The 57,671-nt window shown below is 43.2% G+C and carries 46 protein-coding genes and 2 pseudogenes (1 of these 48 running past the window's edge); 32 read left to right on the top strand and 16 right to left on the bottom strand.

Annotated features, from left to right (window positions below):
* Window positions 1-84 carry the start of an MATE family efflux transporter gene (locus DWW81_RS09120; protein WP_117897507.1) on the bottom strand. Its footprint begins 1,260 nt before the window's first position, so 84 of the gene's 1,344 nt are visible here — the first part of the coding sequence; its start codon is at window positions 82-84; the stop codon falls past the left edge of the window.
* Window positions 85-347: 263 nt separating this feature from the next.
* Here DWW81_RS09120 and DWW81_RS09115 point away from each other — a divergent pair, with 263 nt between their 5' ends.
* The 5 genes from DWW81_RS09115 (at window position 348) to DWW81_RS13265 (ending at window position 8,971) form a co-directional block, all read left to right on the top strand.
* A complete protein-coding gene (locus tag DWW81_RS09115; RefSeq protein WP_181982715.1) occupies window positions 348-3,065 on the top strand; it encodes a PD-(D/E)XK nuclease family protein in 2,718 nt (905 codons plus the stop codon).
* Entirely contained in the window at window positions 3,062-6,310 is a 3,249-nt protein-coding gene (locus DWW81_RS09110) for a UvrD-helicase domain-containing protein (protein ID WP_181982714.1), read from the top strand. The genes DWW81_RS09115 and DWW81_RS09110 overlap by 4 nt, the downstream gene beginning before the upstream one ends.
* Window positions 6,311-6,478: 168 nt before the next feature.
* Window positions 6,479-8,419, top strand: coding sequence for a diguanylate cyclase (locus tag DWW81_RS09105; RefSeq protein WP_117897504.1), 1,941 nt, complete (start codon window positions 6,479-6,481; stop codon window positions 8,417-8,419).
* A 30-nt stretch (window positions 8,420-8,449) separates the two neighbouring features.
* A complete protein-coding gene (locus DWW81_RS09100; RefSeq protein WP_117897503.1) occupies window positions 8,450-8,800 on the top strand; it encodes an Hpt domain-containing protein in 351 nt (116 codons plus the stop codon).
* Between the two features lie 3 nt (window positions 8,801-8,803).
* Entirely contained in the window at window positions 8,804-8,971 is a 168-nt protein-coding gene (locus DWW81_RS13265) for a hypothetical protein (protein WP_181982713.1), read from the top strand.
* Between the two features lie 39 nt (window positions 8,972-9,010).
* Here DWW81_RS13265 and DWW81_RS09095 read toward each other — a convergent pair whose 3' ends face one another.
* From DWW81_RS09095 to DWW81_RS09085, 3 genes are read right to left on the bottom strand one after another with little or no spacing between them, the layout of a single operon-like run.
* Window positions 9,011-10,339, bottom strand: coding sequence for a triacylglycerol lipase (locus tag DWW81_RS09095; protein WP_117897502.1), 1,329 nt, complete (start codon window positions 10,337-10,339; stop codon window positions 9,011-9,013).
* Between the two features lie 11 nt (window positions 10,340-10,350).
* Window positions 10,351-11,331 (bottom strand): ATP-binding protein, encoded by a 981-nt coding sequence (locus DWW81_RS09090; protein WP_117897501.1) that lies wholly within the window; start codon window positions 11,329-11,331, stop codon window positions 10,351-10,353.
* A 13-nt stretch (window positions 11,332-11,344) separates the two neighbouring features.
* Window positions 11,345-12,373, bottom strand: a complete 1,029-nt coding sequence (locus DWW81_RS09085; protein WP_117897500.1) for a DnaD domain protein — start codon at window positions 12,371-12,373, stop codon at window positions 11,345-11,347.
* A 142-nt stretch (window positions 12,374-12,515) separates the two neighbouring features.
* Between DWW81_RS09085 and DWW81_RS09080 the strand changes: the two genes are divergently transcribed.
* Window positions 12,516-12,959 (top strand): GNAT family N-acetyltransferase, encoded by a 444-nt coding sequence (locus DWW81_RS09080; protein WP_022287322.1) that lies wholly within the window; start codon window positions 12,516-12,518, stop codon window positions 12,957-12,959.
* Here the strand turns inward: DWW81_RS09080 and DWW81_RS09075 are convergent.
* Window positions 12,949-14,019, bottom strand: a complete 1,071-nt coding sequence (locus tag DWW81_RS09075; RefSeq protein ID WP_046440997.1) for an ATPase — start codon at window positions 14,017-14,019, stop codon at window positions 12,949-12,951. The two genes, DWW81_RS09080 and DWW81_RS09075, sit on opposite strands and share 11 nt — an antisense overlap.
* Window positions 14,020-14,473: 454 nt before the next feature.
* The gene (locus DWW81_RS09070; RefSeq protein WP_117897498.1) at window positions 14,474-15,067 is read right to left on the bottom strand and encodes a DUF3267 domain-containing protein; all 594 of its coding nucleotides are present in this window, start codon (window positions 15,065-15,067) and stop codon (window positions 14,474-14,476) included.
* 229 nt (window positions 15,068-15,296) lie between these two features.
* Here DWW81_RS09070 and DWW81_RS09065 point away from each other — a divergent pair, with 229 nt between their 5' ends.
* From DWW81_RS09065 to DWW81_RS13120, 11 genes and pseudogenes are all read left to right on the top strand, one after another.
* A complete protein-coding gene (locus tag DWW81_RS09065; RefSeq protein WP_117897497.1) occupies window positions 15,297-16,415 on the top strand; it encodes a 5-methyltetrahydropteroyltriglutamate--homocysteine S-methyltransferase in 1,119 nt (372 codons plus the stop codon).
* A 420-nt stretch (window positions 16,416-16,835) separates the two neighbouring features.
* Window positions 16,836-18,434: a response regulator gene (locus tag DWW81_RS09055; RefSeq protein ID WP_181982952.1), complete on the top strand. Its 1,599-nt coding sequence runs from the start codon at window positions 16,836-16,838 to the stop codon at window positions 18,432-18,434.
* Window position 18,435: 1 nt separating this feature from the next.
* Window positions 18,436-20,190: a sensor histidine kinase gene (locus DWW81_RS09050; protein ID WP_181982711.1), complete on the top strand. Its 1,755-nt coding sequence runs from the start codon at window positions 18,436-18,438 to the stop codon at window positions 20,188-20,190.
* Entirely contained in the window at window positions 20,174-21,043 is an 870-nt protein-coding gene (locus DWW81_RS09045) for a hypothetical protein (protein WP_117897493.1), read from the top strand. Before DWW81_RS09050 ends, DWW81_RS09045 begins: the two co-directional genes overlap by 17 nt.
* Before the next feature lie 10 nt (window positions 21,044-21,053).
* Entirely contained in the window at window positions 21,054-22,040 is a 987-nt protein-coding gene (locus DWW81_RS09040) for a substrate-binding domain-containing protein (RefSeq protein ID WP_181982710.1), read from the top strand.
* 145 nt (window positions 22,041-22,185) lie between these two features.
* Window positions 22,186-23,613, top strand: coding sequence for a melibiose:sodium transporter MelB (gene melB, locus DWW81_RS09035; protein WP_242989595.1), 1,428 nt, complete (start codon window positions 22,186-22,188; stop codon window positions 23,611-23,613).
* 2 nt (window positions 23,614-23,615) lie between these two features.
* Entirely contained in the window at window positions 23,616-24,899 is a 1,284-nt protein-coding gene (locus DWW81_RS09030) for a galactokinase family protein (protein WP_117897491.1), read from the top strand.
* Window positions 24,900-24,929: 30 nt separating this feature from the next.
* Entirely contained in the window at window positions 24,930-25,982 is a 1,053-nt protein-coding gene (locus DWW81_RS09025) for an aldose epimerase family protein (protein WP_117897490.1), read from the top strand.
* A 1-nt stretch (window position 25,983) separates the two neighbouring features.
* Window positions 25,984-26,235: pseudogene (locus DWW81_RS09020) on the top strand (NAD-dependent epimerase/dehydratase family protein); the annotation flags it as partial.
* A gap of 110 nt (window positions 26,236-26,345) precedes the next feature.
* Window positions 26,346-27,845 carry a UDP-glucose--hexose-1-phosphate uridylyltransferase gene (locus DWW81_RS09015; protein WP_117897488.1) on the top strand — a complete coding sequence of 500 codons (1,500 nt, stop codon included), beginning with the start codon at window positions 26,346-26,348 and terminating at the stop codon, window positions 27,843-27,845.
* A 16-nt stretch (window positions 27,846-27,861) separates the two neighbouring features.
* Window positions 27,862-28,125, top strand: a complete 264-nt coding sequence (locus tag DWW81_RS13120; RefSeq protein WP_147338976.1) for a hypothetical protein — start codon at window positions 27,862-27,864, stop codon at window positions 28,123-28,125.
* 264 nt (window positions 28,126-28,389) lie between these two features.
* On the opposite strand, the gene DWW81_RS09010 is transcribed toward DWW81_RS13120, so the two are convergent.
* From DWW81_RS09010 to DWW81_RS09000, 3 genes are all read right to left on the bottom strand, one after another.
* Window positions 28,390-29,223, bottom strand: a complete 834-nt coding sequence (locus DWW81_RS09010) for an alpha/beta hydrolase (protein WP_117897487.1) — start codon at window positions 29,221-29,223, stop codon at window positions 28,390-28,392.
* A 20-nt stretch (window positions 29,224-29,243) separates the two neighbouring features.
* Window positions 29,244-30,257 (bottom strand): M15 family metallopeptidase, encoded by a 1,014-nt coding sequence (locus DWW81_RS09005; RefSeq protein ID WP_117897486.1) that lies wholly within the window; start codon window positions 30,255-30,257, stop codon window positions 29,244-29,246.
* Between the two features lie 192 nt (window positions 30,258-30,449).
* Complete coding sequence (locus DWW81_RS09000; RefSeq protein WP_117897485.1) at window positions 30,450-33,167, bottom strand: beta-glucuronidase; 2,718 nt, start codon at window positions 33,165-33,167, stop codon at window positions 30,450-30,452.
* 177 nt (window positions 33,168-33,344) lie between these two features.
* On the opposite strand from DWW81_RS09000, the gene dprA reads away from it, so the two are divergent.
* On the top strand, window positions 33,345-34,232 hold the full coding sequence (dprA, locus tag DWW81_RS08995) for a DNA-processing protein DprA (RefSeq protein WP_117897484.1): 888 nt from the start codon (window positions 33,345-33,347) through the stop codon (window positions 34,230-34,232).
* 179 nt (window positions 34,233-34,411) lie between these two features.
* On the opposite strand, the gene DWW81_RS08990 is transcribed toward dprA, so the two are convergent.
* A complete protein-coding gene (locus tag DWW81_RS08990) occupies window positions 34,412-35,704 on the bottom strand; it encodes an adenylosuccinate synthase (RefSeq protein ID WP_038671558.1) in 1,293 nt (430 codons plus the stop codon).
* Window positions 35,705-35,976: 272 nt separating this feature from the next.
* On the opposite strand from DWW81_RS08990, the gene DWW81_RS08985 reads away from it, so the two are divergent.
* The 14 genes from DWW81_RS08985 (at window position 35,977) to DWW81_RS08925 (ending at window position 52,617) form a co-directional block, all read left to right on the top strand.
* Window positions 35,977-37,095, top strand: a complete 1,119-nt coding sequence (locus tag DWW81_RS08985; protein WP_117897483.1) for a hypothetical protein — start codon at window positions 35,977-35,979, stop codon at window positions 37,093-37,095.
* A 269-nt stretch (window positions 37,096-37,364) separates the two neighbouring features.
* Window positions 37,365-38,033, top strand: coding sequence for an ATP-dependent Clp protease proteolytic subunit (locus DWW81_RS08980; RefSeq protein ID WP_081856029.1), 669 nt, complete (start codon window positions 37,365-37,367; stop codon window positions 38,031-38,033).
* Window positions 38,005-38,139 (top strand): hypothetical protein, encoded by a 135-nt coding sequence (locus tag DWW81_RS13700; RefSeq protein ID WP_256321493.1) that lies wholly within the window; start codon window positions 38,005-38,007, stop codon window positions 38,137-38,139. Before DWW81_RS08980 ends, DWW81_RS13700 begins: the two co-directional genes overlap by 29 nt.
* A 27-nt stretch (window positions 38,140-38,166) precedes the next feature.
* Window positions 38,167-39,033, top strand: a complete 867-nt coding sequence (locus DWW81_RS08975; RefSeq protein WP_117897482.1) for an undecaprenyl-diphosphate phosphatase — start codon at window positions 38,167-38,169, stop codon at window positions 39,031-39,033.
* A 135-nt stretch (window positions 39,034-39,168) separates the two neighbouring features.
* Window positions 39,169-41,760 (top strand): DNA translocase FtsK, encoded by a 2,592-nt coding sequence (locus DWW81_RS08970; protein WP_117897481.1) that lies wholly within the window; start codon window positions 39,169-39,171, stop codon window positions 41,758-41,760.
* A gap of 20 nt (window positions 41,761-41,780) precedes the next feature.
* Window positions 41,781-42,722: a ComEC/Rec2 family competence protein gene (locus tag DWW81_RS08965; RefSeq protein ID WP_117897480.1), complete on the top strand. Its 942-nt coding sequence runs from the start codon at window positions 41,781-41,783 to the stop codon at window positions 42,720-42,722.
* A 1-nt stretch (window position 42,723) separates the two neighbouring features.
* Window positions 42,724-42,939: a DUF3006 domain-containing protein gene (locus DWW81_RS08960; protein ID WP_117897479.1), complete on the top strand. Its 216-nt coding sequence runs from the start codon at window positions 42,724-42,726 to the stop codon at window positions 42,937-42,939.
* A gap of 26 nt (window positions 42,940-42,965) precedes the next feature.
* Window positions 42,966-43,838 (top strand): MurR/RpiR family transcriptional regulator, encoded by an 873-nt coding sequence (locus tag DWW81_RS08955; protein WP_022287306.1) that lies wholly within the window; start codon window positions 42,966-42,968, stop codon window positions 43,836-43,838.
* Window positions 43,835-45,070, top strand: a complete 1,236-nt coding sequence (locus DWW81_RS08950) for an NAD(P)/FAD-dependent oxidoreductase (protein ID WP_117897478.1) — start codon at window positions 43,835-43,837, stop codon at window positions 45,068-45,070. Before DWW81_RS08955 ends, DWW81_RS08950 begins: the two co-directional genes overlap by 4 nt.
* 12 nt (window positions 45,071-45,082) lie before the next feature.
* Window positions 45,083-46,414: a (d)CMP kinase gene (gene cmk, locus DWW81_RS13755; RefSeq protein ID WP_117897477.1), complete on the top strand. Its 1,332-nt coding sequence runs from the start codon at window positions 45,083-45,085 to the stop codon at window positions 46,412-46,414.
* Entirely contained in the window at window positions 46,415-48,373 is a 1,959-nt protein-coding gene (locus DWW81_RS08940) for a bifunctional 4-hydroxy-3-methylbut-2-enyl diphosphate reductase/30S ribosomal protein S1 (protein ID WP_117865706.1), read from the top strand. It begins immediately after the preceding gene.
* 179 nt (window positions 48,374-48,552) lie between these two features.
* A complete protein-coding gene (locus DWW81_RS08935; RefSeq protein ID WP_117897476.1) occupies window positions 48,553-50,775 on the top strand; it encodes a transglycosylase domain-containing protein in 2,223 nt (740 codons plus the stop codon).
* A 49-nt stretch (window positions 50,776-50,824) separates the two neighbouring features.
* Window positions 50,825-51,943: a class I SAM-dependent RNA methyltransferase gene (locus DWW81_RS08930; RefSeq protein WP_117897475.1), complete on the top strand. Its 1,119-nt coding sequence runs from the start codon at window positions 50,825-50,827 to the stop codon at window positions 51,941-51,943.
* An 8-nt stretch (window positions 51,944-51,951) separates the two neighbouring features.
* Window positions 51,952-52,617, top strand: coding sequence for an HAD family phosphatase (locus DWW81_RS08925; protein WP_147339754.1), 666 nt, complete (start codon window positions 51,952-51,954; stop codon window positions 52,615-52,617).
* A 37-nt stretch (window positions 52,618-52,654) separates the two neighbouring features.
* Here the strand turns inward: DWW81_RS08925 and DWW81_RS13750 are convergent.
* The 6 genes and pseudogenes from DWW81_RS13750 to DWW81_RS08895 all read right to left on the bottom strand — a co-directional run.
* A pseudogene (locus tag DWW81_RS13750) lies at window positions 52,655-53,065 on the bottom strand (DUF4368 domain-containing protein); the annotation flags it as partial.
* A gap of 312 nt (window positions 53,066-53,377) precedes the next feature.
* Window positions 53,378-53,566, bottom strand: coding sequence for a hypothetical protein (locus DWW81_RS08915; RefSeq protein WP_117897473.1), 189 nt, complete (start codon window positions 53,564-53,566; stop codon window positions 53,378-53,380).
* Window positions 53,567-53,824: 258 nt separating this feature from the next.
* Entirely contained in the window at window positions 53,825-54,451 is a 627-nt protein-coding gene (locus tag DWW81_RS08910) for a hypothetical protein (RefSeq protein WP_181982951.1), read from the bottom strand.
* Window positions 54,452-54,513: 62 nt separating this feature from the next.
* Window positions 54,514-55,308: a hypothetical protein gene (locus tag DWW81_RS08905; protein WP_117897471.1), complete on the bottom strand. Its 795-nt coding sequence runs from the start codon at window positions 55,306-55,308 to the stop codon at window positions 54,514-54,516.
* A 5-nt stretch (window positions 55,309-55,313) separates the two neighbouring features.
* The gene (locus DWW81_RS08900) at window positions 55,314-56,450 is read right to left on the bottom strand and encodes a hypothetical protein (RefSeq protein ID WP_117897470.1); all 1,137 of its coding nucleotides are present in this window, start codon (window positions 56,448-56,450) and stop codon (window positions 55,314-55,316) included.
* Window positions 56,451-56,465: 15 nt separating this feature from the next.
* Complete coding sequence (locus DWW81_RS08895; RefSeq protein WP_147338975.1) at window positions 56,466-57,566, bottom strand: hypothetical protein; 1,101 nt, start codon at window positions 57,564-57,566, stop codon at window positions 56,466-56,468.
* Between the last annotated feature and the right edge of the window lie 105 nt (window positions 57,567-57,671).

The raw sequence follows: 57,671 nt of genomic DNA, 5'->3' as shown, positions 1-57,671 counted from the left end.
TACAAGCATTGATATCACCATTGGCAGGGACATTGAAAGCAGAAGAGGGAAGATCGGTCTTGTTTTCATGAAATCACTGTTCATTTATTTTTTTACACTCCTTTGTCTGTGGGCAGAAAAAAAGCCGCACAGCCTGTTTGCTGTGTGGCGAAAAGTGACATACTGTCAGGAAAAATCCACGCAAGTTTTACAAAGTATATTTTAACATAGCGGTATGATTTTGTCAATAAATTTTCTTTAATATTGTGTTTCAAAAAAGTATACAAACACGCTAATTGTAGATTGACAAGATTTTTCTGCTATGGTAAAATGTTATTATGATAATTTATGTTAGGGGAGAAAGCGTAATGACTTTTATAGAGTGGCTTAAAGGCTGTAATGAAGAAGACCCTTTGACTAAAAAGGTTTACATATGTAATGATTATCTCAACGCTGAGAGAATGTTGGAGAACGCAAGCGGTGAAAATATTGTTATAAGGCTTGAAAGATACACAGTCGCAGATCATGCAAAGCATATTATCGAAACCAGTGCCGAGTATATGGACAGCAGGATAATAACACTGTCAAATGCTGAGGGCTGTGAGATAGTAAGACGTATTATTGATGAAAGCGGTATAAACTATTTTAAAAGCGATGACCATAATGCCTGCATGGAGATATTCAAGACGATATCAGAGCTTAGAATGAACTGTATACGCCCTGATTCATTGTCCTTGGACAGCAGACGTATCAACACGCTGAGTGCGATCTTTCAAGCGTATGAAAATAAGCTTTCAGACAGCAAACTATATGACAGTGCAAAGCTCATAAGCATTGCCAGCGGTCTTATAAAGGCTGGTAAGGCAGACGTGAACAGCGTTCATTTTGCATATGATAAAGAAATAGAAGCTGACAAGCTGACAGCGGAGTATATAGGGCTTTTGCCTGATCCTGCGGTTATAGATAACATGGTTGATATGAGCGATGAGCAGTATCAGAATGGTCTGAGAGAGTTAGCACAAAAGGGGGAGCTTTGGAGAATTTATGGCGTAACAAACGAGGTGGAGAGAACTGTTCTACATATCGTGAACAGTGGTTACGAGCTTTGCGATACCGCTGTGCTGTGTCCAGATGATGAGTATATGGACTTGCTCATGAATATGTGCGATCAATACAAAGTCCCCGTGGAATTTCCTGAGGGCATTTCATGCAGACACAGTGACGTTGTTGCATTTTTCAGGGCAATGCTCAAATGGTGCAAAAATGACTATAGATTTGACCTTTTCAAAGATGTGATGCTCTCTCCTGTTTTTCGTTATGAGGAGGAAACAGAGGAAGGCAAAACCAAAAGCAAGGGCAGGATATTCCTTGAAGCACAGAACTCAGGAAACGGCTGGGGCATTGAATGGTATAGCACAAGGGATAGTAAGATGTTCAAGGATTTTAATGAGGTCTTTAAAAAAGAGAATGTCAGTGCAAAAGAGTTTTACGGTGGCGTGCTGGGCTTGGTACAAAATTATGTGAAAGGTACAAACGCTGAGCAGAGAAGTTCCATATCAAGCGTAAAGGACGCTTTGATAGGAAGATACAGATTTTATGCAGACTATGACAAGAAACTTAGCTTGAAGGAAGCAATGACTGAGATCACCGACATTGCAGAGAACGCAAGGTATTCTTTGCCTGCATCAAAAGGCGCTGTTACCTGCTGTCTTATGGGGAGATATTCTGCGCTTTTCATGAAAAACATATATGTTCTTGGTCTGACAACAGGAAGATTTCCTGTCATGCAGGACGAGTCGCCTGTTCTGAACGATAAGGAGAGAGAACAGCTTTTCGGCAACCGTGACCATTGTTCTGACGCTATCGAGCGCAGAAAGCTCACTGACCTTGTGAGAACTGTTCTCATGACTGAGAGAGCAAACCTTGTTGTAAGCTGTAGTGTTTATGATACCGTAGAAATAAGAGCGCAAAGCCCGTCGGCAGTGTATACTGTTATTGCGGCTGAAAAGGGCATTGATGTAAACAAAATAGAAGTATATGATTATCTTTCCGACAGACGCAAGGTTAGCGTGCGTTCTGAGATATCATTAAACAGTGCTTTTCTTAACAAGGCAGAAAGAATCGGGCTTCATTATGACGGTGCAAAGCAAAGCGAAAGCCTTACGGAGTATCTTGATAAGCAGAGAAAAAGCCGTATAGATATATTGCGTGAAATGTGCAAAAATGAACATTTTATCATTTCTGCCACAAGCCTTTCGACTATGCTTCAGTGTCCGCTGAGGTTTTTCTATGAGCGTATCGCCCATGTTGAAAAGCCGCAGGAGGTGGATATAGACCGCAGTGCATGGCTCAAAGGCAATGTCAAGGGAATGTATATACATGAGATAATGGAGAATTATGCCAAGACTGTGCTTAAAGGCAAAAGTGCGGCTGAGGTGTCTGAAACTGTTGACAAGGCGATGCTTGATGAGATATTCGATAGCGTTTCTAAAAACTATCTCCGTAACTATCCCCCTGTGGATATGGCTGTGGCACATAGTGAGAGAGAGGAATATTACACCTGTGTCAAGGCTTATCTTGACGAACTGCACGGCGATATACACTCAGGCAAACGTGAGATCGTTGAGGTCGAGTATCCATTTGTCGGCGATGTGAAAATAGGAGAGTATGAAGTCACCATAAGGGGTAGGATAGACCGCCTTGACAAGATAATAGACGGGGCAAAGGTGTCATATCAGATAGTTGATTACAAGACGGAGGATATCAAAAAATTCAGGGAGAAGCTTCCAGAAGATCCGCAGGATCATATTTATGCCATTGCGCTTGAAAAAGGTCTTACGCCTGTGGGAGAAGTGAGCGAAAGTGATATCGTTTCCGCAGATTATGTTTTCATTCTTGAAAAAGAGAATTGTCATGTAGTTAACAATAAGGATAATTCTGGGATCGAAAACATGATAACAATAACATTTAAGAAAATAGTAGAAGAGGGATTTAAAAAGTGTATTGTGAATAAGAATGATAAAATTACTCCATGCACGTTTTGTCCTGCTTATGAAGAAGTTTGTTCATGGGGTGCAACAGAATGAGTGAAGAACAGATAAGAAGCTATATAATAGACAAAGACAGTTATGATAAGAATATCCTTGTTGAAGCAGGCGCAGGTGCAGGTAAGACAAGGCTTATAATACAGCGTGTTATAGGTCAGATAGGCGCAGGTATACCTGTTGAAAAGATAGTGCTTATAACTTTCACCAATGCTGCTGCAAACGAGCTTTATGAGAGGATACAGGCAGGGCTTACGGAGAATATTGCAAAATGCAGCGGTGAGGAAAAGAAGCTGTATGAGAACGCTGTTATGAATTTACAGCGCATGAAGATAAGCACTATACACAGCTTTTGTTTGAGTATGCTGTCAGAACAGCCTTTTGAAGCTGACCTGTATTTGGGATTAAAACTTGCCGAGGACGGTGAAACAAAGCAGGCACAGGCTGACTTTTTCGAGAGATATTACCGTACAAATGGTGCGAACATAGAAGATTTCGGCTTTCTGAACAGCAATCAATATAAGCTCAGAGACAGCCGTGTGAAAAACTTTCTTATGGAAACATTTCTTGAGTGTGCTGAATACAGAGATGTTGAGTTTGTTAGGGATAAAAGCTATGACAGTGTGACATTTGACACCATAAATATGCTTGCCTATAAAGAAATGTGTAACTATAGGGATAGTCTTGTGCGTGCTTTCTATAATGGTGCTTTGGGTGGAAAATACGAAGATATAGCAGGTTTTCTTGTTGGTGATGTGACAAAGTTTTTTCCTGATAATATGAATGTCTATGACTCGGAGTATAATTATGTGAAAGTTTGCGCTAATCTTAAAGCTTGCAAAAAGTTACTTGAGCCTTTTAATAAGACTAAAATTAAGAAAGATCATCCAAAGAGCAATGAGAACATGGCCATTTTCAGCCCAAGTGGGTTTGATAATGTAAAGAAAGAAAATGCACTATATGCCCTCAACAAGACGGCAACGTATATAGAGCAGGCTGTAAAGGCTTATCAGGAGAGTGAAGACGGGGAGAGCGTTTCAAATGACGGGCTTTTGTATCACACTCACGAGCTTCTCAAAAACAGCAGTGAGGCAAGAGCGTTTTTCAAAGACAAGTATTCCTGCATTTATATAGATGAGTTTCAGGACACTGACGTTATGCAGACTGAGCTTCTGCTGTATCTTTGTGCAGACGACAGCAAGCTTATAGCAGGTGGTGATATATGGCAATGCCCACTCCGTGATGGTGCGCTGTTTGCGGTGGGCGACCCTAAACAGTCTATCTACGGCTTCCGTGACGCTGATATCAGGCTTTATAACAAAATGAAAGCCAAATTCCAGAACAATAACGAAAAAAACTGCGAGTTTTTCTCACTTGATTACAACTTCCGCTCTGATGAGCAGCTTATAGCTTGGGTAAATGAAAAGTTCCAGCCTGAAATAAACGGCAAATACGGCATGACATACAGCGATATGATATCAAAGGCTGATAAGCCTGCGGCTGTTTCCGATGATGTTATCAGGGGGGCGTATTTTGTCAAAGATCCGGGTGCTGAAAGCGTGGCTAAGATAATATCAGACCTTGTGAAGGTCGGAAAGATATTCGACAAGGGTGTGGAAAGACCTATAAAATACAGTGATTTTCTTCTGCTTCTTTGGAACACAACTCAAATGGAGTTTTATTCAATGGTCTTGACAGATCGTGGCATACCATACACAATGTGGGGCAAACGTCCTCAGAAAAACAGTCTGGTGCTGAAAAGATTTATTGCTCTTGCAGAGTTCGTTTTTGAAAGCTACAGCCCTACCGCAAAGGAAAAGGCTTATTCTATCCTTTGGAGATGTAGGCCTGACAGCATCGATTTTGAAGACGCTGTAATTGACGTAGACGATTATGAACAAAACTGTGAAAGCAATGACGCCACGCTTGTTGCAGTAAAGGCGTCTGCCGATACTGTTAATGAGCCTATAGCGAAGCTTTATAAGATACTTGATTTTCCTGAGCTTCTTTTTGATAATACCAGCAACAGAGAATATGAGCTTTCAAATCTTATCTATCTTATTGAAAAGTGGGAAAAGCAGGATTTTGCAGGAAGCGATGAGCTTATGGACATGATGAAAAACGAGCTTTCTGTGCTGAAAGAAAAAGAGCTTATCCTTGACAGCAGTGAGCAGAACTGCGTAAGGCTCATGAATCTTCACAAGGCAAAGGGCCTTGAGGGAAATATCGTTATTATGGCGGAGGCTAAAAATCATAAATTCAGCGGAGGAAAGTACACCGACCTTGTGGCTAAAAGACAGGTCTATGTACCTTTGAAAACAAGCGATTATTCATATATGGACTATCTGACATTCTACCCTAATGAGAGGAAGCAGGCAGAGGATAAATATTTTGGCGAACAGCTCAGGCTTGAATATGTTGCGGCCACAAGAGCAAAGCAGGCTTTTATATTTGTGTATACTTTTGAACGGAAAAAACCTGTGATCGACAAACTTATAATGAGCAAAATAGGCAGAGAACTGCCGCAGATAAACAATGCCACAGCGCAAAGTGCTGTGCAGGCGGTGCAGATAAACGTCAAGGATATATTCGACGAGGTGAACAACAGCCGAAATGCCTTTGATGAAAACGTTAAAAAGCTCAGTGAGAAATATGTTAGCAAAATCACTCCTAGCCACCTTGAGGACGGCAAAAAAGTCACTGCACCAAGTGGAGTGGAGAAACTGTCTTACAAACGTCCAAAGGGCATAGATATCGGTCATATGGTACATCGTGCCTTTGAGCTTGCGGTGAATATGCGTGGAAAGCTGTTTCCGTATAACGAAACGCCACAGCAGAATGAGCTTATTCAGAAGATTGTCAGCAGAGCGTATCTCGACTTTGAGGACGAGTGTAGCTCGCAGGCTTCTGAGAGCTTTTATAAGGACTATATCAACTATCAGCTTCACAGCTTTTTGAAAGATAAGGATATCGAAAAATTGCTCAAAACTGCGCAGGCGGTGTATACAGAGCTTCCATTCTACAGTATGGACGGCAATGAATACAGCAACGGAGTTATGGATCTTGTGCTTAAAATGGAAGACAAAAGCTTTATCATAATCGACTATAAGACCAACATACAGGAAGAAGCCGACAGAAAGCTTTTTGAGGAGAGAATTTTAAAGACATATCGTTCACAGCTTGATTTTTATGAAAAGATACTCAGAAAAATGCTTTCGCTCAGTGAGGAAACTAAGGTGGAGTGCCATATTTACTTTATGAATGACGATAAATATATGAACAACTAGAGCAAAGTCGCTTAAAATATGAATGAGTTAATATTGTGAATAATATTGTAATTTGTATCGTTCGGTTGACAATGCGATTGAGGTGTGGTATAATAAATCAGCTAATAATGTCGAAAAAAGTAAAAAAAGCAACAATAAGTCTACACTAAGCGTAAGGAGAACGTGAATATGGACGTGTACAAATTATGGACTTGCGGTGATAACAGCGAAAGCCAACTGAGTTCTACCTCATCGGAAATAGAAAAGGAAATCGACGTTCTCAGGAAAACTTTTGATTTTGTCAGGCTTCTGAAAGCGGACGGTCCTCATGGAGTGAGCGGCTGCGTTGAAAATCCATGTCAGTGTTTTTCTTTTTGGAAAGTGGACGAGCCTTGTGAAAACTGTATATCCTTAAAAACTTTTATTGATAAAAAGCCGAGAACTAAGCTTGAATTTATGGGAACTGACATTTATCAGGTCTTTTCAAAGTATGTTCAGGTTGACGGAGAGCCGTATGTTATGGAGCTTATCAAAAAGCTTGATGAGGACTCTCTGCTGGGTGTTCAGGACAGAGAAAAGATAATGAATAAGCTGTCAAAATATCATAAGGCAATGTATACTGATGCATTGACAGGTGCGAGCAACAGGAGATATTTTGAAGATAAGCTTAAAAAGTCCCATGTGCCTGCGGGCGTTGCGATGATAGATCTTGACGACTTCAAGGTTTATAACGATACATGCGGTCATGACGCAGGAGATATGGTGCTTGTGACAGTGGTTGATGTTATAAGGCGCTGTATTAGAAAATCTGATGTGCTTGTGCGTTATGGTGGCGACGAGTTTTTGCTTGTCATGCCTGATATTCAGGAGGACGATTTTGCCCATAAGCTCAGGAAGATAAAACGAAATATCCATGCGGCAACTGTGCCAGGGTATTCAAATATACGTCTGTCAGCAAGCGTCGGTGGCGTTTTCTCTGATGGCAATAGCCTTGACGAAGCTGTCAGCAAGGCTGATAAGCTTATGTATCAGGCAAAGACAAAGAAAGATACAGTTGTCACAGATGGTCACGAAAGTGTTGCCGGTGAGCCTCAAAAGCAGGAGATACTCATTGTTGACGATTCAAATATAAACAGAGAGATACTCTCTGAAATGCTTGGCAATGAATATATCATACATGAGGCGGCAAGCGGCGAGGAGTGTATTGACCTGCTTAATCAGTATGGCACTGGAATTTCACTTGTGCTTTTAGATATAATCATGCCCGAAATGGACGGATTTGAAGTCCTTGACTATATGGCGGAACATCATTGGATAGATGATATCCCTGTTATAATGATATCAAGCGAGGATTCTGCGTCTTCTATAAGAAAAGCATATGAGTTTGGCGTTTCTGATTATATCAGCAGACCCTTTGATTCACGCGTTGTGTATCAGCGTGTGTTCAATACCATTAAGCTTTATGCAAAACAGCGCAGACTTATTTCCCTTGTAAGTGACCAGATGTACGAAAAAGATAAAAACAACCGTATGATGATAAGCATACTCAGTCAGATAGTAGAGTTCAGAAACGGCGAAAGTGGAAGCCATGTGGTGAACATAAAGCGCATAACGGAGCTGCTTTTAGATAGGCTTCCTATGCGCACAAACAAGTATACTGTCAGCGGCACTGAGCAGCTTCTCATACCAATGGCTGCGGCACTCCATGATATTGGCAAGATAGGCATTGACGATAAGATACTCAATAAGCCCGGCAGGCTAACCAAAGAGGAGTTTGAGATAATGAAAACTCACTCCGCTATCGGAGCGAATATGCTTGAAAGTCTTGAGCAGTTCCGTGACGAGCCACTCTTGAAGATAGCCCATGACATATGCAGGTGGCACCATGAGCGTTATGACGGCAGGGGCTATCCTGACGGACTAAAAGGCGACGAGATACCGATATCGGCTCAGATAGTTTCTGTCGCCGACGTTTATGACGCACTTGTCAGCGAGCGAGTTTACAAAAAGGCGTATTCTCATGAAAAGGCTATGGCATTGATACTTAACGGAGAGTGCGGCACATTCAACCCTGTGCTTGTCGAATGTCTTAAAGATATTCAGAACGAGCTTGCAAAGGGCGTAGAATAAGAGATGATATGATTTGTAAGGAGTGTCCTGATGACTACTAGAGAATTTTATGAAAGCATTGGCGCAAGTTATGACAGCGTTCTGGTACGTTTCGGCAGTGAGAAAATGATAACAAAGTTTGCAAAAAGATTTGCTGATGATACAACTTTTCAGGATATGTGCAGGGCTTTAGCGGAGAAAAACGCCAAGGAAGCTTTCCGTATGGCTCACACCCTCAAAGGCATTTGCAGCAATCTTGGCTTTGACGAGCTTTACAAGGCGAGCTATGACCTTACAGAGGATCTTAGGGACGGTGAGCTGTCAGGCTATGAGCAGGATTATGAAAAGGTCTGCGAAAAATATAAAATAGTTTATGACACTGTGACAAAAATAGATAACTGAGTTTTGACCGATAGTCTGTCAGACTGTCGGTTTTATGGTGAGGAGGGGCTTCCACCACATGAGCTTAGAATGATGTCTGCGTTCAATGCGAAGATAGCAAACTTCAATCGCAAAACTATCAAGGGCAGACAGCGTTTCAGAATGAAATATTTAATTCGCCCCAGAAAATAGCAAAACACCCGTATCATGTGCGATACGGGTGCTTTTTTATCAGAAGCCTTGTTCTTTAAGCTCTTTTACTATATCTACATAAAATTCTCTCACGTCAAAGTCCTTGATGTTCTCCCTGAAAAGGTCGATAACGTCGCCATGAGAAATGCCACGCTTACCCTTGTGTTCTATCATCTTGGCGTTTTCACCATAAAGTCCCGACTCAACTGTTACTAGCCCGTCATTGCCCTTGCCGTATGGCTTGTTGAGCAGATAGCCGATATTTAACGGAAAACCTGCGGAACGTATGCTGTTCATTTTGCTCATCACGGAGCGGTAGGAAACCAACTGGCTGTCAGGGGTGCTTGCGTTAAGTTCAGAGCAGTTTTTGTAAGTCAGGTCATAAACGCCATCTAAAAAGCTTGGGTCTTTGTCACCCAGAGCAGTGAAAAGCTTGTTGTATTTTCTATCAACAAAGCCCTGTATGCTCTCAGGTATCTTCTCAAGAAGCATATCAACGAATTTACAGCCATAGTGTGGCGTGTTTATGGTGGTAAGAGTTGCCACATATTTGTCCATGCCGAGGTGAGAGATAGCGTATCTTGAGTCAAGCCCACCTTTTGAGTGTGCGATTATGTTGACCTTTTCTGCGCCGGTTTCTGCAATGACTTCTTTTATCCTTTCAGCTACCTCAGTGGCACTGACGGATACTTTGTTGGCGGACTGTTGCTTGCCGTAATAGACCTCTGCGCCATTTCTAATAAGTTCATTAGGTACCCTGCCCCAATAGTTTATTACCTGCCAATCACGGAAGAATATGCCATGCACCATAAGTATAGGATACTTTGTCTTGCATATCTCGTTCTCTTTTCGTGCAGTGTCAAGGTCAAGCTTTGCCTGCTCGAAGTAGTATTCACTTCTCGCTGCCTTGTAGAATTTTCTGAACATGATGCAGTTCACAATAGGTATGTACCAGGTGAATAACATAATAACATACCACAGTATTTTCACCTGACGTGCTGAAGCCGCTATCCGCACAATGCCACTCAGACACAAAAGCGTTGTTATAGCATAAGCGCAAAGTGCATTTGCAAGAAGCCGCCAACCGTTCAGCTTTGTAAAGCAAAGCACTATCACTATTATAAGCTGTATAACGCTTTGCAAAACACCGCAGCCAAGTACAAACGCTCCGGAATCAAGCCGTCGGATTTTTCCATGAGAACCCTTGCGTCCATGTGATTTGAACATGAAAACCAAGGTGTATAGTGCCAAAAGTATGATGATAAGCGTTTTGAGCAGAGAATTTATGTCAATAAGTTTCCACAGCGCAGGTGCGTTTGCAAGCAGAAGCACCGGTATAGAAAGAAAAGTTCCCCTTATTTTTTTCATTTTTTTACCCCTTAAAGATTATTTTTCAGTTTTACGTGTCTAATATCGTTTCCCACAAACATAATAGGCATGAAACAGCCTGTGAGCCTCGAAACTATACGCTCATTATATTTTCCATTGTATTCGTCATTGGTGAGATTGGTAGAGATTATCGTTGGCCTGCCAAGGTTGATACGCTCGTTGATTATTTCATAGATCACGGAATCTGTAAAGCTCGTTTGAAATTCTGAGCCGAGGTCGTCAAGGATAACAAGGTCGGCATTCTCTATGATGTCAAGTGTCTGACCTGTGGCTCTGCCGAAATGCTCGTCCTCTATCTGTCTGAGAAGCTTCAGCAGAGAGGCGAAAATGACGCTGTAGCCCTTTTGTATAAGTTCATTTGCAATGCAGGCTGAAAGAAAAGTCTTGCCAAGACCTGTTTTGCCAATGAAAAACAGTGATGGAGAGTTTTCATGAAATTTGTCAGCATATGCACGGCAGTTTGAATACACCGTTCTCATTTTATCTCTCGGTGACATTCCGTTACCGTCGCTTTCAGGATAAAATTCTATTCTGAACTCAGAGAAATCGTGGAGCTGGATACTGCAATTCTCGTTAAGCTCCTCAGTGGTGTATTTTTTCAGCAAGTCGGTGAAGCACTGGCACTTCACTCCGTCACGATAGCCATAATCACAGCATTTAGGACAGTAATAGTGATAATCAAGGTAGTCTTCAGGATAACCTCCCATTTTAAGCAGCCCTTTAATGGCACGTTTAGTATTGGCATTGTTTTGACGCATTTTTTGTATATATTCTCTTCCATGAGCATTTTTGCCTACTATGCCCTTCATGAGTTCACAGTTATTTGCTTTTAGTGATCTTGTAAGAACCTCTATTTCAGGAAGTCGCTGTGCTATCTCCTGAGCGTGGACCTCATGCTCGTTCATGACAGCTTCACGCCGTCTTTTAAGTTCATTTTCAGCCTTGTCATAGGCAGTTATTGAATATTTCATTTTTTACTCCTTATCATAGTTTTCCTGACTTTTCTAGATCAAAATTCATTGCGAATTTTTCAAAATCATCAAGATTATAGGAAGTTTGCTTATTAGTATTCTTATTTTTCTTGGAGGTGTGGTACTTTTCGTCCTCATGTGTGACCTGTTCCGGGGTAGTGATGCTCTTGCCGGCCCAGTTTGATAGTATAGTGTCTATATATTTGTAATTCAGTTTGTTGGTATTGTCAACGCACTTGTTATAGGCTATCTCCAGCATTTCAACAGTGAAGCCCATTGTTCGCCACTTTTCTATAAACTCAAGCTGCTGCTTTGACGGCTTTGCGGTCTGTCCGAAAATTTTCAGTACCTTGAATTCATACTTTTTTATGTTGGAAAGCCTAATTATTTCTTGTTCAATTTGTTGATAAGTACAGATGTCTTGTTCAAACCACCCACGCATTACTGTCACAAGGTAAGACACGTTGTGCTTTTCAAGTGACACACAGTATTCTGCGGCTAAGAGAATAGATGCAGCATCAAATCGGTAATATTCATAAAGAGCAAGAAGTTCCCCTTGCTCGGTTCCATTGATAGTGCGTTGTAAAACGGTTTGTATCTCGTCAAAGAGATGTGCAAGGTTAGGGTCCTTCTGCTGTTTTTCCAATATCTCAGAATTTTTGTATCTTATGCACAGCTTGTTTGAAACGCTCTGACGTTTCGAGGCAACTGCCTCAACTTTTGAAACAGGCTCGGCTTTTGTTTCAGGCTCTGAAACAGGTGTAGAAACGGCTTTGACCTGTGCAGGATTTGTCGTATCTCTGTGTTCTGTGGTGATAACTCCTAGCGATACCCAATGTGTCACAGCGTCAATGACAGTGTTCTCAGGAAGTCCTGACTTTTCCGCAAGCTTTGCACTGTCACATTCACGTTCCGTTGAACAGAGTATGCAGAGAAGTACCTTTACAAAGTCGCCATCACTTAATTTTATGTATTTATCGACCACTTTAGACGGCACTGAAAAACTGCTTCCCCAGCGGTCGCAATCAAAAGTATATTTCATTATGTATCCTCGCAAATATGATTAAAACTATCCAAAATAATTATATCACATAATCTGGACTTTTGCAACAAAATTTGTGAATTTGACTTTTGGTAAATAAAATGCTATAATAGGCTAATACCAAAGAAACGGAGAGATAAAAATGATAAGAAAATTTGTGCCTGAGGACAGGGAAGATTATATCAGATTTTCCACTGAGTTCTATAATTCTTCTGCGGTGGACAAGCCTGTTCCAAGAGAGCATTTTGAGCAGGGCTTCGATGAAATGATGAGGTCTGACGTGTATGTGCAGGGTTATATGCTCGTTTGTGACGGCAATAATGTTGGCTACTGTGTTACAATGAAAACATATTCAGTTGAAGCAGGCGGTATTACTATATGGATAGACGAGCTTTTTGTGCTGGAGGAATACCGCTCAAAAGGTCTAGGCAGGGAGCTTTTTAAGTATATCGAGGAAAATGGCGACAAAAAGCTCCGCCGTATCCGACTTGAAGTCGAGCTTGAAAACGGCAGAGCCATATCGCTTTATAAGAAAATGGGCTTTGAGCCTGCGCCTTACGACGGAATGTGGAAAACTATTTTATAGTCCTTTCGTGAATTTCCCTTGAAATGCTGTCACAAACCTTATTAAGTGCGGCGTGGTCCATTGCGGCTATATAATACTTTTCTATCTCGTCATGGACTTTCTTGGCTTTCTTGATGCCTGAATACACTTCCTCTGCAAGGTCGGAGGCGGTGACTTTATCTAATCTCAGTCTTGTTTTCAGGGCTGAGATCTTTTTCTTGTCATAAAATCTGCCCATGTTGATAGCTTTTTCAAAGTCGTCAAGCTTGCTTATAGGGGAATTTATCACAAATGCGATGCCAGCCTCCGGGATAAGCAAATGCTCGTAAAGGGTGTTTCCAAAGAGAATAGCAGGGCAGAGTATAACATCGTAACCTCGCTTTACAGCCTGCTGTGCCATGAGGGTGACGAACTTGTGGGAAGCGGCATAATAATCATCGTTCATGGCGAAAACGTCAAGGTAGCTGTCAAGAGTGGCAAGCTGCGTCATACAGCCGTATTCCGTCAAAGCGGTCAACTGTCTAAGATCAGTTTTGCCGCTGCCAGAGCCTTTTTTGTTTAGAAGACGTTTTGCTGATCGTTCTGTGAAGCTTTTCAGCTTTTCCTCCAGCAGACAGCCTTCACCGCAATTGTAGGTATCGAAGCAAACGTTAGACAGGGCAGTGGTAAACCTTTTGCTTCTTGCCAAAAGCGACTTGTTTTTGTCTGTGACCTCGATTATTTCAGATTTGAAAGCCTTCAGCTTTTCTTCGTCCCAATACTCTCCTAAGTTGATTATTTTCTGACAAACTCCTGGATATGAACATTCCATAACGTGGGGCGCAGTGCCGTCGCAGATTATGGCCTTTGATGTATGCAGAACGATTGCATCAAGGGAAGCAGGGTCAGAGGAGCAATAAAATCTAGTGACGTCCTCTGTCGGTTCAAACTCAGCGGCTATCTTTTTCATAAGTGAAGATTTTCCCGTGCCTGCACCTCCTTTGAGTATGAATGTGAAATACTCCTTATCAGCCATTATCTTGCCAAATTCCGTGGAAAAACCATTCTGCGTCATTGCACCCAAAAAATACTTTTCTGACATAAATTACCCTCCATATCTCAAACGCATTAGATCTGTGTGACTGCGTTTGCATTTTCATTTTTATAATATGTCAGAAAAAGCATGATTGTTCAAAAAAATTAGGTGGACAAAAAAGCTTGATAAAAGTAAAAAAAATTCATTGCATGACGTTGTAAATTTACATTGTGATAACTACTTTATCTTTCCTGCCTGCAACAGGATACAAAACGCCGTCCGCTTTATGCAGTGCCTTTTTTACTATTGCAGAACTTTTCATTATGTTCCGCCTTTCTTATCTATCTTACTTCTGCGATATCATACAGCTAGTTATGACTAACTCGTAAACTTTTATGATAGCACAACAAGGTGGAAATGTCAATAGAATTGGGGCGATGGAAGGCGGTAAGGACAGAAAAATACCGATACAGAGGGGGCTGTATCGGTGGAATATATGGGTAAAGCTTAGTCTGGAAATTCAAGAGATCTTGTACATATCATTTTTGTAGAACATTATTGAATCGTTTTTTTCAGAGCGCCTTAGAACGGTAAGGACATTATAAACATCTGGAAATGGCGAAACCATACCCATACACGCCATACCAAAATTCAATCCATTAAATACTCTAAATTCGGCAGGACTAATTAAAAATAATATAAAAGGAACCACCCCAAGAACAAAAGGCAGCAGACACATCAATATAAACCTATCTCGTTTTAATGGATATGATGCTAATGCCACAAATGTTGTCTTTCCTTTAATTCTTCCTATTGTTACATCTGCGTCCTTAGGATAAACGATTCCGTGTAACCACTCGTGAATTATCAACAATAAAAAGCCTAAAGCAAATCCCACCAGAATAAATATTGGAGAGATCACGACCACCTTGCACACAATGGTTTTACCAAGCATAGCGGCAAAAAGTAAAACACATAGAATTACAGCTATCGGCAACGCTTTTTTCATCAGTTCATCGACGCTCTTAGGCGTTTCTATCTTTATTGCATTATCGGGTAAGTTTCCTGTTTGATATTTATTTATATCTTTTATTGACCACACAATTTTTATCATATTACATACCTTTGTTTATCTAATCTCGATTTATCGTCTAACTATATCGTATTATTCATTATACCACACCATATGCACCAAAGTCAAGCAAACTATTCGATCCGATATAGTTTGAAACTATATCTATCACACAGAAATAAATATTTTACTATCGCCCTTTTTCGTGCTATACTAAATACCAGCAAACCAATAGGAAATAAACTATAATAAAATGAAAGAGGTAATAAAAATGAGCAATAATATCAAAGTACCATGCCGCTATGATTTTGTGGGCAGCTTTCTCAGACCTGACTATCTGAAAAAGGCAAGAGCAGATTTTGAAAACGGCACTATCACAGCCGAGCAGCTTAAAGAGGTAGAGGATAAGGCTATCCTTGATCTCGTTGCAAAGCAGAAAAAGGCTGGTTATCATATCATCACTGACGGAGAGTTTCGCAGAGCCACATGGCATCTTGACTTTATGTGGGGCTTCAACGGAGTTGGTCACAGCAAGACACAGACAGGTCTGCCATTCCATGGCGAAGCCGCAATGATAGACGATACATATCTCACAGGCAAGGTATCAGTTGGCGACCACCCATTTGTTGAGCATTTTAAATTTGTTAAGGCTCTCGAGGACGAGAACACAGTCGCAAAGCAGACTATCCCTGCACCTGCACAGTTTCTTGAGCAGATGATAATGCCTTTCGCACTGGAGAACACAAAGAAGTATTATAACGATACAGAAGAGCTTGTTCAGGATATCGCAAAGGGCTACAGAAAAGTCATCGCTGACCTTTATGCAGCAGGCTGCCGCAACATTCAGTTCGACGATTGCTCATGGGGCATGATAGTTGACCCTAATGCAAAGGCTATTTTTGGAGTTGACGACGCAGGACTTGAGGATATAAAAAGACTTCTGTTGAGAATAAACAACCTTGCTATCGATGGCAAGCCTGAGGATCTTGTTATCACAACACACGTTTGCCGTGGTAACTTCCACTCAACATATGCAAGCAGCGGTGCTTATGACAGCGTTGCGGAAACACTTTTCGCAGGTGAGAACGTAAGCGCATATTATCTTGAATTTGACGACGAGCGTTCAGGTGGCTTTGAACCTTTGAAAGCAGTAAGCGGTGACAAGAAGGTAGTCCTCGGACTTATCACATCAAAGAAGCCTGAGCTTGAGGACAAGCAGGCTGTTATCGACCGTATCCACGAGGCTGCAAAATACATCTCACTTGACAGACTTTGCCTTAGTCCACAGTGCGGTTTTGCGTCCTGCGAGATAGGCAACAAGCTCACAGAGGAGGAACAGTGGGCAAAGCTTGCTCTTGTTAAGGAGATCGCCGAAGAAGTTTGGGGATAACAAACAGATTTAACATATATCCCGAGGGATACTCAATATTCTTGATAAAAAATGACTCGCGTCAAAACATATACAACTTCTTAACAGATCATACGAGTGCAGAGAAAAGGACAAATAAAAAAGTAGGGAGCGTTGCCAAATCGGTAGCGCTCCCTATAATATTACTTGCGGCTCTTAGGTTTCTGTTTTAAAATCTCTTGGATCTCTGCAAGATGTTTGGCCGTAAAGGTAATTAATTCTGTATAATGAAACTTGACACATACAAATAAAATGTGTCAAGTGATATTGACAAAACCATGGTGAGGGAAGTGATGTGATTTTTTTCAAATATGTTGATCCGATTTTCTTTTTCTATTTTCCATTGTCAATTCTGAAAAAATGTGCTATAATCATACTGATAATCAGCTGCATTGGCGGAGAATGGAGGAAAATATCTTGTGTTTTACAGTAATATTGGCGGATGATGAGCCACAGATTTTAGAAGGAATTCGGGATTCTGTGGAGTGGGAAACACTGGGGTTTCGTGTCATTGCAACAGCACTGAACGGAAATGAGCTTCTGGAACAGACGGAAACGCTTCGTCCTGATTTGGTAATCAGCGACATTAAAATGCCGTTTCTGGACGGATTGGAAGTGGCGAGAATCCTGCATGAGAACATGATGCATATCAAAATTGTCCTTTTTTCCGGCTGGGACGATTTTGAATATGCACAGCTTGCCATTCGGTATGGGGTATCGGAATATGTGCTGAAACCCATCGACTTTCAGGAGATGCAAAACCTGCTGAAAAAAATCCACAGAGAATTAGAAACGGAGTTGGAACAGCGTCAAAATCAGGAGCGTTTTGCGGAAATTTATCAAAAGAGTCTGCCATTGTTGCAGGAGCAGTTTCTAATACAGCTAGTCAGAGGCTCACTTACCCCAGAACAGATGCAGCGGCAGCAAAAAAATCTGTCGGTTTCGCTGGATGCCAATCATTTTTGTGTGGTCATTATGAAGATCACGGAGGAAAGCGATGATTATCTGTCGCAGTTTTCCGTGGCAGAATCCGTCAATGAGATGCTGCAGCAGGTCTGTCCCTTTCGGACATTTCGTTATCTGGACAAGATCATTTATCTGTTGCTGCTCTCTGCACCGTCGGAAATGATACGGATTCAGAAAGCACTGAACGAAGCCTCTCATATTTCCAAGCACTATAACCAAGTGGCATTTTCCTGCGGCATCGGCAGCATCTGTGAAAAGCTGGAAGAGTTGCCAGCTTCGTTTTCACAGGCAATGGAGGCGTTGGAATACAGCGTGGTGTCCGCAGAAGAGTCTGTGACCTCTTATCAGGATGTGGAATTGTACGAAAACCACGTGTACACCTCTATATCCACAGAGGAACTGGAAATGGCGATCAAGCTGGAAGATCAGGAAAAAGTGCAGAAAGAAGTGGAAAAGCTGGTGACACAACTGGAAGAGAGCCACTATAATTTCAATGCTTACCAGTCAGCGATTCTGGAGATCATCTTTTCCATCTCCGGCATTTTTCGCCAGTATCACATGATGGACGACGAAATATTCGCCGATGCCAAGCGTATGACCATGAAGGTCCTGTCCCTGGAAACGGGAGAGCAGCTGAACGCATGGCTGCTGAATTACTGCGACTATATCATTTATGCGATTCACCAGAGGAAGGTGGATCGGAACAGCATCCTTGCACAAAAGGCCATGGAATATGTCCAGCAGCATTACGGCAATGCGGAGTTGTCCGTGGACGAGGTGTGTGCCTATCTGCATGTCAGTACGTCTCACTTTTCCAACATCTTTCGCAAGGAAACTGGCATGAGCTTTCTGGCGTTCCTGACGAAGAAGCGAGTGGACGAGGCAGTTCGCCTGCTGAAGACAACGGACGAAAAAAGCAGAGTGATCGGAGAAATGGTCGGCTATCCGGAACCCAATTATTTCAGCTATGTCTTTAAGAAAAACATGGGCATGTCGCCGGCAAAATTCCGAAAAGAACTGGCAACGGGGAACTAGCATGAAAAAGATATTGCAATGGCTGCACCGGAAGATTGACGGAAAGAGCATTCGTCTGATTTTTACTGCCTTGTTTTTCCTGACCGTCAGTCTGTTCACTGCACTGATCATCTCCCTTTATTCAGAGTATACCAAGGCACAGATCACCGCTTTTTTGCAGGAGAAAAATACCCAGCAGCTGCGGCGTATGAGTTTCAGCATTGAGGAAGATGTGGACGACACCATTGAGCTTGCCAATACTGCCTACTATCAGATCATCAAGAGCGCTGACCTGCAGGCACTTTTGACGGAACAGACTTTGTCGGATTTCTGCCAGCTTCATGAAAACAAGATTTTGTATGCCGCCATTTATGATATTGACGGGGCACTGCTCTGGCAGAATGCAGAGAATTATGATACAGAATCGGTGGACAGTGCTGCATGGTTTCAGGCAGCAGAAACTGAAATTGACACCGTCGCATTTGATGTGCCTCATTATATCCAGACAGCAGCAGGATTTCAAAAAGCCATGACCGTTTCCCGCTATGTGGAGCTTCGGGACGGTGGAAAGAGCCGTTCTGGAATTTTGCGGTTTGATGTCTGCATGGACAACATGGAGGCAGAGCTGAACATCTATCCGGCATCACAGACGGATTATTTTTATCTGATGGACAACGAAGAGCATCTGATCTGCTATCCCTTTGAGAAACGACTGAAGAGCGGTGTGCGAACCGAATGGACGCTGCATGCACAGAAAAATCAGGTGGTTTTGCAGGACAAAAAGGAGTGGCTGCTCCAGCAGCAAACCATAGGATATACCGGCTGGAAACTGATCTCTGCTGCTTCTTTGACGGAAGAACTGCAAAACAACACGCAGCTCAGAACCGGAATCGCAGTCATTGTTCTGCTGATGGCGGTGGTTTCTGTGATATTGGACTTTTTGATTCAGCGTCTGATGATCGCACCGGTTTTGCGGCTCTCCGAAACCATGAAACGGTTTGGACATGGGGAATTGCAGGTTCGTGCAAAAGCAGAAAGCTGCGGAGAAATCAGAGGACTTTCCGACGGCTTTAATGACATGGCGGAAAAGATGAATCAGCTGATGGAACGAGTGCGGAAAGAGGAACGGGAAAAACAGATTACCGAGCGAAAGCTTCTGCAATCTCAGATCAATCCCCACTTTTTGTATAACACGCTGGATTCCATTATCTGGATGATACAGAGCAAAAAGTATGAGGGTGCCGGAAAAATGGTGTCCATGCTGGCAAAGTTTTTCCGCATCTCTTTGAGTCAGGGAAAGGACATTATCACGCTGAAAAAGGAACTGGAACACGCCGTCAGCTATCTTTCCATTCAAAATGTGCGGTTTCAGGATAAGTTTACATTTACGGTGGATTGGGACGAAAAACTGGCGGACTGCCTGTGTCCCAAGCTGGTGATCCAGCCACTGTTGGAAAATGCAGTCTATCACGGCATGGAGGGCATGTATGAAGACGGGGAGATCCAACTGAAGATCTATGCGGTAAACGAACTGGTGCACATCGATGTGATCGACAACGGCGAGGGTATGACCGAAGCACAGGTGCAGAAGATGATACAGGGCGATGTGGTGTCCAGCAAGCGTGGCTCCGGAATTGGTGTGAAAAATGTCAATGACCGAATCAAGCTGTATTTCGGTGAGGCATATGGCGTACAGATAATCAGTGCCCCGGATGAGGGAACTACGGCACGCATCTATTTTCCCATGAGGAGGCAGGAAGATGAAATTGAAAAATAAGGTGCTCTGGGTCTTTGCCGGAGGGATTCTGCTGGTACTGCTGTTGTTTCTTGAACAGCAGTTCTTTCAAACAAGAAAAAAACAGATCGCCGTGATTTTGTCGGAAGATGCAGTGTCCGATTTCTGTGCGTTTCAGGAGGGCATCTATGACGGTGCAGAGGATTGTGCGGTGTCACTTCGTATCATACACACTCCGGAGCTCTCGGAAAACGCATGGGCGGAATTGCTGTCTGCACAAAAAAAGCAGGGCTGTGACGGTGTTCTGCTGTTCTGTCCGGAACAATACTACACCGGAAGCGAAAAGTTCTATGCCGAAACACTGGAGCAATGCAAGCTCCCTGTTTTCTCTGTCACCTATGCACCTGCATTTTTCCACGGTGCTTATAGCGATGGCATGGAACAGATCTCCGAGATCCTATCCCCGCAAATCCAAGAGACAGCACAGGGTGCGTTCGAAATTTCCGCAGATACCACGCAGGCAAAGAGTGTGCGAATTGCGGAGTCTGTGGAGCAGTGTCTGAAACAAAATGATGCGGTATATGATCGGGATACCAGTTTTGAAAACGGCTCTAAAACACTGCTGGTCTGCGGAGAAACAGACGACACCAAAGCTTTTTCCCGTGCGGCGGCAGTCATTCAGATCTGCCCCGAACAGCCGGATTATACATTACTGACAAGCGGTGCGGTGGACATGATCGTGACAGAGAATGATTATGGGTTTGGGTATCAGGCAATCGCCTATCTGACAAAGCGTATGCAGGGGAAAAATGTGCCGTTTTCTCCGCCAGAACTGCGTGAGGTCACAAAGGAAAATCTGTTCGATGCCCAACAGGACGCACTGCTGTTTGAATAGGAGAAGTGCCATGAAAAAGAAGAACCTTATTTTCTCTGCGGTAGGCGTTGGACTTCTGGCTGCTGCTACGGTGGGCGGATTTGTCCATTTTCAAAAGCAGCACACTGACCGTTTTTTGAAAGTGGGAATTGCGGTATATGATCTGGAAGACCCCTATATTCAGACATTGACAGATGCTATTCGCAGTCAGTTGAAAGATAAGACCATCGACGGAAGGGAGATCATCTACGATGTTTTTGATGCCTCCGGCAGTGCGTTAACACAGAACACACAGCTTTACGAAATTTTGCAGCAGGAGTATGATGTGATCCTCTGGAATCCGGTTTCGCCCACTAATGTCGTGGGGATACTGGAGGATGCACAGGAACAGGATGTGCCGGTGATTCTGTTCAACCGTGAACCGGCGAAAGCGGATCTGGAGGAGCAGGACAATGTATGGTACGTCGGCACAGAGGCGAAAGAAGCCGGAAATATGCAGGGAGAAATGCTGATTCAGGCTTGGAATACCTGTGAGATGGACAAGAACCGGAACGGCATGCTGGACTATATTCTGGTAGAGGGAGAACAGGCACATACCGATGTCATCAACCGTACCGATGCGTTTCTGCAAACGGCTTCTGCTGCACTTCCTCTGAATCAGCTCCATGTGATCTCCGCGGACTGGGCGAGAACCTCTGCACTGCGGGAGATGCAGAACCTCTCCGCAGAGGAGACAACTGAAGTCGAGGCGGTGATTTGCAGCAATGACAGCATGGCATTGGGTGTCGCAGATTTTTATGCAAAGCAGAAGCTGCCGCTGCCAGTCATCATTGGCATCAATGGGATTCAGGACATGCAGGATGCCATTGATGCCGGGGTGATTTACGGGACGGTAGATCTGAATGTTCCGGAACAGGCAAAAACTATTTTTGCAATCATTCAGGGATATTTCGATGCCGGAGCAGAAATGCCAAAAGAAAAAGTCTGCTATCTTCCGCAATCCCCTTATACGAAATAAAGCAAACCTTCTTGAATCGTGTTGGAATTTGTATCTTTTGCACAGAATAATGTATTCCTTTTGGAAATGTCCTGTGCTATGATATAGGTGTCAACAAAACAGGGACCCGAACGAAAATAGGTTCCGATTCAAGGAGGTTTTTCTTATGTTAAAAAACAGCACACAACCCGCCGGCGGCGGAAACGTCATGTATCCCGGGAAAGTTCCGGGGAAAGTCAAGTATACATTTGCATTTGGTGCATTGGGCAAGGATATGATCTATGGCATGATCGCAACGTTCTCCATGATCTATTTTACCGACATCATTAAGGTCGCACCGGCATTTATCGGCATAATGTTCTTTTCCGCAAAAATCTGGGACGCCTTCAACGACCTGTTTATGGGAATGCTGGTGGACAACACCAGAAGCCGTTTTGGAAAGTTTATCCCGTGGCTGACGGTCGGAACACTGATCAACGCATTTGTTTTTATCATTTTGTTCACCGACTTCCATCTGAGCGGCATCGGACTTTGCGTATTTGCTGCCGTTGCCTATGTCCTCTGGGGCATGACCTATACTATTATGGATATTCCATATTGGTCTATCGTTCCGAATCTGACTTCAGACCCTCACGAGAGAGAAAAGGTTTCTGTACTGCCCCGTATTTTTGCCAGCATCGGTCAGTCCCTGATCATCGCCGGATTTGGCGTACAGATCATCAAGGGACTGGGAGGCGGTTATACAGGATATCATCGTTTTGCATTGATCATTGCCGCAACCTTTATCTTTACCATTGCAGTTACCGTCATCAATCTGCCGAAAAAGCAGGTGGGCAAAAAGGCAGAAAAGGTTTCTTTCAAGGACATCTTTTCCATCATCAAGAGAAATGACCAGCTTCGCTGGGCAGTGGCTCTGATTCTCCTGTACAACGTGGGAATCCAGCTCATTATGGGTGTTGCAACTTATTATTTTGCTTATGTCTGCAACAACAGCAGCATGCTCTCTGCATTTATGATCAGTGCCTCCATCGCAGAAGTGGTTGGTCTGATTATTTTCCCGAAAGTCACCAAGATGCTCTCCAGAAAGAAAGCATTCCTGATGGCATGTATTCTTCCGGCAATCGGGCTGCTGATCCTGCTGCTCACCGGTATTTTTGCACCGCAGAACATTGTGCTCACTGTCATTGCAGGCGTGATCGTCAAGACTGGTACTGGTCTGGAACTGGGCTGTGCGACAGTCTTTCTGGCAGACGTGGTGGACTACGGCGAATATAAGCTGGGCATAAGGAATGAGGGTGTCGTATTCTCCCTCCAGACACTGATCGTGAAGCTGACCGCTGCATTTACTTCTCTGTCCATTGGCTTTGCACTGGACCTGACTGGATATGTACCGAATCAGATCCAGTCCCTCGCAACTCAGAACTCCATTCGTGTGCTGATGTGTGTCATTCCGGCTGTGGGAATGCTGCTGGCATATGTGGTATACCGCAGGAAGTATAAGCTGAACGATGCATATATGAAAAAGGTGGTTTCCGCCATTTCTAGTCCAAAGACTGAATTGACATCCGAAAAGACGACAGAGGAGGAATCATGACTATGAAACTGAAACAATTTCAGGCAGACCTGACCGCAGGAAAATATGATGAAAAGCTTTGCAAACTCTACGGCAGCTCCGATGCCGTACTTGCTGCACAGCGAGCACGCTATTTGCAGGCGGCAGAGAACTTTTCTTGCTTGTATCCTGAGTGGGAGGAGATCGCCGTATTTTCTGCACCTGGCAGAACCGAGATCGGCGGAAACCATACCGATCACCAGCATGGCTGTGTTCTGGCTGCCTCTGTTGATCTGGACGTCATTGCCATTGTGGCATTTCACGACGAGCATGTGATTCGGCTGCAATCTGCCGGGTATCCGCAGGATTATGTGGATTTGTGTGACCTCACGGTACATCCGGAGGAAAAGGGAAAGTCCGCTGCACTGATTCGCGGTGTGGTTTCCAGATTTCAGGAAATGGGCGTTGCTGTAGGCGGCTTTGATGCTTACACCACTTCCAATGTCCTGAGTGGCAGCGGGCTCTCATCTTCGGCAGCCTTTGAGGTACTCATCGGCACTATCATCGACCAGCACTATCATGCAGGTGCTGCCGGAGCAGTAGAGATTGCCAAAATCGGACAGTATGCGGAAAATCGGTACTTCGGAAAAAAGAGCGGGCTGATGGATCAGATGGTAAGCTCTGTAGGTGGATTTGTGTTCATTGATTTTGAGGACACGGACAACCCGAAAATCGAAAAGCTGTCCTGTCAGTTTGAAGATGCCGGCTATATGCTCTGTATCACAGATACCAAGGGCAGCCATGCAGATTTAACAGATGATTACGTTTCTATTCCGGCGGAGATGAATCTGGTGGCTGCACAATTCGGAAAAAATCATCTGCGGGAAGTGGACGAGAAATCATTCCTGCAGGCACTTCCGAAATTGCGAACTGCTTGTTCCGACCGTGCTATTTTGCGTGCTGCCCATTTCTACGGGGATAACCGGCGTGCAGCCGAGGAAGCAAAGGCACTGTCCAGCAATGATTTTCCACGGTTTCTGAAACTGGTGAAAGAATCCGGAGATTCCTCTGCGAAATGGCTCCAGAATCTCTACTCCTGCAGCAAACCGGCAGAGCAGGGTATTACGCTGGGGCTCTGGGCGAGCAAGCAGATTCTCGGAGATGCAGGCGTTTCCAGAGTGCACGGCGGAGGATTTGCCGGAACTATTCAGGCATTTGTGCCGGTACATATGGCGAAAGATTACTGCAAAAAAATGGATCAATTGTTTGGGGCGGGCAGCTGCCAGATCCTCCAGATCCGGAACATTGGCGGAATGCAGTTTGCCTGAGGATTTGCTGAGAAATGGGGTGTGTATCGCATGAAACAAGTACAGATTTCAGAATTTGAACCAACTTCCAGTGGGCAGATGGCACATTTCTACCGCATTGAGAATGCCTCCGGTGCAAGCGTGACACTTTGTGATTATGGTGCGTCAATCGTTTCTCTGCTGGTGCCGGATCGGCAGAAGCTGCTGCGTGACGTGGTGCTGGGTTATGCCCATGTGAAAGGCTATGAAACCGGCGGAGAATATTTTGGCGAAACTGTTGGAAGGTGCTGCAACCGTATCTGTCACGGACGGTTCGTCCTGAATGGTCAGGAGATACAGCTGAATTGCAACAATGGAAAACACCATTTGCACGGCGGTTACCGCAGCTTAAGCCGGCGTATCTGGCAGGCAGAATGCGGCGGGAATAGCGTTGCTTTCACCACAGAGAGTCCGGACGGTGAGGAACATTATCCGGGAAATTTGCAGGTGACTGTTACCTATACTTTTGACAATACCAATACTCTGACCATTGCTTATGAGGCAGTTTGTGATAAAGATACGATCTGCAACCTGACCAACCACAGCTATTTCAATTTGGACGGACACCAAAGTGGAACACTGGCGCATCATATGCTGAAACTTTTTGCGGATTTCTACATTCCAATTGACCACACTTCTATTCCGTCAGGAGAAATCGCACCGGTTGCAGGAACGCCTTTTGACTTTCGGGCATACAAGCCGATTCCGGCAGCATTTCAGGAGGATTGTGTGCAGATTCAGAACGCTGCCGGATTAGATCATAGTTTTGCCGTTCGTTCCGATTCACCGATTCAGGCGGAGGCATACAGCACAGAGAGCGGAATCCGGCTTACCTGCAAAACAACGCAGCCCGCCATTCATGTGTATACTGCCAATTTCGTAGAAACTCCGGCGGATTTGGGAAAAGACGGTTGTGCTTACGGAAAACGAGGTGCCTTTTGCCTGGAAACGCAGAATTTTCCGGACGCCATCAATCATCCTAATTTTCCCTCGCCAATTTTGCGTGCAAATACCCCGTACCGGCAGGAAACACAGTTCCATTTTTCACTGAAAGGAGAAGCATAATATGCGTATTTTAGTCTTGGGAGGAGCCGGATACATCGGTTCGCATACCGCACTGGAGTTGGTAAGAGCCGGTCATGAGGTCATTGTCGCAGACAATCTGTTGACAGGGCACCGCAGCGCTGTTCCAAAGCAGGCGAAATTTTATGAGGGCGACATCCGGGATGCTGCCTTTTTGGATAAGCTGTTCGATGCGGAAAAAATCGATGCTGTGATTCACTTTGCAGCATTTTCGATGGTGGCATCCATTGAAAATTCAAAGCGTGTGCTGGGCTGGAAACCGGAGCACGATAGTCTGGAGGAGATCATTGCCAGTGCGTGGAATTGGCATACGCACCACCCAAATGGATACGAGGAGTGAGACAGATGATTTGCGATGAAATTCAAAAGCTGATGGATTACGGATTAAAAAACGATTTGATCCAACCGGAAGATCGTTATGTGGTACAGAATCAGTACATGGAGATTTTTCAACTGAACGATTGGCAGACCAGCGGAGATGCATCTTCGAAAACAGAGATTGATGCGATTTTGCAGCCACTGATCGACTATGCCTGTGCACAGCATCTCATTCCGGATACCAGTGCCTCACGGGATTTGTTCGATACCAGGCTTATGGGCGTGTTGACACCTATGCCCAGAGAGGTGATGGCATCTTTTCGGAAGCACTACGCTGTATCGCCGGAAGCAGCAACGAGCTGGTACTATGCGTTAAGCCAGAACCTGAATTATGTGCGTCGGGGCAGAATTGCAAAGGATTTGAAGTGGACATATGCTTCCGAATACGGCACGCTGGACATTACGATCAACCGTTCCAAGCCGGAGAAAGATCCCAGGGACATTGCCGCAGCAAAATCTGCCAAGACATCTGCGTATCCCAAGTGCCAGCTGTGTCCGGAAAATGCAGGGTTTGCCGGCAACTTGAAACAACCGGCAAGGCAGAATCTGCGTCCGGTTTCGCTGCAAATTCAGGGAGAACCGTGGCAGCTGCAATACTCACCCTATGGGTATTACCACGAACACTGCATTGTGTTCAACGAAAAGCATACAGCAATGAAGATCGATGCGGCAGTGTTTGAGAAACTGTTTGATGTGCTGGATATTTTGCCCCACTATTTCATTGGCTCGAATGCAGATCTGCCCATTGTGGGCGGTTCGATTCTCAGTCATGAGCATTTTCAGGGCGGCAACTATTCCTTTGCCATGGCAAAAGCACCGATTGAAAAATACTATGTGCTTCCTCAGTTTCCGGATGTGCAGGTGGGCATTGTAAAATGGCCCATGTCTGTGATACGGCTGCAGGCATCAAACCGGAGCATGCTCGCTGCGGCTTGCAGCAAGATTCTGGAAAAGTGGCGTACCTACAGCGATGCAAGTGTGCAGATATTGGCATCCACTGATGGTGTGCCGCACAATACCATTACACCGATCGCCAGAATGCATGGCAGTACCTATGAGTGTGATCTGGTTCTGCGAAACAATCGCACTACGGAAGAACGTCCGCTGGGACTATTTCACCCCAATCCGTCATTGTACCACATCAAAAAGGAAAACATCGGCCTGATCGAGGTCATGGGGCTTGCAGTGCTGCCATCACGTCTTGCAGTGGAACTGGATGCTGTGAGAACGGCAATGCTTTCTGGTGCAGATTTGACGGCGAATCCGCTGACCGCATCACATGCTGACTGGGCTGTTTCCATTTTGAAACAGCATCCAGAATTTTCAGTGGAAAATGCATGGTATATCTTACACGCAGAAGTGGGGAAGGTGTTCGAGCAGGTTTTGTTAGATGCTGGTGTATTCCGTAGAAATGAGACAGGCAAAGCAGCCTTCGTGCGATTTATGGAATCGTTGTTGGAAGAATAATCGAAAACGTATCAAAATGGAAGATGGTTGTGAAAACTACATCACTTTCCTCACCACCCCACCAAGTGAAAAAGTGATACCCTTCTTCAAAACCTCTATAAAATCTTCTTCCATTTCCGAAAAAAACACCTGGAATCCCGTTGTTGGGATTCCAGGTATTTTTTTATGCCGGGTTCTGCTCAAACAGAGCAGTATCCAGTTTGTCGGCGGCTTCCTGTTCGACTTTTTTCAGCACCTTCTTTCCACAATTTCCTATGTTTCTGTGAAAAATGGGATGTAGATATCCTCGCTGTATCCGTCCGAAGATGCCCAGACAGTGTGGATCCAGTCAGCATGGGAATAGGATTTATATAAATTTATCTTATTATCCAAAATTATGATAAATAACAGGTAGATACCTCAATTGAGTTATCTACCTGTCCTGTTCATAGTTCACTATATAGGTCATTCATATTAGTTCTTTGAAAATGTCTATATAAGTATCTATCAAATTGATGTGAGTCATTTTTTAGCTTAAATATGTTGCCACACGCAACATATTTTTTTATAGCCTATGTACCCAATCAATAGCCGCCTCTGCCCAATGAGCTGCCACCGGCTGATAGTGACCTTCCCATGTGGCAGTGGTTTCGTCGCACAATGCAAGTCCATGTCCACCGTATTCATAAATGTGGCTCTCAAATGGAATGTGATACTTTGAAAGACTGCACATATACCAAAGTGTGTTCTCAACCCTTACACAGCCATCATCAGCACAGTGCCAGATAAATGTAGGAGGAGTGTTCTCCGATACTCTCTTCTCCATTGAAACAAGCTCTCTGAGCTCCGATGATTTTTCCTCGCCAATAATATTGAGTATTGAGCCTTCATGAGTGTATTCGGGGTCGGATGTGATAACAGGATAGCCCAAGATAGAGCCGTTTACCTTGATGTCCTCGGGATTGCAGCCAAGAGGCTTTGTGAGCAGCTCGCTGTTCCAGAAGTTTGCCATTGTTGCCGCAAGGTGTCCGCCTGCTGAAAAACCGCATACTATTATCTTGTCAGGGTCAATGTCAAATTTCTCCGCATTATCTCTAACATACTTGATAGCCGCTGCACATTCCAAAGCGTCAGTGGGAAATTTTTTCTTGACGCATGAGTATCTTAGCACAAATGCGCATATGCCTGCACCCAAAAATCTGAATGCAACAGGTTCAGCTTCACGCTCAGAACACCAATCATATCCTCCGCCCGGGCAGATTATAATTGCCTTGTGTTTCTTTCTGCCTATTTCCTCAGTGAGTGTGTTGTAATAGCAATCAAGCACAGGTGCGCAGCCCTCGCTTGAAACGCCAGCCTTTTCATAATCCACTTTTATTTCTACTGTTTCTTTAAGCATTTTATTTCCTCCGAAAAAATTTATTCTGTAGCCGCCTGCTGGTCTGTCTGAGAGGACGAGTCAGCAGGTGCTGCATTTTCTGTCATATTCACGCAGACGATATAGCCGTCAACGTTGTTGCCTGAGATAGTGTTAGGACGCTCATTGTTGCTGTCGTCAAGGGGAACAGGCACGTTCGTGGTGCTGCCCTTGTCTGCGGCAACATAGTAAACCGAATACTCAGTGTCATCAAAAGCCGTGAATGTAAGCGGCTTTTCAAATGTATAGTCCTTGACAAAATCTATGTATTCTTCAAGGCAAAGCTTGTTTGCTGTCATTATCTCAGCGTGTGGTATACCTACATATCTGAAATGATAAGCCATAGGGCTTACACCTGTGATGTCAGCTTTGTCCTCTGGGTATCTGAGGATAAGTCCGTATTTCCAGCAGTTTTCAGATATCCAACTATAATCTCCCTCGCCTGTGAACTCAGGATATGCGCCTGTGCTTGCGTCATAAAGATGCAGGTCAAAGGCAAGTCCAGTGTTATGCTCGTAGCAGGCAGAACTGCTGTCTTCATCATCTTCCGCAGGCATAGCTGTGTTTATCATAAGTGTTGATATCTTCTTGTCAGCATAAAAATCATTGCCCATTTTGCTAAAGGCTTCAAAGGTTTCTTTTTTAGCCGTCAGTTGAGTGCTGCTGGTGGACATTATTTGACTTCCGTTCTTGTCAAACAAATAGGAATAAACTGTGTCTGTGTTATTCACTGTACCGGTGAAGGAGTGGTCGCCATTAACGAGAATAAGATCTCCATTTACCATATCAGTTTTGTTTTTTGCTGTAACATACATATAATTGCCCGTAAGCTTTTTTACAGCTTTTTTGCTGCTGCTGTCAGCCTTGACCGCAGAGGAGTTTGACGAGCTGTCGGAAATTTTCTTAGGGCTGTCAGCCTTTGAACTGCACGATGTAGATATTCCCAGAATGATCAAAAGCAGTATGGCAAGAACCGCTGCAATATTCTTGTATTTATAACGTTTTACTTTTGGCACTTAACATCACCTTCCTGTATAACATACACCTAAATTATAACACATTTTTCGTAATAAGTGAACCATATGCCACTGTAGTGTCGGCACTTTTGTTATATCAGACAAATGTTTTGCGGGCGTTTTATGCAACAAGCACAAACAAAATAAGGGCTGTACTGTTTTGCGGTACAGCCCTTAGCAATAAATATTCTGTTAGTTTCTTACATAGTCAACAACAGACTTTATGAACGCACGTCCCTCAGGGGAGTGGGAAAGCTTATCAAAATCGCATGAGCAAACTACCACCTTGCCGCCGTCCTTTTCATACTCGTAGAGGAGTGAAAGATCGTGGTTGCGGTCAAAGTTGTCGATAGTTCTCACGATAACATTTTTCTCGCCCTTAAAGTCGTCAAGAATAACCGAGCGTGAGTTCTCAACTATCTCCCACCACTGTGGCGTTGAGTATTTTTCCCCTGCAAAGCCTGCAAGAGCAGGGTGTTCGGTGTCGATAAGAAGTCCCATTGTGCCAACAGGGTCAGGCTTTTTCATCATCTGTGAGATGATACAGAACATATGATAGCACCAGAAGTCCTGACAGTAGAAGCCCTCGATAGAGTTTTCAAGCTTTGAGAGGTCAGGGACGATAAGCACTGTCTTGCCCTGTTTCAGCAGACTTTCAGCTTCGTCATTTACCTCGTTAAAAATGTATGCGCCGCTTATATCTGTCTTTTCAACTGTCGGTATCACCCAAAGGTCATAGTGATTGTGTATGTCAGTACCCTCTATTTCAAGTGAAAGCACAGTCTTTGTGTTCTTTGTTACCTGTGGGAGAGTAAATTCTACATCGCAAATGTCAGTGTAGTTGCCTTCTGCAATAAAATTCTTTTCGACCTTGCCGATGACATCACCGTTTTCAAGAGTGAGAGTGCAAATAAGCTTGCCGTCTTTAAGGTCAGGTCTGTAATTGCAAAGCTCTGTGTGCGCCTTGAAACTGCTGCCAGCTTCAAGAACATAGCTGTCAAAACGCGCCATTACAACAGCATCATTGCAGAACTCTCTCCACTCGCTGTCTGTGATAAGTCCCTTGCTGTCCATGAATGCGTCAAGTACACCCACAAGGGCAGTACCCTGACCGCTGAAATCCTGAATATCGAGTATCTGGAAACCGCCAAGAAGTCTTGAACGGAAAACAGCCTCCATTTCTTCCTTATAACACTGCACAGCAAGCTTGCCTGAGCATTTAAAATAATCCTCAGCCAGCGGAAGCAGACCCTTTTCTTCAAGTCTTTCTCTGAATACCTCAAAGTTTCTTGCTTTAAGCGAACCTGTGTATTTTTCTATCTCCTTGAAGTTGGGATAAGTTTCATACTGACCTATTTCGTGAGTAACGATAGGCACTTCAGGGATAAAATCTGCGTCAGCTTCGCTTGCCTTGACAGTTTTCATAGTCGTGCCGTACTGTATCTGAACAGTGCCGTCCTCTGAAATTTCCGTGGAGCTTGCCTGCTTCTTAGGTCTTATAATGCTGTCATAATCGTGATTTGCCGCAGGCTTGTCAGTCTGAATATGACCAAGTGGAGCGTCACACATAGCGTATGAGCCTCTTATAAGCCTGTCGTTTGCAAGTCTTACGCCAACAAAGAAATCGTCGTTCTCAATAACGTTAGGAAACCACTGGAAATTGTTTGAACCTTGTGTGTAAAGGTGTCTGTTGTCAAATTTCTTATAGCCGCCTACGATATCGTTGAGTATCTTCTTTGAGCCCCAAAGCTCGTTGCCCATTGACATCATGCAGTAGGAAGGGTGATTGCCGAAGAATTTCAGCATATTGAAGCCCTCTTCAACGAGGAAATCCTGCTCCTCCTGATTGTGGTTTTCCTCTCCCTCTTCTGTGATAGTTCCCCAGAAAGGAAGCTGTGGCTCCATATAGATTCCAAGCATATCCGCGGCGATAAAAGCAGCCTCAGGGGGACAGCAGGTGTGATAACGATAGTGGTTCATGCCGTATGACTTTGATATTTTCATCACTCTCAGCCATTCCTCAAGGTCGGTAGGGGCAAAGGCTGTCTTAGGGAATATCATGCCGTCATGTTTTCCTCTGAGAAAGGTTTTTTCGCCGTTTATGGTGAACTTTCCGCTCTCTGTCTTGAATTCACGCATACCGATGATATGCTCGCTCACGTCGCCGTCAATATCTATTCTTAGCTTGTAGAGATTTGGCTCATGTTCACTCCAAAGCAGGCAATCGTCTCCCATTTTGTATAAAGCGTCAAGTCTGCCGTCTTTGTATTCAAAGCTCTGCACAGCAGGTGTATGGTTCTTTTCGCTGTTGAAGCTCTCAGCGCTTATGACAGCTTTTACGCTTTTTCCGTCTGTTATGTCAGCCGTGACCCTGACGGTCTTGCTGTGGATATCGCACCAAAGCATAACATTTTCAGCGTGGGCGTTTTTGTAGCCTATAAGCTCGATGCGTCCTGTGATACCATTCCAGTTGGTTTGAGTGTCAGGTGAAGTAAGGTGTCCGCCCTTGGTCTTGTAGCCAACATTTGAAACGCAGATAGTCATTTCATGTACGCCGGTGCCGATATACTCGTTCAGGTCATAGATGTGCGGAGTGCAAAGGCTCTCCTGCCTGCCTATCTTTTTGCCGTCTATATAAAGTTCAGTTATTCTTGTTCTTTCAAGATAAAGTTTAAGATTTTCACATTGCAGAGCAGAGAAGTCAACGTTTTTTCTGAACCATGCAAAGCCCTCAAATTTATATGTGTCTGTAAGAAAGCCTGTTTCTCTCTTAGTATTGTATTCGCCTTTTTTAGCGTTGGAAGTAGTGTTCGGAAGGTTTATTGTATCATCAAAAACAAGGTCAGTACCCTTACATTCCTTGTCAAGACACAGCAGCCACTTGCCGCTGAGGTCAAGCTTGTTTATCATTAAGCAACGATCCTTTCAAGTTCAAATTTTCAATATTATCATTATAGCATATGCCCTTACCCTTTTCAACAGTAATCCTTTGATTTAACCAAAATGCTATAAAATTTTGTTGTTTTTAACAATAAAATATGATACAATAAGATTAAAAGAAATCTGCCAACTGGAGGTGCAGGAAAAATGCTTGAAAATACAGACAGAAAGCTGTTGTGGCTGTGGCTCGATGTTGCGTTCGGACCTGCGGACAAGCGTTTGTGGGACGTTATGTCATATTATGACAGCGTTGAAGAAATGTGCGATGATCTATTGTCACTGCGCTGTGGATATGTTACTCAGCAGGAGGCTGAAAAGATAGCCTGCTGTACGTTCTTTCAGGCGAAACAGGTGGCTGAATACTGCGAGAAAAAGGGTATATATATCCTAACCCCTGACGATCCTCTTTATCCTGAACGGTTGAAACAGATAGAATGTCCACCTGCTGTGCTTTTCTGCCGTGGCGATGTAAGCTGTCTGTCTATTGAAAAGAGCGTTGCCATTATCGGCACTAGAGAACCAAGCGATTATTCTGTAGCCGTGGCGGAGGAGTTTTCAAGCTTTCTTGCAGAGCGAGGAGTAAATATCATAAGCGGATTTGCTATGGGTATCGACACTGCCGCACACCGCAGTGCGATGCATGCTGGTGGAAGCACGGTGGCTGTTATGGGCTGTGGGCTAGAATATGATTATCCTCGTGGCAGAACGGGCTTCAAGCGTGAGATAGCAACACATGGGGTAGCTATATCGGAATTTTTCCCGCAGGCAAGACCTGTTCCTGAGAATTTTCGTATAAGAAACCGCATTGTTTCGGCACTTTCACATTGCGTTCTTGTGGTTGAAGCAGGAATACGCAGCGGCACGCTGAATACTGTAAATCATGCTTTATCCCAGAATAAAGACGTTTTTGTTATACCGCCTCATGACATTTTCAGCGAGAAATACGCAGGACAGTGTGCGCTTCTCCGTGACGGAGCGGTAGAAGCTTATTCTCCAAAAGATATCCTCTATTTTCTCAATAAAGCCAAAATGTAGAACTACACTTAGTTAGTGTTTAATATCATACCTGTACCAAATCAACGATATCTACGTTATTTGTAGGGGGGCTGCTCAATTTCTGTTTCGTAGAAATGCGGCGTTCCGATCATTCGTTTTTTACACTCTAAATGAAAAAGGCTGCGACTTTTTGCCGCAGCCTTTTGTGATATTTGAAATTACTTTGAAAGTGGGCTTTCTCTGTAGATGATGTCCTCTCTCTTTGGTCCGTTTGAAACCATTGTGATAGGGAAGCCGATATGCTTTTCAACGAAGTCGATATACTTCTTGCAGTTCTCAGGGAGATCTTCATACTTCTTGATGCCCCTGATGTCTGACTTCCAGCCGTCGAGAACTTCGATAACAGGCTTTGCCTTTTCAAGCTTTCTTGTTGTAGGGAAGTCTGTTGTAACTTCGCCGTCTATCTCATAGCCTACGCATACAGGTATCTTGTCAAGATAGCCAAGAACGTCAACCACCGTGAAAGCAACGTCTGTTGTGCCTTGGATACGGCAGCCGTACTTAGTTGCAACGCAGTCGAACCAACCCATTCTCCTAGGTCTGCCTGTTGTTGCACCGAACTCTCCGCCGTCGCCGCCTCTCCTTCTCAGCTCGTCAGCCTCGTCGCCGAATATCTCAGAAACGAATGCGCCTGCGCCTACTGCGGAAGAATAAGCCTTAACAACAGTTACGATAGTCTTTATCTCATAAGGAGGTATACCTGCACCGATAGCACCGTATGCTGCCAGTGTAGATGAAGATGTTACCATTGGGTAGATACCGTGGTCAGGATCCTTCAGTGAGCCAAGCTGACCCTCAAGAAGAACGTTCTTGCCCTCTTTGATGGCGTTCCAAAGGAATGCAGATACGTCGCAAACGTATGGTGCTACCATTTCTTTGTACTCCATAAGAGTATTGAAAAGCTCATCAGCGTCGATAGGAGGCTTATGATAAAGGTGTTCAAGAAGAATGTTCTTCGTTTCAAGAACTCTCTTGATCTTTGTCTTGAGAGCTTCCTCATCAAACAGCTCCTGTACCTGGAAACCTATCTTTGCATATTTATCAGAATAGAAAGGTGCGATACCTGATTTTGTTGAGCCAAAGCTTGCCTTTCCGAGTCTTTCTTCTTCGTACTGATCGAACAAAACGTGATATGGCATTACCATCTGCGCTCTGTCGGAAATAAGTATCTTAGGCATTGGAACGCCTTCGGAAGTTACCTTTTTAAGCTCATTGAAAAATACAGGGATATTAAGTGCAACACCGTTGCCGATAATATTTGTTGTGTGATCATAGAATACGCCGGAAGGCAAAGTGTGCAAAGCGAACTTTCCGTAGTGATTTACAATAGTATGTCCTGCGTTAGCACCGCCCTGAAATCTTACTACTATATCAGATTTTTCAGCAAGCATATCGGTAAGCTTGCCCTTACCCTCGTCGCCCCAGTTTGCGCCGACAATCGCTCTAACCATTTAATTTTATCCTCCTTGCCATAAAACAGCAAAATTAGTAGCAGATATTTATCAAAATCAACACTGCCACCAGAATATTATAGCACAAAACATTCTATATGTAAAGGCACTTATAAACATTTAACATTTTTATAACATTTAGCGTATTACCATACTGCTATGATAAAGAATAAAAAGTTTTAATATATCTTGCAAAAATCAGATTTGTGTATTATAATATAGTGTAACGGCTCGTGCTGTGAGATAACAAAATAAAATACGAGGGGATAACGATGACAAAAAGAAAACAATGTGCGGCTCTTGCGCTTGCATTGACGCTGACAATTTCTATGTTCGGCTGTGAAAAAGACAAAGAAACAACACAGTCGTCTGCGGTGTCGCAGATAAAGACAAGCGACTCAGCTCAACCAAGCAATGTGAAGGTCAAGGAATACAAATTTCCGGAGTTTCTGAATAAAATAAAAAGCCTTGACGAGCTTTCACGAAAGCTTTATACAAGCTTTGACAGCACTCAGTATGTTGCCGAGGTTGATGAGCAGCCTTTTGAGGAATATAAATGTGAAAAGCTTCTTGCAGATCTTTTCTTCACTTATCGTGACGGCAGAGCAGTGGGACTTCTTGACAAGTCGGGAAACGTTGTGCTTGAAGCTGATGAGTACACTGAAATAACTGTGGTTAGCAATGGTATTCTACAGCTTTCCTATGATAAAGAGCGCAACGCTCCTATGCAGTATATGAAATATGACAGCGACGGAAATTTAAGTGACCATAAGCATAAGAAATTCTCCGCTGACAGCCTTTATACATATGAGTCGCAGGCTGATGACAGCGGCACGGACGCTGTTTATTCACTTATGATTCCTGACGGTAAAAATGTTGTGTCATCAGACGGCTCGGATAAGTGGGATTCTGTTGAGGAGATATCAGCCGACAGCATAGATACAAATAAGGCGTACAAAGGCTTTTATAAGCTCACAAAGAATGGCGGCATATACTATGCTTGCTTTGACGACTTTTATAATTATGATATCTACGAGGGCGCATATGCAAAGGTTTGTGTGAAAGTAGGCGGAGAATACGGAGAATGCTATCTTGCCGATCATGATGATTACACCGAGCTTGTGAAAATGATAGACAGCTTCGGCAACGCTTCATACAGGACGGCTCCGTCTAAAGATCCGGGACTTGATTTTATACAGATAACTCTGGGACTTAAAGAGAACACCAAAACAGAGATAACTATTTCTTCTGACGGCTATTGCCTGACTGACACCATAGAAGCTGCTGAGGGTGAGGCTGTGAACAAGTATTTCTCCTATCTTGACAAGGAAGATTTCGCAGATCTTATACTTTGGTGTGAACAGGTGCTTGCTGAGGAGTATCAAAAATAGATTTAAACTTTTTATAAATAATTTGCAGGATAGCGTAAAATTCCTGCAAAAATTGTTTTTTTTAGCCCTTGCAAGTTGTTGACATTAGGTAGAACTTGTGCTATTATATTAAAGGTGTGGCGGTTTTCCTGCATATTTTTAATGAACACTGCAAATACTTCTCTTGTGACGAAAGTTACTAATGAAGAACGGGAGGTATCTGAGTGTCTGAACAAGAAGAAAATGTAGAGAGCGAAAAGCTTGCTGAGGATATAAGGCAGATAAAGGAAATGGGTTCTGTCACATTGCCGGACGCAAAGCACGTTATACACTGCCTGAACATTATCGGTCAGGTGGAGGGGCATTATATTTTGCCTGCACAAAACAAGACCACCAAGTATGAACATATTATACCTGCCCTTGTTGCTATCGAGCAGGATAGGAGCATAGAGGGGCTTGTGATAATCCTCAACACTGTGGGCGGAGATGTGGAAGCAGGACTTGCCATTGCAGAGCTTATTGCTAGTATGAAAACGCCTACTGTGTCAATGGTTGTGGGCGGTGGTCACTCCATAGGCGTGCCGTTGGCGGTGTGTGCGAAAAAGTCATTTATAGTGCCAAGCGCCACAATGACCATACACCCTGTCAGAATGAACGGACTTGTGCTGGGAGTACCCCAGACGCTTTCTTATTTTGATAAAATGCAGGAAAGGATAGTTCGCTTTGTGTGCGATAATTCAGCCATAAAGCCTGAGCGTTTCCGTGAACTTATGATGTCAACGGGCGAGCTTGTAATGGACGTTGGCTCTGTTATCGACGGTGAGCAGGCTGTAAAAGAGGGACTTATAGACAGGCTCGGAGGGCTTTCCGAGGCGATAGACTGCCTTTATGATATGATAGAAAACAGTTCTGAAAAGGAGAAAGCTGAAAATGTTTCAGACAATAATCGACCTTTATGACGTATTCAGGACTGACGTAGATATCGGAGAAGAGTTTGAGGGTGATGATACTGCTGTGGACACAGACCCGGCACATTATCTCAGCCGTGACGGCTTTTATCTCTGACAAATAACAAAATTTCGGAGGACAGCAATGGGTATCATCAATGCGATTTTTCAGGCTATAATTCAGGGCTTGACGGAGTTTCTTCCAGTTTCAAGTTCTGGACATCTTTCACTGTATCAGCATTTTACAGGAAACAGCGGTGAGGGAGCTTTGTTTTTCTCGGCGATACTTCACCTTGGCACGCTGGTAGCAGTATTTGTGGCTTTCAGGAAGACCATATGGGATATGATAAAAGAGCTTGGCGTTATGATAAAGGATATTTTTACAGGCAAGTTCACTCTTAAAAATATGAATCCTCCAAGGCGTATGATAGTTATGATAATAGTTTCCTGCTTCTGCCTTGTGCCGTTCCTGCCATTTAAGGGTTGGTTTGAGGGCATTGCAGAGGATTCAAGCATTTTCGCAGAGGGTCTTTGTTTCCTTTATACATCGGCAATACTTTTTATGTCAGACCGCTGTGTAAAGGGTAAAAAGACTCAGGGCAATATAGCTTATAAGGACGCAATAACGGTCGGACTTTTTCAGGGAGTTGCACTGTTGCCCGGCGTTTCAAGATCAGGCTCGACTATCTCAGCAGGACTTTTCTCAGGCATGACCAGAGAAACATCGGTAAAGTATTCTTTCATTCTGGGCATACCTGTTATACTTATGAGCTGTCTGCTTGAAGTCAAGGACGCAGTTTCAACACATACTGATATAGATTGGGTTAGCTGTGCAGTTGGATTTGTAGTTGCCGCATTTGTGGGACTTTGTGCTATCAAGCTTGTAAACTGGCTCGTTAAAACGGATAAATTCAAGGTGTTTGCTTATTATACCCTTGTGCTTGGCGTCATAGTCCTTGTTATCTCATTTATCGAGATGTGCATGGGTCACCCTATATCCTTTGCAAAGTAATGACATAAGATAATACAGTTTCTGTGAAAAAGCTTGAAATTCTGTTTTCAGGCTTTTTTGTGGGTTATAAAGGCAAATAACATTTTGCCTTTATGTGCTTAAATAAGACAAATACCGAAAGGAATGGTAAAATAAATGGCAGCTCAAAAGAAAGGCTCAAAGCCTGCGCCTAAGCAGACAGCGGCAAAGAAAAAGCCCGCACAAAAGCCTGCGCAAGCTGCAAAAAAGAATACAAAACAGCAAAAGCCTCAGAGCAAGCCGCCACAGTCAAATTCCATGACAGCAGTGAGAGAAAGAGAGAACAGACGCTTCTGGTCTTACATACTTTTCTTTTTCGGCATACTTGAACTGCTTATCACGTTCGTGGAGGGGGACGGCTTGTGGAAATGGCTCCATGAGCTGAACCGAGGACTTTTCGGCGTGACGGTCTTTCTCTTTGCGCCTATGATCATCTATGTTGCCCTTATGATAGCTTCAGATGTGACACACAACAAGGTCATAGCGAAGGTGGTGGAGGGAAGCGTTCTTATGCTTCTTATAAGCGGCATGGCTCAGATAATCCAAGTGGGCTCTGTGGACGGAAGTTCGTTCTGGCTCAAACTTGTGGGGCTTTTCAATGATGGAAAACAGCTCCGTGGCGGCGGACTTGCAAGCGCATTGCTTGGCTGGCCTTTGCTTTCGCTTTTCAAGAGAGTTGGCGCAGGTATCGTTATCGTGCTTGTGGCGTTCACTTTTATAATGCTGCTTACAAATGTTACGCTTCCACAGCTTCTCAAAGCGATTTCAAAGCCTTTTGTAAAGAGCTATGAAGCGGTGAACGAGGAGCGTATCGAGCGTGCGGCTCAGCCTCCGAAGCCTCCAAGAGAGAAGAAGGAGCCAAGGCGTAATGGTAGGGTTGATATTGCAAAGTTTTATCCTGATGATGGCCCTGACACTGCGGCGGAAGCCTTTGTGCCTGTTGCAGAGGCGGAAGAAGCTACAGACAAGGTAGACGCTTCAAAGATAGATATGCCGGTCCACCCTGTGAAAGCCCCTGTGATAACACATGAAAAGCTTGAAGAAACGGCTAAGACTACCGATAATGAGGAGCTTAAAAAGATAATAGAAAACGCCATAGGCGACAGCAGAGAAGAAAAGAAGTCCAAGGACGAGCCTGTTAAGCCACCGGTAGTGAATGTTGATAAGAACGGTCAGACAACGTTCTTTGAGAAAGATAATAAAATATCTGCTTACGTTTATCCGCCTGTGGATATACTCAAATATGCTAAAAATCCTGTTGCTTCCGAGATAGTCCAGCAGGAGATACAAGAGAAATCTGCTAAGCTTGTGGAAACGCTTGAAACATATGGCGCTAAAACAAGGATCGTGGGCATACACAGAGGTCCGTCCGTTACAAGATATGAGCTTCAGCCTGCAGCAGGCGTAAGAGTGTCGAAGATAACGGGTCTTGCAGACGATATCGCACTTAACCTCGCGGCAATGAGCGTTCGTATCGAAGCTCCTGTGCCGGGCAAGGCGTGCATAGGCATAGAAGTGCCGAACGATCATAGAGATACGGTTTCCCTCCGTGAGCTTATCGACAGTGAGGAATACAGAAAGGCAAAGGGCAAGCTTACCTTTGCAGTGGGCAAGGATATCGAGGGTAATATCATTATCGGCGATATCGCAAAAATGCCGCATATGCTCGTTGCAGGTACAACAGGTTCAGGTAAGTCTGTTTTTACAAACTCTATCATACTTTCTATACTTTACCATGCGTCCCCTGACGAAGTAAAGCTTATTCTTATCGACCCTAAGAAAGTCGAGTTTCCTATTTATAATAAGATACCGCATTTGCTTATCCCTGTTGTTACCGAGCCTTTAAAGGCGGCTGGTGCGCTTGGCTGGGCAGTAAATGAAATGAACAAGCGTTATCTTATGTTCGAGGCGAACAATGTAAAGAACTTGCAGGAGTTTAACGACATGGTTCTTGAAGAACGCAATAAGCCTGCCGAGGAGCAGGACGAAGTCCGTGCAAAGATCGACCTGCTGCCGCAGATAGTTATTGTGGTCGACGAGTTCGCCGACCTTATGATGGCTGCGAGAAGCGAGGTAGAGGACTCGGTTTTAAGACTTGCACAGCTCGCTCGTGCGGCAGGAATACATATGATAATCGCAACACAGTCCCCTAGGGCGGACGTGTTGACAGGACTTATCAAGTCAAATATCCCATCGAGAGTTTCTCTTAGTGTATCCAGCAACGTTGACTCACGAGTTATACTTGATGAAAGCGGTGCAGAGAAGCTTCTTGGAAACGGTGACCTGCTTTATAAGCCTGTTGGCGTCAAAAAGCCTATAAGAATGCAGAGCGGTTATGCAGCGACTTCTGAGATAAGAGAGGTTGTAAACTTCCTCAAGAACGAGCATACCGCAGAATACAGCGACGAAGTTATCGCAGAGGTGGAGGAGAATACTCCACAGCCAAAGGACAGCGGTTCGGCAGGCAGCGATAATGTTTCCGTAAATCCTGATGATGACCTTGTAAATCAGGCAATATCTATAATCGTGCAGACAAATAACGCTTCCACTGCGTTCTTGCAAAGAAAGCTAAAGCTCGGTTTCCCTAGAGCCGCCCGTATCATGGACGAGATAGAGGAAATGGGCATAATAGGACCACAGGAAGGCTCTAAGGCACGAAAGATAAACATAACAAAAGAAGAATGGGCTGAAATGCAGGCAAGAAGATAGCTCAGGCGGAAAGGGATAACATGGCAGGCAGATCTGCAAAAAAGAAAAATTCGACAGCACCGCTTAAAAAGGCGGTAACGCTCATAGCGGTTTTTGTGGTGCTGCTTTTTACAGTACTTGACCTGACAGGGTTAGTTTCTTTCGACAGCTTGCTTATCAAGGCAGGCGTTGAGGACAAGCCGGCGGAACACGCTCAGACAGAGGTGCATTTTATCGACGTTGGTCAGGGCGACAGCACCCTTGTGATATCACAAGGGGAGGCTATGCTCATTGACAGCGGCGATAAAGATGACAGCAATAAAATAGAAAAATATCTTGAAAAGCAGGGAGTGACAGAGTTAAAATATCTAATTGCCACCCACCCTCACGCTGACCATATTGGTGAAATGAGCGAGATAATAGATCAGTTTCAGGTGGATAAATTCATTATGCCGAAAGTCAAGGCTGATATGACGCCCACCACAACGATATATGAGAAAATGCTCAAAAGCATAAAGGCAAAGGGATTGAAGATAACACAGGCAAAGCCTATGGAATTTGAGCTTGGAAGCTGTAAGGTGGAGCTTTTCACACCAAAAAAGGATTATGATGATCTTAATAACTATTCCACCCTTGTGAAGATAACAGACGGTGAGAACAGCTTTCTTATCACGGGGGATTGCGAGACCACTGAGGAGAAAGATATACTTTCTCAGGGTTATGATGTTTCCGCAAAGGTGCTTAAAGCAGGTCATCACGGCAGTTCCACTTCTTCGGGGGTCGATTTTCTTAACAAGGTCATGCCGAGATATGCTGTTATATCCTGCGGCAAGGGCAACAAGTATGGTCACCCACACGAGGAAACTGTCACAAGGCTGAAAAAATATGCTTCCCATTTGTATGTCACTGCAGATGTGGGAACGATAGTTTTCAGCTCAGATGGCGAGGGGCTGAGCGTTTCTGCTGAAAAGGGAGAAAAGTGATATGGAAGAGATTCTTATAGTTGACAGGATAGAAAACGGCTATGCCGTGTGCGAAACTGAGCAGGGAGAAAAAAAGGATATACTGCTTTCTGAAACAAAAGACGTTCACGAGGGTGATGTGCTTATCTTAAAGGACGGCGTTTATATCCCAGATAAAGGCAAAACGGAAGCAAGAAGAAAAAGGATACTCGCCCTACAGGAAGACCTGTGGGCTTGATTATATGCTGAGAGGTATAGATAGAAATGGAAAAAGATTTATTTACGCTTATCAATGAAAAGCTGTCAGGCTTGTCAAAGGGACACAAGCTTATTGCGAACTACATTCTCTCCCACTATGACAAAGCGGCTTTTATGACGGCTCAGAAGCTTGGAAAAACTGTGGGCGTCAGCGAATCAACGGTGGTAAGATTTGCCTCAGAGCTTGGCTATGACGGTTATCCTGCCCTTCAAAAAGGCTTGCAGGAGCTTATGAGAAACAAGCTTACAACTGTTCAGAGAATAGAGGTCACTTCCGACCTTATGAGCAGTGACAACGTGCTTGAAAGGGTGCTGAATCTTGATATCGACAAGATAAGGCGTACTTTGGAGGAAACCTCAAAGGAGGACTTCAACAATGCCGTTGATACTATCGTGTCCTGCAATACTCTTTACATAATGGGTACGAGAAGTGCAGCTTCTATCGCTTCGTTCCTTGCTTATTATCTTGGACTTATTTTCCCCCATGTAAAGCTCGTTCAGAGTACGACTACTTCCGAGCTTTTTGAAAAGATAATGAGAATAGACGAAAAGGACGCCATGATAGGCATATCTTTCCCGAGATATTCAAAGCAGACCGTCAAGGCTTTGAAGTATGCAAAGAGCAACGGTGCGAACGTTATAGCTATAACAGACTCAAAGGCTTCGCCTATCGCAAAGTATGCAGACAGCCTGCTCCTTGCAAGAAGCGATATGGCTTCATTCGTTGACTCTCTCGTTGCACCGCTGAGCCTTATAAATGCACTTATCGTTGCGGTATCAATAAGAAATATCGACAGAGTGTCCCAGACCTTTGAACGTCTTGAAAAGGTTTGGGCTGAGTATGACGTTTACGCAAAAAGCGAGGAAGATACACAGTGAGAAGATTTGACGCAGTTATAGCAGGCGCAGGTGCGGCAGGAATGTTCTGCGCAGTTCAGCTTGGCTGGCGTGGAAAGAGCGTTGCCGTTATCGAGCATAGCGGCTGTCAGGGCAGAAAACTCATGATAACAGGCAAGGGCAGATGCAACGTCACAAACAACTGTACCGCTGACACTGTTATGAAAAATATCCCACGCAACAGCAAGTTCATGTATTCAGCACTGAGCAGATTTGCTCCAGAGGACGTTATGAGCTTCTTTGAGTGCCTTGGTGTGGAGCTTAAAACAGAGCGTGGCAACAGGGTTTTCCCTGTGAGCGACAACGCAAAGGATATCGTAAAAGCACTTGTAAAAACCTGTGAGGACAGTGGTGTGCAGTTTATCGACGATGAGGTAAAAGAGCTTATCATAAAGGACGGCAGAGCAGAGGGCTTTAAATGCGAGCATGGGGATTATTACGCAGACAGTGTTATCGTTGCAACTGGCGGAAAGTCCTATCCACGGACAGGCTCAACAGGCGACGGCTATAGGCTTGCTAAATCTGTGGGGCATAAGGTCACGGCAATAACTCCGTCACTTTGCCCTGTAGTCACTTATGAGCGTGAGGAATGTGCTTCTGCAATGGGGCTTTCCCTTAGAAACTGCACCTTGACGCTTCGTGAAGAGGACAGAGATAAATCGCTTTTCCACGAGCTTGGAGAAATGCTTTTCACACACTTTGGTCTGAGCGGACCGCTTGTACTTTCGGCTTCGGCTCACCTTGGTGATATGAACAAGTCAAGGTATTATATGGATATCGACCTTAAACCTGCACTGAGCCATGAACAGCTTGACAGCAGGATACTTCGTGATTTCGGAGATTTTCCAAACAGAGATTTTCAGAATTCACTGGGCAAGCTGCTGCCTTCAAAGATAATACCCCTTATAATAAAAAGGTGCGGCATCGATCCTGAAAAAAAGGTCAATCAGATAACCCGTGAGGAGCGTGAAAGGCTTGTTTCCACAGTGAAAAAGCTAACGTTCACAGTGAAGTGTATGCGCCCTGTAGAGGAAGCTATCATAACCCGCGGCGGAGTTGATGTTTCGCAGATAGACCCACGGTCAATGGAGTCAAAGCTGTGTAAAGGACTTTACTTTATCGGTGAGGTGCTTGACGTTGACGCTTATACAGGGGGCTTTAATTTGCAGATAGCGTTTTCCACGGCGTATAGCTGTGCGGATAAAATAGGATAAGGAGATTTTGATATGGGAATAAACGTGGCTCTCGACGGACCTTCCGGAGCAGGAAAGTCCACTATCGCAAAGGCGGTAGCGAAAAAGCTTGAATATGTATATGTAGACACAGGTGCTATGTACCGCTCTATAGCTTATTATGTTATAAGCAAGGGTGCAGACATTTCTGACCCTGAGCAGATAAAACCCCTTCTTGGTGAGATATCCATAAAGCTTTGCTACACAGAAGCAGGGCAGAGAGTAATGCTCAATGACGAGGACGTTTCAGACAAAATAAGAACGCCTGAGATATCCATGGGTGCGTCAAAGGTGTCTGCTATACCTGAGGTAAGAGAATTTCTGCTTGAACTTCAGAAGAATATCGCAAAAGAAAACAACATCATCATGGACGGCAGAGATATCGGCACTGTGGTTTTGCCAAACGCTGACGTGAAGATATTCCTCACAGCCGCTCCAGAGGCAAGAGCAGAAAGACGTTTCAAGGAGCTTCAGGAAAAGGGCGACAAGTCTACATATGACGAGGTATTGCAGGATATAATCCAGCGTGACTATAACGATACACACAGAGAGATAGCACCGCTGAAAAAGGCTGATGACGCTGTTGAGGTGGACTCTACTAAGTTGACTCTTGAAGAGTCTGTTGAGGCTATCTACAAGGTAATAATCGACAAGACTAAAAAAAAAGAGCGTAAGATAAAAGAGATAATGCCTGTCAGACCTGTGAAAAAAGAACACAGGCTTGGTCATTTCCATATGTTCTGGTATACAGTGCTGAGATATATCGTTATCGGACTTTATCATCTGTATTTTAACATCACTTTCGAGGGTACGGAAAATATTCCAAAAGACGGTGGAAACATATTCGCATCAAACCACAGAAGCTATCAGGACCCTGTTTTTATCGCACTACCAACAAGAGTGCCGCTTTCTTATATGGCTAAGGAAGAGCTTTTTCATCAGAATGTGTTCTTCACCCTGCTTATAAAAGCGTTCGGAGCATTCCCTGTCACAAGAGGAAAGGGCGACACTCAGGTCATAGATACATCTATAGAAAAGCTTGAAAAGGGCAGAAACCTTGTCATCTTCCCTGAGGGAACACGTTCAAAGGACGGCAAGGTAGGAAAGGGCAAAACAGGCGTTGCATTGGTGGCGGCTGTGGCTCAGGTGCCTGTGGTCCCTGTTGGTATCAATTTCGAGGGCAAGCTCAAATTCAGAAAGCGTGTAGTTGTAAGATTTGGTAAGCCTATAGTGCCTGGCGAGATAGGCGTTACAGCCACCGACCCTCATTCGCTTAGGACTATCAAGAACGAGATCATGAAAAATATCACGGAGTTGGTACATTAAATGTTAACAAAGTGTAAAATTTGCGTTGCAAAGACCGCAGGTTTCTGTTTTGGTGTAGACAGAGCCGTAAAAATAGTGTATAATGAATTAGATAACCGAAATAATGTTGTAACGTTAGGCCCAATCATTCACAATCCAAACGTAGTTTCTGACCTTGAAGCAAAAGGAGTTTACTCCACCGATGTGGATAAGGTCACGAAAGACCAGACAGTTGTTATCAGATCCCACGGAGTTGGACTGGACGTGTATGAAAAGCTTGCAAAGGTAGGTGCGGAAGTAATTGATGCTACCTGTCCCTTTGTGGCAAGGATACACAAGATAGCAGCCGAAAAATCGGGCGAGGGATACGTTATTCTTATCGCAGGCGATGAGGCTCACCCGGAAATAATGGGTATAAGAGGTCATTGCAGCGGAGAGAGTTATGTGTTCAGTTCATGTGACGATTTTGAAAATTTGGTGAAAGAGAAAGATTTTTCGTCAAAAAAGGTTGCAATTCTGGCTCAGACAACGTATAATAAGAATATGTGGAGAAAGTGCGAAGAGCTTTTTGAGAGGTATCTGCCTGAGGCTGTGGTGTATAACACCATATGCAGTGCCACTTCTGAAAGACAGAAGGAGGCGGCGGAGCTTGCGAAGGCTGCCGACATAATGATAATAGTCGGAGGGCTGCACAGCTCCAATACTCACAAGCTTAAAGCCATATGCGATGAATATTGCAAATGCTGGCTTGTGGAGGACGCCGAAGGACTGAGGGCATGTGATATTGACTTATCAGGTGCAAAATTTATCGGGATTTCTGCTGGTGCATCGACGCCGGCTTATATAATCAAGGAGGTACAACAGACCATGAGTGAAATGTTGAACAATGTTGACGAAGAATTTAATTTTGAGGAGGAACTGGAAAAGACTCTGAAAAAAATACATACGGGAATGAAGGTTGAGGGCATTGTCACCGATATCAATAACGGTGAAGTAGCCGTAGATATCGGAACAAAGCACACAGGCTATATTCCTGCATCTGAGCTTACAGATGATCCTACTAAGAAGCCAGAGGATATCGTAAAGGTAGGCGACAAGATCGATCTTATCGTTCTTAAGACAAATGACCAGGAGGGTATCGTTACACTTTCTAAGAAGAAGGTTGACGCAGTTCTTGGTTTCCAGAAGATAGTTGAGGCTAAGGAGGCTGACGCTACACTTACAGGTACAGTTACAAACGTTGTTAAGGGTGGTGTACTCGTATCAGCTAACGGTGTTAAGGTATTTATCCCTGCTTCACAGGCAGCTCCAAGAAGAGATTTCGATCTTAACGATCTGCTCAAGCAGTCAGTAAGCTTCAAGATCCTTGAGGTAAACGAGGCTAAGCAGAGAGCAGTTGGTTCTATCCGTGCAGTAGCAAGAGAGGAAAGAGCAGCAGCTCAGGCTAAGTTCTTTGAGACAGCTCAGATCGGTTCTGAGGTAGAGGGTACAGTTAAGTCTATCACAGATTACGGCGTATTCGTAGATCTCGGTGGTGTTGACGGCCTTATCAGAAGAATGGATCTTTCTTGGAACAGGATCAAGCACCCTTCAGACGTTGTTTCTGTTGGCGATAAGATCACTGTTACTATCAAGGATATCGACAGCGAAACAAAGAAGGTTTCATTGACATATAAGAAGGCTTCTGAGAATCCATGGGAGATCTTCAAGGCTAACTATGAGGTAGGTCAGGTAGTTAAGGCTACTGTTGTTTCTATCACAAGCTTTGGTGCTTTTGCACAGATCATTGACGGTATCGACGGTCTTATCCATATCTCTCAGATCGCTAACCAGAGAGTAAACAATGTTGCAGATATCCTTTCTGTAGGTCAGGTAGTTGATTGCCAGATCACAGAGATCGATCTCGACAAGAAGAGGATCAGCCTGTCTATGAGAGCTTTGCTTCCTGCTGATGACGAGGCTTCTGAGGACGCTGAATAAGCAATAAAATTCATGGGGGCGAGTGATCGCCCTCGTTTTTTATTTTCAATGAAATAACGGCAGCTTTGTTCTGTCAAAAAATCCTTAGAAAAAACTAAAGATTTACCGAAAAGACTTAACTTTTTGATTCGTATGTGGTATAATAATATCAGATCAAATAAAGACGAAAGGTTAAATTTATGGATGAAATAAAAAACACGGCAGTGAAAAAACGCAAAAAGAAAAGATACACTAATCCTGCTGTCAGAGTTCTCAAAATATTAGGCACAGCTTTGCTGTCGATATTCCTGATACTCATTATCACCTGTTCTATATTTGCAACAGTTCTGACTATTTACGTCCTTAACTTTGCAGATACCACAACAACTATCAGCCTTGACAAGACGGAAACAAGCAATATTTCGAGATTTTTGTCTGTCAACCCTGACTATGATGAAGATGATGAGGATTCACAGGAGTATGACCTTTATTATGCTCTGAAAAACAGCAATAAGCACGTTGTATGGGCTGATCTTGAGGATATCCCTCAGTATGTTCAGGACGCTTTTGTGTACACCGAGGACGAGAGATTTTATTCTCATGACGGCGTTGACTTCAAGAGAACGTTCGCTTCATTTGTCAATGTATTCATTCCGATATACGGCGGCAGACAGATAGGTGGTTCGACTATCACTCAGCAGACTATCAAGAACATCACGGGTGATGACTCCAGAGATTCTATCCATGGTATCGAGCGTAAGATACGAGAGATCTTCCGTTCTATCAACGTGGAAAAGACCTACACAAAGGAAGATATCCTCCAAAGCTATCTTAACATTGTGCCACTGACAACTCAGGAGTATGATATCATCGGAGTTCAGGCTGCTGCAAACTTCTATTTTGGCAAGGACGTAAAGGATCTTAACCTTGCTGAGGCAGCTTCACTTGCGGGTATGACAAGCTGGCCTGCTGCAAATAACCCATATGATAATATGAAAAACAACAAGCTCAGACAGAAGTATACTCTGGATCATATGCTCGATAACGGTGCAATTTCTGAGCAGGAATATAACGAAGCCCTCAACTATGAGCTTAAAATAACAGGCGATATAACCTACACAAGCTCAACTATCTATGAGGACGAAACAAAAGATCAGGGTCCGACATCTTATTTCATGGACGCTGCTATCAATCAGACTATACAGATAATCGCTGACTATTATGGCATTTCATGGGATGACGCTTCCGCAAGACTTTATGACGGCGGATTTACTGCATATACCACTGTTGACAGAAGTATGCAGAAGAAGGTGGAAAAGGAAATGCAGAAGCAAAGCAATTTCACCACCTATGAAATGAACAAAAAGGACGATACTTTGTGGTCAGGCTTTATCGCCATGGACTACCAGGGCAATGTTAAGGCTATCGTTGGCGGACGTGATAAGAAAGAGGAGTCGAGAGTTTATAATATTGCTACTGACGCCACACGTTCACCAGGTTCTTGTATCAAGCCTATAGCTTCATACGCTCCTGCATTGGATCAGGACCTTATGACATGGTCAACCCTGTTCACTGATGAGCCTATCACTATTAAGGTAAAGGGCAAGGACAAAAAGTGGCCTGTAAACTATTCTGAAACAGGCGACAGTGCAAACTGGTCTTATCAGCAGCTTACAACTGTAGAAATGCTCACAAGGTCGCTTAATACGCTTCCTGCACAGTTGATAAAGAAAATGAAGCCTGTTTATTCCTATAACTTCCTCAAGGAAAAGCTTGACATTACTACGCTTGCAGACTCCGACGCTGACTATTCACCAGTAACTGTCGGCGGTCTTACAAATGGTACTAAGCTTGAGGAGCTTGTAGGCGCTTATATGATATTCGGCAATGGCGGTAAGAAGTATGACGTTACCTACGTTTCAAAGGTAGAGGACGCTGACGGAAACGCTATCTATGAAAAGAGCGACGGATACAAGCAGGCTATCAGCGAGTCTACCGCTTACGTTATGAACAGAATGATGCAGAATGTTATAACTCAGCAGGACGGTACTGGTAGATATGCTAAGCTAAACAATACTGACCTTGTCGGTAAGACAGGTACTTCATCTGACTGGTTTGACCTCTCATTTGTAGGCTGTACTCCTGACTACGTTTCAGGTATCTGGATAGGTTATGAAAACCCTGCCACTATCCCTACGAACGAGTATCAGAATATCGGTGCGATTTGGAAGAATGTTTTTGGCGATATCGCTGAGAATGAGAAGCATAAGTCCTTTGACAAGACTTTCAAAATGCCTGATACAGTTGAAAAGCTCACCTACTGCACAAAGACAGGTAAGCTTGCGTCAAATTCATGCTATAGCACGGCGACCGGATATTACAAGAAGTCCAACAAGCCTGAGTATTGCAGCGGAAATCATTAAAATTAAAGCCTCCATAACTCTATGGAGGCTTTTTTGAAAGGAAATCATTATGGAAAATAAACTGCGAATGTGCGTTCCATGCCATTTTGGGCTTGAAAGCGTGCTTGCATATGAGATAAAAAAGATAGGCGGTGAAAATCTTACCACAACTGACGGCAAGATAAGCTTTGATGGTGGCTTTGACGTGCTTGCAAAGGCAAATCTTTGGATTGCCACAGGAGAGCGTGTACTTATCGAGCTTGGCAGCTTTAGAGCAGAAAGCTTTGAACAGCTTTTTGACGGTGTTATGAATCTTCCGCTGGAGAATTTTATCGGCAGGGAAGACGCTTTCCCTGTTAAGGGTCATGCCCTTAATTCAAAGCTTCATTCTATCCCTGATTGTCAGAAGATAATCAAAAAAGCCTGCGTTAAAAGACTTGAAAAAGCCTATGGCATAAGCTTTTTTGAGGAAACTGCGGCGAAACATCAGATACAGTTTGCTATCCATAAGGACATTGCGACTATCTATCTTGATACATCAGGTGTAGGACTTCACAAGCGTGGATACAGAAGAAATTCCAACGACGCACCTATCAAGGAAACACTTGCCGCAGGTATAGTTGACCTCGCAAGAGTTCGTGCGGACTCAGTTGTGGTGGATCCTATGTGCGGTTCAGGTACATTTCTTATTGAGTCGGCATACAAGGCACTGAAAGTTGCACCTGGCCTGAGAAGAAATTTTGCGGCAGAGCAGTGGTCACAGATACCTGAAACAGCGTGGCGCAATGCAAGAGCCGAGGCTATGGACGCTATCGACAGGCAGGGAGCATTCAAGGCATTTGGCTTTGATGTTGATGATATAGCGGTAGAGCTTACAAGAAACAACGCTAAAAAGGCAGGAGTAGGCTCAAAGCTTACAGTAAAACAGCAGGATATCTCAAAATACAGCCAGATAGAGGGTTCGATAACAATTGTCAATCCCCCATATGGCGAGCGTATGCTTGAAATAAAGGAAGCCGAAGAGCTTTATAAGAAAATGGGTCAAAGACTTTGCCCGTCAAAGGAGAACCCATGCTATATAATCTCCCCACATGAGGAGTTTGAGGTGTTTTTCGGCAAAAAGGCTGACAAAAAGCGCAAGCTTTACAACGGCATGATAAAATGTAATCTGTATATGTATTTCAAGTGAGGTGCGTTGTGGGTTTGAAATTATCAGAACTTGACGGAATCGTATTCGATATGGACGGCGTTATTTTCGACAGCGAAGTAATAGGTCTTGAAAGCTGGGAGCGCCTTGGAAAGAAATATGGTCTGACCAACGTTCACGAAAATGCTATGAAGTGCATTGGCAGAAGCACTGTTGATACAATGGCTATCCTAGAAGCCGCATATGGTGACAAAGTGTCAATACCCGAACTTTATGACGAAGCAAAAGCCATTTGTGCAGATATTATCGCTGAGCGTGGTTTGCCTCTGAAAAGCGGAGCAAGGGAGTTGCTTTCTTATCTTAAAGAGCGTGATATAAAGGTAGGACTTGCTTCATCAACGTCTTACAAAGGGGTTATCAAAAATCTAAAGGGAGCAGGTCTGCTTGATTATTTCCATGTGATTATTGGCGGAGATATGATAAAACATTCAAAGCCACAGCCTGAGATATATTTACTTGCCTGTAAGAAGCTGGGAGTAAAGCCTGAGAAAACTGTTGCTGTAGAGGACTCTTACAATGGCATAAAGGCGGCTTACAATGCAAAGATGATACCAATAATGGTGCCAGATCTTATTGCACCGACAGATGAGATATTGTCAATGGTGTACAAGATAATTGACAGTTTGGACGCTGTGCTTGAATATTTTAAAGCATAAACAAAAGCACAGTAGTGATATAGAAGTTTTTTCTTCCTTAGTGTAGTCGCATAACACCGTCGGTTATGCGACCTTTTTTTTCATATTTACCTGTTTCAACGGATATAGTCGATACCGCCACATCAAAGCGGAAGTGTATCTCAATATCTTGCACACGCTTTCCGCTGGACTTGTCGGGTTCGTGGACGATGATCTTATCAATCAGTTCAGCGATACGCTTTTCAGCCTGTTTCAGCGTTTTCTTTGCTTTTATAAGTTACGAGGATTTACGCTGAACGGAATTGCTCATAGCGTTCTGGATAAAATCTTCCTCATTCTCACGCACCGTGGCAAGGAGCTTGTTCAGCTCACCGAGGACGAACTCATTCAGGACACAGGTGCGGATATAATGGACGGTGCATTTATACTGTTCCTTTGTGTAGGTGGAGCATCTCATGTGTTCCTGTTCCCATTGATGACACACTCCTTTGTTTTTATTATGCTTTGATTGTTTTGTATGTGTCAAGTTTTATTATACAGGATTACATATTGTTTTGCATAAATATGTAACATCGACCATCATAGTACGCAGCTTAACAATAGGGGTATCAATAAATGAAGTCACACTCAATATTTTTGTACCATCTCCAAGAATCAGAATAAATCTGTCGAGCTGGTTTGCTTCGTCCTTGACTTTGTTGCTGTCTACATTCGGAAAACCAGTATGAAGGAAGGTATTTCTGAGATTATATACGATTTCACCACACAGATACGGATTACCTCAATCGTCTGACATATACTTTCCGAGATACTTATTATGCCACTCAATATAGCGCTTTGCAGTAGATGTTTCGTTTGGATATTCTGCTGTACCGCATATATCAGGCAATGCAAGCGACATAGCTAATGCAGAAAAATAGCTTTTATTCTTTAGGGCATTCGCTATATCGTTGACATATAGTTCTACCATAAATCACTCCTATTCACATATTTGTGGCTTTTTCAGAGAGCTTCCAGACAATTAGTATTTCGTTAGGGTTCTGTCAGTTATGATATGCGCCACAACTATGATTTGAATTTATATGGAACGGGAAATAGCTGTTTCAATAGACTTTGGTTCAAAAGTATACTCTCAGAATTTTACTTTGATGGTTTAATAAGATGGCTCACCAAAACATAACGAGTAATGTAACTATTAATCCTATAATACCTATTCCACCGCCAATGGCTATTGGTAATGGAATATAAACTGGAAATAAGTTTTTATAGGCATTTTTAGTAGCAAGTTGATAATTGATGATTTGATTATTATTGACATCAAATTTTTCATAAAGAAACATTTTTTTACATTAAATTTTTCCTCTAAGTTATTTTGATGATCGCTGTATTCATCAGTAGTAATAAATGCTAATAATGTGTTTGGTGAAAAAGCTTTCGTTTTCTTATTAACAGCATTAACATGTGCATTTGAAACTATAAAATCAATCTGATGACTGTCAATACTATATTCGAGATTAGTATCGTTATACGAGGTTTCTTTAATCCTCATAACACTATTCATAAGCTGTTTGGTAGCATCATATTGATTGTTACAGAAGTAGTCATACAGAGATAGTATTCTGTTCTGATCGCTGTTATCGTAGAATACCGCATTAACATACTTGTCATCATTTCCTTCAATCAAACGATATATTCCAAAAAAATAATGTCCATTTTCATCAGTGGCTAAAACTAAACAGCGACCTAACTCGTGTGATAAGGTGTATTCTACTGTTTTAGAAATCAGATTATCCGAACTACTGCTCTTCTCAGATAAAAAGCTTAACTGTTTATTTTCAATATCGTATCTACTCATGGTAAAACCATGACTCGATCGAAATGAACACTTGAAATATACTATCATAAAACCTCTCCCTACTATAAATAAAACCATAAGTATTCGTAATCAATTCGTATGTCAATTTTGGAATCTACACTAAAATAATCATATGCAATGAGTAGGGGAACTTCTCCTGATAATCTGTCAAAATTTGAGATAATAGAAATACACTTATCAATATTTTTCTTTCGTATACTAAGTGGCTCTTGTTTTTTTTGAGCATTGGCACAAGAAAGATATATCTCAGAAGAAGTAACCTTACGAGCCATCATCTCCAAAAAGTTGGTTCTACTATTATGAGGATTTGGGCTAACAACACTTACTTCTGGAATGCTTGCAAAAATAGCATTAAATGATTCCGTATCTATTTCATATCTTTCTGCATCACTTGATTTCCTTATTGTAAGTTCAAGTCGATTAAATAAATCACGATATCCATCTTTTTTGTATTCTTTCAATAAAAAAACTGTTAAACGCTTTATTTCTTCAGCATCTCCTAACCAGCCGATAGTCATATAATAATCGCTGTCAAGACTATTTTCGTTAGAAATAGGAACACCACGCTTTTTCTGGATCTTCTTTTCTAATTCCCTAGATTTTTCAAGTTGTCCGACCATGAGTAAGTATTTTTCTTTGCTTGAAGATTGCCAAAGTGCAAGCTGCCAACCATTATAATTTTCGCACCATTTAATGAATTCAGCGTTAATCGAGTTACTCTCAGACAGCTCAGAGAAGAGTAACGATTGCTTCTTTTCTTTTTTGTCTGAGGTAAAGTAACTATACTGATAACCATAGCGAGAACTTCTACAAGAGCAGTGTGTAAATACAAGCATTACTATCAGCCTTTCTTACGGATCTCAGCTTTCATTTCTATTGATTCAGGATCTTGAAGCATAACAAAGCCTGGATAGTCTGCTGTACTAACGTTCTCTGCAACCTTATTCAATTCATTGATATAGTCCATATCCTTTGGAATATTAAACTTGTCTTGAAACCATTCAATAATTGTAGCACCGACTTTTTTCTTACCCTTGTTTGCATCATATGCTTTTGCATAATAATTATCAAAGATTTTCTTTTGAACAAAGAGCATTGAATAGATAAGAGGGCGATCGCAGAACTCAGGTGCAAATTTATCAGGTTCACAATATCTATATTGAATATGCTCAGTAAGAAGCTCTTTACCGTTATCTATCGTAAACTCGTCAAACTCAATGCCGCCAAGAGTAATAACAGGGAGAATCCCTACTGTGAAATACTTCTTATTATTTGGACTTGTAAGGAAATTTAGCAACTGTGAATACTCCTCTTTGATTCGATCAACAATTGCTGTCATCCTCTTTTGATAGAAAATGGAACCAGAATCATTGTTCTGGTGATAATATTTTTCACACTTCATTGGTACAAATAACACCATTTTTTTGCTGTTTACCATAGCATCTGGATTCATGTTGTTAATAATAAACTCCGTAACGGGCTGAACAGCATTCAAACGGTTGTATCTACCATTTTCTTCCATTAAAAGAACTGTGTCAATTGCGATTATTACAACTTCGCTCCTTTCAATTTCTTCTCCTACCTCGTCCTCTTTGGTTCTATTGTTTATCCACTCTCCAGAACAATCAACAAATCTTATAACTCTCGGCTTTTCTTTCTTTCTTGCTATTGAAAGCATGAAATCAATTGTATCAAATCCTTGAGTTTGACTAAAATCAGATACACCTGGAACTGCATCATTTATCATATGTGATGATCTAAAAAGTGCCTTCATATGCTCTAAGGAATCATCAACAGCTTTTCCACCCTTTTTAGACATTGCAAGGTTCGTTCCAGCTGCAACATTTGAAAAAGAATTATACATAGAAGCGAGCATACTTGTCTTGCCAACTCGCCTTGCACCCAACATCATTACCTGTATTTCAGGCGCAATGATCTTGTCAACCGCAGGAGCATCTTTTTTTCCGAATAAACCCATAATAAAACCTTCCTCTTAAATATTGCTTGTGAAATCTTGTTTGGTTATCTTTGAAAGAGAATCAGAAAGCTCAGACCAATCTCTGTACAATTCACTAAGTTTCATATCATCTTGGAACTCACTGCTCCATATCTCTATCAAATGCTCACTATAAAACTTCTCCCATGTTTTTTCCGCATCTTTCATGTTTGCCTGATACGAGAAGTTCAATCTATCATAGAACTCACTAATGATAGCATAGAATACGCGATTAGGTTCACGGAACAACTCGTCCTGAAACTTTTGAAGTAATTCTTCCTTAACATCTTTCAACTTTCTGCTGAGACTTAATCGAATCTTTTTGGCTTCATCCTCATCAGACAAGCGTTGATCGTCATAACAAGTAGGATTGAGCTTATCTATGCGATCTCTAATACGATGCATTAAAAAGCCGCGAACGGTAAGAGAAAACTCAGAAAGCATTACAAAAGCGACCTTGAACTGATCGTATCGTGATTTCGCTAAATATCTCTCTGCAAAAGCAGTTAACCATTCATCAGTAGTATCGAAATCAGAAACTGGCAACAAATGACCGAGTTTACCACCATTATCCTCTGTAAATATATCGACGATTCTTCTCTTAAAGGCAGCAACCTGAGCATCAAATATTTCTTCATCAATATTAATAAATTCTCTTGTGAACTCAGTACGGAGCTTGTCCAAACGCATCGTGTAGACATCAATACCACGATTTTTGCCGCCTTTTTTTAGTTGAGTTAGCAGTTCAGCTTCGGATGGAAGAAGATTAACTGAGTTTTTTAGTATTTCAACAACTTTGTTTTTGAAAGCAACACTTTCTTCATCCTTTTTATCAGACAGTTCGTCCTTATACTCTTTCAGCAATTTCATCAAACCGCTATCATAAAGCTCGTTCCATCTATTATCCAAGAAATCCGTAGTATCAACAACATCAGTTGTACCTTGAATAAGTAAATTCTTAATGATACCCTGAATAGCCTTAAATTCAGAATACACCTTGTCTGCAAGTCCCTGCATTTCAACCATGATGCCATCGTCTACAGCATCAATATTATTGATGAGGGTTCTAAGAACTGTTGGCAAAAACTGCTCATTCACTTCACGCTTGTCAGCAGCGTTTACGATGCAGCTCTGAGCAATACTCCAATCATTGTAGTGCTACAATAGATATTGGACAAAATTAAGAAAAAAGAAAAGAGAGAT

It is taken from the genome of Ruminococcus sp. AF17-1AC (assembly GCF_003461385.1).
GTDB classification, from domain to species: domain Bacteria; phylum Bacillota; class Clostridia; order Oscillospirales; family Ruminococcaceae; genus Hominimerdicola; species Hominimerdicola aceti.
The sequence above is the reverse complement of the archived record's forward strand: the minus strand, read 5'-3'. Positions and strand labels throughout refer to the sequence as shown.

What these genes read in the sequence shown, in the direction of transcription:
- DWW81_RS09115 (WP_181982715.1), top strand. Translation starts at nt 348, where the DNA reads ATGACTTTTATAGAGTGGCTTAAAGGCTGTAATGAAGAAGACCCTTTG.
- DWW81_RS09110 (WP_181982714.1), top strand. Translation starts at nt 3,062, where the DNA reads ATGAGTGAAGAACAGATAAGAAGCTATATAATAGACAAAGACAGTTAT.
- DWW81_RS09105 (WP_117897504.1), top strand. Translation starts at nt 6,479, where the DNA reads ATGGACGTGTACAAATTATGGACTTGCGGTGATAACAGCGAAAGCCAA.
- DWW81_RS09100 (WP_117897503.1), top strand. Translation starts at nt 8,450, where the DNA reads ATGACTACTAGAGAATTTTATGAAAGCATTGGCGCAAGTTATGACAGC.
- DWW81_RS09095 (WP_117897502.1), bottom strand. Translation starts at nt 10,339, where the DNA reads ATGAAAAAAATAAGGGGAACTTTTCTTTCTATACCGGTGCTTCTGCTT.
- DWW81_RS09090 (WP_117897501.1), bottom strand. Translation starts at nt 11,331, where the DNA reads ATGAAATATTCAATAACTGCCTATGACAAGGCTGAAAATGAACTTAAA.
- DWW81_RS09085 (WP_117897500.1), bottom strand. Translation starts at nt 12,373, where the DNA reads ATGAAATATACTTTTGATTGCGACCGCTGGGGAAGCAGTTTTTCAGTG.
- DWW81_RS09080 (WP_022287322.1), top strand. Translation starts at nt 12,516, where the DNA reads ATGATAAGAAAATTTGTGCCTGAGGACAGGGAAGATTATATCAGATTT.
- DWW81_RS09075 (WP_046440997.1), bottom strand. Translation starts at nt 14,019, where the DNA reads ATGTCAGAAAAGTATTTTTTGGGTGCAATGACGCAGAATGGTTTTTCC.
- DWW81_RS09070 (WP_117897498.1), bottom strand. Translation starts at nt 15,067, where the DNA reads ATGATAAAAATTGTGTGGTCAATAAAAGATATAAATAAATATCAAACA.
- DWW81_RS09065 (WP_117897497.1), top strand. Translation starts at nt 15,297, where the DNA reads ATGAGCAATAATATCAAAGTACCATGCCGCTATGATTTTGTGGGCAGC.
- DWW81_RS09055 (WP_181982952.1), top strand. Translation starts at nt 16,836, where the DNA reads ATGGAGGAAAATATCTTGTGTTTTACAGTAATATTGGCGGATGATGAG.
- DWW81_RS09050 (WP_181982711.1), top strand. Translation starts at nt 18,436, where the DNA reads ATGAAAAAGATATTGCAATGGCTGCACCGGAAGATTGACGGAAAGAGC.
- DWW81_RS09045 (WP_117897493.1), top strand. Translation starts at nt 20,174, where the DNA reads ATGAAATTGAAAAATAAGGTGCTCTGGGTCTTTGCCGGAGGGATTCTG.
- DWW81_RS09040 (WP_181982710.1), top strand. Translation starts at nt 21,054, where the DNA reads ATGAAAAAGAAGAACCTTATTTTCTCTGCGGTAGGCGTTGGACTTCTG.
- melB (WP_242989595.1), top strand. Translation starts at nt 22,186, where the DNA reads ATGTTAAAAAACAGCACACAACCCGCCGGCGGCGGAAACGTCATGTAT.
- DWW81_RS09030 (WP_117897491.1), top strand. Translation starts at nt 23,616, where the DNA reads ATGAAACTGAAACAATTTCAGGCAGACCTGACCGCAGGAAAATATGAT.
- DWW81_RS09025 (WP_117897490.1), top strand. Translation starts at nt 24,930, where the DNA reads ATGAAACAAGTACAGATTTCAGAATTTGAACCAACTTCCAGTGGGCAG.
- DWW81_RS09015 (WP_117897488.1), top strand. Translation starts at nt 26,346, where the DNA reads ATGATTTGCGATGAAATTCAAAAGCTGATGGATTACGGATTAAAAAAC.
- DWW81_RS13120 (WP_147338976.1), top strand. Translation starts at nt 27,862, where the DNA reads ATGGAAGATGGTTGTGAAAACTACATCACTTTCCTCACCACCCCACCA.
- DWW81_RS09010 (WP_117897487.1), bottom strand. Translation starts at nt 29,223, where the DNA reads ATGCTTAAAGAAACAGTAGAAATAAAAGTGGATTATGAAAAGGCTGGC.
- DWW81_RS09000 (WP_117897485.1), bottom strand. Translation starts at nt 33,167, where the DNA reads ATGATAAACAAGCTTGACCTCAGCGGCAAGTGGCTGCTGTGTCTTGAC.
- dprA (WP_117897484.1), top strand. Translation starts at nt 33,345, where the DNA reads ATGCTTGAAAATACAGACAGAAAGCTGTTGTGGCTGTGGCTCGATGTT.
- DWW81_RS08990 (WP_038671558.1), bottom strand. Translation starts at nt 35,704, where the DNA reads ATGGTTAGAGCGATTGTCGGCGCAAACTGGGGCGACGAGGGTAAGGGC.
- DWW81_RS08985 (WP_117897483.1), top strand. Translation starts at nt 35,977, where the DNA reads ATGACAAAAAGAAAACAATGTGCGGCTCTTGCGCTTGCATTGACGCTG.
- DWW81_RS08980 (WP_081856029.1), top strand. Translation starts at nt 37,365, where the DNA reads ATGGGTTCTGTCACATTGCCGGACGCAAAGCACGTTATACACTGCCTG.
- DWW81_RS13700 (WP_256321493.1), top strand. Translation starts at nt 38,005, where the DNA reads ATGTTTCAGACAATAATCGACCTTTATGACGTATTCAGGACTGACGTA.
- DWW81_RS08975 (WP_117897482.1), top strand. Translation starts at nt 38,167, where the DNA reads ATGGGTATCATCAATGCGATTTTTCAGGCTATAATTCAGGGCTTGACG.
- DWW81_RS08970 (WP_117897481.1), top strand. Translation starts at nt 39,169, where the DNA reads ATGGCAGCTCAAAAGAAAGGCTCAAAGCCTGCGCCTAAGCAGACAGCG.
- DWW81_RS08965 (WP_117897480.1), top strand. Translation starts at nt 41,781, where the DNA reads ATGGCAGGCAGATCTGCAAAAAAGAAAAATTCGACAGCACCGCTTAAA.
- DWW81_RS08960 (WP_117897479.1), top strand. Translation starts at nt 42,724, where the DNA reads ATGGAAGAGATTCTTATAGTTGACAGGATAGAAAACGGCTATGCCGTG.
- DWW81_RS08955 (WP_022287306.1), top strand. Translation starts at nt 42,966, where the DNA reads ATGGAAAAAGATTTATTTACGCTTATCAATGAAAAGCTGTCAGGCTTG.
- cmk (WP_117897477.1), top strand. Translation starts at nt 45,083, where the DNA reads ATGGGAATAAACGTGGCTCTCGACGGACCTTCCGGAGCAGGAAAGTCC.
- DWW81_RS08940 (WP_117865706.1), top strand. Translation starts at nt 46,415, where the DNA reads ATGTTAACAAAGTGTAAAATTTGCGTTGCAAAGACCGCAGGTTTCTGT.
- DWW81_RS08935 (WP_117897476.1), top strand. Translation starts at nt 48,553, where the DNA reads ATGGATGAAATAAAAAACACGGCAGTGAAAAAACGCAAAAAGAAAAGA.
- DWW81_RS08930 (WP_117897475.1), top strand. Translation starts at nt 50,825, where the DNA reads ATGGAAAATAAACTGCGAATGTGCGTTCCATGCCATTTTGGGCTTGAA.
- DWW81_RS08915 (WP_117897473.1), bottom strand. Translation starts at nt 53,566, where the DNA reads ATGGTAGAACTATATGTCAACGATATAGCGAATGCCCTAAAGAATAAA.
- DWW81_RS08910 (WP_181982951.1), bottom strand. Translation starts at nt 54,451, where the DNA reads ATGAGTAGATACGATATTGAAAATAAACAGTTAAGCTTTTTATCTGAG.
- DWW81_RS08905 (WP_117897471.1), bottom strand. Translation starts at nt 55,308, where the DNA reads ATGCTTGTATTTACACACTGCTCTTGTAGAAGTTCTCGCTATGGTTAT.
- DWW81_RS08900 (WP_117897470.1), bottom strand. Translation starts at nt 56,450, where the DNA reads ATGGGTTTATTCGGAAAAAAAGATGCTCCTGCGGTTGACAAGATCATT.